Source organism: Nocardioides marmoribigeumensis (assembly GCF_031458325.1).
Classification (GTDB): domain Bacteria; phylum Actinomycetota; class Actinomycetes; order Propionibacteriales; family Nocardioidaceae; genus Marmoricola_A; species Marmoricola_A marmoribigeumensis.
Map to the genome: position 1 here is coordinate 1125835 of NZ_JAVDYG010000001.1, position 55854 is coordinate 1181688.

Here is a 55854-nt window from a genome sequence, read left to right on the forward strand (position 1 = left end):
CGAACATGACCGGGTGGGGCACCTCACCGACGATAGGCCCGACCGCTGGGTAGTTTCGAGGGGTGACGACCCAGCCGCAGCCCGACCTCCGCACCGCCCTCGTCCTCGGAGGGGGTGGCATCACCGGGATCGCGTGGATGCTCGGCATCCTCAAGGGACTCCGCGACGCCGGTGTCGACCTCACCGACGCCGACATCGTGGTCGGCACCTCGGCGGGCTCCGTGGTCGGGGCCCAGGTGACCAGCGGCCTCGACCTCGACGCGCTGTACGCCGGCCAGCTCGAGCCCCCGGACCACGAGATCGGGGCGGCCTTCGGGCTGCGCGAGCTGGTGTCCCTCGTCGGGCCCGCCCTGCTGCCGGGCTCGCCCCGCGCCCGGCGTCGCCGCGTCGGCTCGCTGGCGCTGCGCGCCCACCCCGGCAGCGGCCACGACCGGGTCGAGGTGATCAAGTCGCGCATCCAGGTGGGCGACTGGCCCGACCGCGACCTGAGGGTGACGGCGGTCGAGGCCGAGACGGGTCGGTTCGCGGTCTGGACGCGTGAGCTCGGGGTCGACCTGGTCGAGGCCGTCGCCTCGTCGTGCGCGGTCCCCGGCGTCTGGCCCCCGGTGGCGATCAAGGACCACCGCTACATCGACGGCGGCGTCCGCACGCCCGCCAACGCCGACCTCGCGCACGACGCCGACGCGGTCGTCGTCCTCGCCCCCATCCCCCGAGGCCTCAGCAAGGCCGGCTCCGTCGAGTCCCAGATGCGCCGGCTGCCGGCGCGCAGCACCTCCGTGGTGCCCGACAAGGAGTCGCTGCGGGCCTTCGGTCGCAACGTCCTCGACCCGGCCAAGCGCGCCGGCGCGGCCCGGGCGGGACTGCGTCAGTCCGCCGACCTGGTCGAGCGGGTCCGCGTCGTCTGGGGCTAGAACCCCAGCCGCGCCGGCAGCTCGTCCAGCCCGGACACCACCGGCACGTCACGCGCCCGCGCGTCGGCCAGCAGGGCGGGGTCGGGCTCGTCGCGCGCGAGCCACACCGCCCGCACCCCGGCCCCCAGCGCGCCCAGCACGTCGACGTCGTACTCGTCGCCGACGTAGACGGTCTCCCCCGGTCTCGTGCCGAGCTCGGAGCAGGCGTGCTCGAAGACCCGCGGGTCCGGCTTGCCGAACCCCAGGGTGTCGCGGGTGACCACCACCGGCAGGAGCCGGTCGAGCCCGGCGGCCGCCAGCTTGCCGGCGGTGTAGTCACGGCCCGAGTTGGTCAGCGCCCCCAGCGCCAGCCCGGCGCCGGTGACCCGGTGCAGGAGCGGCACGGCGTCGTCGTACGCCCTGAGGAGGCGCTGGAAGACCGGCTCGTACGCCGCGTGGAAGCGGTCGCGGGCGCCGTCCGGCACGTCGTGGCCGAGGAAGCGCGCCGCCGCCTCGACCCGGCGGGTGCGCATCGTGGCGAAGTCGAGCTCCCCGCGGGTGAACGCGCGGAAGTACCCCTCGGGGTCGGCGCGGAAGCGCTGCCCCGCCAGCAACGCCCGGTCGGGGTCGACCGACGGCCACAGCTCGGCGAACGCGGTCGCAGCGGCGCGCGACATCGCGGCACGGGTGGTGAGCAGGGTGTCGTCGACGTCGACCAGGACGCCCCGCAGCGGGATGCTCAGCGGCTCAGACCACGCGGTGCATCCAGCCGAAGGTGTCCTCGGCGCGGCCGTACTGGATGTCGACGAGGGCCTGGCGCACCCGCATCGTGAGCTCCCCGGCCTCGGCGACCTCGGGGGTCTCGCCGCCGTCCCACTTCAGCGAGCCGACGGGCGTGACGACGGCCGCGGTGCCGCAGGCGAAGACCTCGACGATGTCACCGGAGGTCACCCCCTCCTGCCACTCGCGGATGTCGAAGCGGCGCTCCTCGACGGAGTGCCCCATCTTGCCGAGGAGCTCGATGATCGAGGCGCGGGTGATGCCCTCGAGGATCGTGCCGAGCTCGGGGGTGACGATGCGGCCGTCCTTGAAGACGAAGTAGAGGTTCATCCCGCCGAGCTCCTCGACGTAGCGCCCCTCCTGCCCGTCGAGGAACACCACCTGGTCGCAGCCCTGGCCCATGGCCTCCTGCTGCGCGACCAGCGAGGAGGCGTAGTTGCCGCCGGTCTTGGCCGCGCCCATGCCGCCGCGGCCCGCGCGGGTGTACTCCTCGGTCAGCCACAGGGTGATCGGAGTCGGGCCCTTGGAGAAGTAGGCCCCGGCCGGCGACGCGATGACCATGTAGGTCACGTGCTTGGCCGGGCGCACGCCCAGGAACGCCTCCGAGGCGAACATGAACGGCCGGACGTAGAGGCTCTTCTCACCGGCGGCCTCGGGCACCCAGCGCTCGTCGACCCCCACCAGGGCGTCGACGGTCGCGACGAAGTCCTCCACCGGGAGCTCGGGCAGGGCGAGGCGCTGCGAGGACCGCGCCAGGCGCTGGCCGTTGGCCTCCGGGCGGAAGGTCCACACCGAGCCGTCCTCACGGCGGTAGGCCTTCATGCCCTCGAAGATCTCCTGCGCGTAGTGCAGGACCGCCGTCGCCGGGTCGAGGGTCAGCGGGCCGTAGGCGCCGATGCGGGCGCCGTGCCACCCCTCCTCCGGAGTCCACTCCACCGTGAGCATGTGGTCGGTGAAGTGGGTGCCGAAGCCGGGGTTCGCCAGGATCTCCGCGAGGCGCTCGTCCGGCGTGAGGTCGGGTCGCTGGTCGACCCGGATGTCGAGGCTGCTCATGGGTGCACGGTACTTCCTTGTCAGTTTCACTAGGTCCCTAGTGACGTTGTCGCTCCCCGAGCGAAGTTTCGCTCGGGGAGTGAGAGCTTCACTAGGTACCTAGTGAAACCGTCACCCGGCGACGCGAGCGGCGATCGCGTCGCCGACCTCCGGCGTACGACGGGCCGCGCCGGACGAGCGCGCCGCGAGGTCGGCCAGGACGGCGTCCTCGATGCGCTTCGCGGCCGCGTCGTGACCGAGGTGGTCGAGCATGAGGGAGGCGGAGAGGATCGCCGCCGTGGGGTCGGCCTTCTGCTGGCCGGCGATGTCGGGGGCGGAGCCGTGGACGGGCTCGAACATCGAGGGGGCGGTGCGGTCGGGGTTGACGTTGCCGCTCGCGGCCAGACCGATGCCGCCGGTGATCGCGGCCGCGAGGTCGGTGATGATGTCGCCGAAGAGGTTGTCGGTGACGATCACGTCGAAGCGCGCCGGGTCGGTGGTCATGAAGATCGTCGCCGCGTCGATGTGGAGGTAGTCCACGGACACGTCGGGGAACTCCTCCCCCACCTCGCGCACGAGCCGCGACCAGACCGCGCCGGCGTTGACCAGCACGTTGGTCTTGTGGACGAGGGTGAGCTTGCGACGGGGACGCTTCAGGGCCCGGGCGAACGCGTCGCGCACGACCCGCTCGACACCGAAGGCGGTGTTGACCGAGACCTCGGTCGCGACCTCGGCCGGGGTGCCGACGCGCAGCGCCCCGCCGTTGCCGGTGTAGGGCCCCTCGGTGCCCTCGCGCACGACGACGAAGTCGACCTCGCCCGGGTCGCGCAGCGGGGACACGACCCCGGGGTAGATCCGCGACGGGCGCAGGTTGACGTAGTGGTCGAGCTCGAAGCGCAGCCGCAGCAGCAGGCCGCGCTCGAGGATGCCGGGCGGGAGGTTGGGGTCGCCGGGCTTGCCACCCACCGCGCCGAGCAGGATCGCGTCGTGGCCGCGGATCTCCTCGAGCACGCTGTCGGGCAGCACCTCGCCGGTCGCGAGGTAGCGCTCGGCACCGAGGTCGTAGCGCTCGGTCTCGAACTTCACCTCGCCGTCGGTGGCGGCGGCGAGCACCTTGAGCGCCTCGTCGGTCACCTCACGGCCGATCCCGTCACCAGGGATGACGGCGAGGCGGACGGAGGCGTCGGAGGTGGGGGTGCTCATGGCTCCGAAGCCTAGACGCCGCCCGCTCGCCGGGCTCGACGCGACCGTTGGGCGAGCACGACCTCAGTTGTCGTCGGGGCGCTCGCGCTCCCCGTCGTACGCCGTGGGGGCGCCGGCGGTGACCAGCTGCTTCTCCCAGTAGCGCGGGCGACGTCGTGCGGGACGGGTCTCACGGTCGGTGGTGCGCTCGTCGGTGCGGTGCCGGGCCGGGCCCCACTCGGGGTACATCTGGTACATCGTCTTCTCCTGCTTGCTCAGCGGTTCACGGGGTTCACGGTGGTGTCACCAGAGGTGACGAGGTGGTGTCCGCGATGGAGAGGAGAAGCGTCCGGCGCTGGCCGATGGGTCTCATGCAGCCGGCGGAGGGACGGGCCCTGCGCTCTTCGTTCCGGGTCCCGGAGGGAGAAGTCCACCGCTGTCGGATCCGACAGGGGGAGGGTGTTCTTCTTCACTCACCGCGGAGGGGTCGTAGAGCCCGCACAACACCAGCACCGCGGCGAGGTGGCTCTACTGGTGAGCCTCGCCGCGGCGACTGATAAGTACGAAGAACGACCGCATGGTGCTGCCAGGGTGACACGCCGGACCCGCCTCGCGCACGGTACTTTCGTCCCTTTCCATTTGCTGAGACGGATTCTCATATCCTGGTCAGGCGTCCAGGAGGTGTGAGGATCTCCGTCATGAGTGCGCCGCTCGAGATCCCCGCCGTCGTGTCACGTGCCCTCGATGCCGCGCGCCGTCGGGGGTACGCCTCCTTCTGCCGCCACGAGACCGGCCGGCTCCTCGCCGCCCTCGCGGCCTCCCGCGAGGGGGTGGTCGCCGAGTTCGGCACCGGCACCGGGGTCGGCACGGCCTGGCTGCGCAGCGGGGCGCGCAGCGGCACCCAGATCGTGAGCGCCGAGCTCGACCCGGTCCTCGCCGGCGCGGCCTCCGAGGTGTTCGCCGACGACCCCCAGGTCGAGGTCGTGGCCGCCGACTGGTCGACGCTCAACGAGCGCGGTCCGTTCGCCCTGCTCTTCCTCGACGCGCGCGAGCCCAAGGTCAGCGGGCCCGACGTGGTCAGCGACCTGGTCGAGCCCGGCGGCGTCGTCGTGCTCGACGACTTCACCCCGTGCGAGTCGTGGCCCCCGGTCTACGAGGGCCGGGTCGACACGCTGCGCGAGCGGTGGCTGACCGACGAGCGCTTCACCACCGTCGAGGTGATGGTCGCCCCCGACACCAGCGCGCTCATCGCCGCCCGCCGCTGAGCCACCGGCCCGTCAGCCCGTCGCGTCGCTCACTGCGCCGGGCCCACCGCCACGTCGTCGACGTGCACGCCGTCGAAGCTGTTCTTGGCACACAGCGCCGGCACCCCGACCGAGGAGCAGAACGCGTCGGAGGTGAAGTGGAAGCGCACCTGCACGTCGCCCCCGGGTGAGGGCAGCAGGAGGTTGTAGGTCGTCCACCCCGGGTTGTCCGGGTTGGTCCCGCTGAACGAGCCGATCTGCCGCCACGTGGTGCCGTCGGAGGACCACTCGACCGTGACCGGGTCGAACGCCTCGATGTCGGTCCTGGCCGCGAAGCGCACCACGGACCTGCCCTTGGGCAGGCTGATCTTCGGCGAGGTCAGCGTCGCGTCGTCGTTGTCGACGTAGCCCGTCGGCCCGCTGATCGCGAAGGCGTGGCCGCTGTCGTTCTCCGCGGTCCCGTTGCCGTGACCCGGGGTGCCGCGCTGCCAGGTCGTCGGCGTGCCGGCCGCGGTCCAGCCCTGGGCCCCCGGCTCGAAGGAGTACGACGCCACGGGCGTCCCCATCACCGGCGCGGTCGGCGTCCCGGAGGACGGCGTCGGCACCTTGGAGTCGAACAGGTAGGTCCACACCCCGCGGCCGAACTGGGCCACCACGGCCTTGTTGTGGTTGTTCGGCTTGAGCGTGATGCTCGAGACCGGGCCACGGGGCAGGCCCTGCATCCGCGCGAACTTCGGGTCACGCAGGACGCCGGCGGCGTTGGAGGCGTAGGCGCCGAGGTCCGTGCCAACCAGGAGCTGGCGGTGACGGATGGTCACCCACGTGGCCGTCGTGTCGGGCAGGTTGGCCGACCACTTCACGAAGCTCCGTCCGCCGTCGACCGAGCGGTAGAGGTTGCCGGTCCCGAGGCGGGAGTTGGTGTCACCGGTGACGCCCGGCGGCACCCAGCGCCGGGTGTAGCCGCCGAGGGTGACGAAGACCCGCTTGCGGTTGTCCGGGTCGATCGCGATCGAGGTGATGTAGCGGTTGGGCAGCCCCTTGGCCGGCACGATGTGCCAGCCCCGGGCGGTGCCCTTGCGCGAGGTCAGCTTGCCGCCCACGTTGGTCGCCAGCCCGTTCTTGAACACCGCGGTCGAGCTGAACTGCTTGTTGAGCGTGTCGCAGTGACCGCAGAAGCCGACGTAGCTGGTGCTACCGATGTTGGCCACCGCGGACATCGAGTTGTCGGGGTCGGTCGCCGAGGAGGTGGCGCTCGCGCTGCCCGGGTGCGACCGCGTGCCGAGGTCGAAGACCTTGATCCACGTCGTGGTGGACGAGTCGGCGTCGGAGGCGTTGGTCATGCCGGAGTCCGTGGCCGGGCCGACCAGCGTCTCGACGACCTCACGGCCCGCCGTGATCAGGTGGTTGGCGTCGCGGGGGTCCATCTGGAACGGGTTGGCGAACTTCGAGGCGGTCAGGCCCGGGTCGATGCTCTTCCAGGTCGACCCGCCGTCGGAGGAGACCGAGATCGCGGCGTTGGTGTACTCCTCGTAGGTCACGTCGCTGTCGGCCGGGTCGACGGCGGAGAAGAATCCGTCGCCGCCGTACACCTCGTAGTGGCGGCGGTTGCGCTTCGGGTCGATCTTGAGGTTGCCGTTGTCCTGCAGGCCGCCGTACACCGTGCCGTCGTTGGCCATCGCGGCGTAGTAGGGCAGCAGCGTGCTGTAGCCGGCCTGGTCACCGGGGCCCCAGTGCGAGTTGTCCAGCTCGCCGTCGTCGTCGCTCTCGAAGCGGTAGCGGTAGGTGCCGCCGTCGTTGCCGACGACCAGCTGGACACCACCGGGGACCTTGGGGTCCTTGATCCAGATCCCGTCCTGCTGGTCGGGGTGGGTCGTGGAGTTGTCGTCGGTCGGCTCACGGTCGCCCGGGCAGGCGGGGAGGCCGGCGGACAGCAGCAGGCAGGAGTTGCCACCGAAGTACTTGCCGACCACCCGGAACTTCACCGGCACCGAGCCGTCGAGCGGCTGGCCCGACTGCGGCAGGTCGTTGGACCACAGCTCCTCGAGGCCGAACACGAGGCGTGTGGGCACACCGCTGGCCGTCGACCGGGTCGGGTCGGGCTGGACCCAGAGGTTGTACCAGCCCTGCACGCCCGGCTGGTAGCCGGTCGCGGTGCCGGTGCCGACCAGTGCGGAGCCCGTCGTCGGGTCCAGGGCCAGCTGCGTGCCGGAGGCGAGGCGGGTCCAGCTCGAGCCGAAGTTCGTCGACACGTAGAGGCCGTTGAGCACCGTCGTGCCGAGCGGCGGGCTGGTGCCCTCGGGGACGTCGATGCCGCTGACGCCACCGTTGTTGAGCAGGTTGGCGTCCTGGACGATCGCGTAGAGGATGTCGTGGTCCTGGCCGGACCCGCGGGCCTGTCCGAGCTCGGTGCGGCCGATGGCGCTCTGCGCGGCGAAGCCGGTCGCGGCCAGCTTCCTGAACGTGCGGGGGTCGCCCGTGGAGGAGCGGTAGACGCCGTTGCGCGGGGACTGGATGGTGCCGTTGCGGTTCTTCTTCTGGCCGCCGCGCCACCCCACGGTGGCCACGACCGTGCCTGCCTTGGTGGTGGTGTTCCTGCCGCCCGGCTGGACGACGACCACGTCGGTGACGGAGTTGGCGAAGTTGCACGCGGGCCGCTTGCTGACGTCGGTGACGCCCGCGCAGGTGCCCGTGGGCAGCACCGCGTTGGCATAGCTGCGGCCGCCGTCGCGGGAGACGAACAGCCCGCGCTGGGTCGCGGCGTAGACGCGACGCGGGTGACCCGGGTCGACGGCCAGGGCGAAGCCGAGCGCACCGGAGGGGACGCCCTTCGCGCGCGTCCAGTGCCGGCCGAGGTCGCCGGACCAGTAGGCGCCCAGGCCGGTGTAGGCCGAGGAGCCGAACGTCGGCTCCCCGGTCAGCGCGATCAGCGTGCCGGTGCGGGCGGGGGTCCAGGCGACGGCGCCGGTGACCCCGGTCGGCAGGTTGCCGCCGGCATTGCGCCAGCTGCGGCCGAGGGTGTCCGAGCGCCAGATGCCACCGGAGGCGACGGCGGCGAAGAGGCGGTGGTTGGCGGGGTCGTAGGCGTAGGAGTCGACGCGCCCGCTGTTCCGGTGCAGCCCGAGGCCGTTGACCTCGGGGTAGTCGGGGTGGTCGACGACCAGCGGCCCGGTGCCGTAGCGCTCGGCCTTACCCGCCGCGGCCGGCAGCACCACGCGGTCGACCGCGCGCGCCTGGCGCACGCTGGCGAGGGCGGCACCCTCGCGGTAGGCGCCGAAGGGAGCCAGGCGGGCCATCGCCTGGGTGTCGAACATCGAGGTCAGCTCGCCCATCGACTCCGGACGGCGCGCGACGACGCACAGCTCGTCGTACTCCTCCGGGTCGACGCCCTGGAGCATCGGCAGCTCGCGCGTGGCCTCGCGGGCCAGCTCCTCCTCGGCCTCGTGCTCGGCCTCCTCGCCGTGCTCGCCCTCCCCCTCGCGCCGCATCTCGGCACGGACCTCGGAGAGCGCGTCGAGGACGGGCTCGTAACCGCGGGCGCAGGGCTCGGCGGCACCGGCCGCACGTGCGGTGGTGCCCGGGCCGCGGTCGAGCGCGACGAGCACCCCGGCGACCGCCAGGGCGAGGGCGACGACGAGCGTCAGCCAGAAGGCGCGGAGTCGGATCGGCATCGTGGTGCCCCCGTCAGGGAGGCCCCGGACGGGCGGGGCCGCTGGAGTCTGTCGCCGCGACCCTAGTCCGAGCCCACCGCGTCGCGGGCTGCTTCGGGCACGAAAGCGCCGAGCTGCTCGCGGCGGCGGCGTCCCCAGCGCCGCTCGGCCGCCGGGGTCAGCGGGACGATCGTCCAGGGCAGGAACACCTGCAGCAGCGGGCCGATCGCGACGGCGTAGAGGACGGTGCCCAGGCCGACCGTGCCGCCGAGCAGGAAGCCGACGGTCAGGACGGTCACCTCGAGCCCGGTGCGCACCACCCGGACCGACCAGCCGGCGCGCCGGACGAGGCCGGTCATGAGGCCGTCGCGGGGGCCGGGGCCCAGCTGGGCGCCGATGTAGAGCGCCCCGGCGAGACCGTTGAGCACGATGCCGGCGACGAGGAACCCCGCCCGCGGGCCCAGCGCGTGCGGCGCCTCGAGGAGCCCCAGCGTCACGTCGGTGGCCACCCCCACCACGATCGCGTTGGCGATCGTGCCGAGCCCGGGCAGCTGGCGCAGCGGCACCCACAGCAGGAGCACGAAGACGCCGACGACGATCACGACCTCGCCGAAGCTGAGGTCGGTCCGCTCGGCGATGCCCTCGTGGAAGACGTCCCACGGGTCCAGGCCGAGCGTCGAGCGCACGAGCAGGCCCATGCTGAAGCCGTAGAGGCAGAGCCCGACCATCAGCTGCACGAGGCGGCGCGGGAGCCGGGGCGCCCGCAGCTGCGCCAGGGGGCCGAGGCCGCTGAGCTTGTCCATGCACGCCAGTGTGGCGACAAGTGGTCTGGTTCTCGATAGCCAATCGTGGGAAAGTGGCCTTACGGTGACGGCGTGGACCGTCGCATCTCCTCCGCCCGCCTGACCGCGCTCCTCGGCGACGCCGCCGGGCGGTCCCCGGCCTACCGCGCGGTCGCGGACGCGATCCGGCTGCTGGTCAACGACGGGCGCATCGCGCCGGGCACCCGCCTGCCGAGCGAGCGCGACCTCACCGACCGTCTGGGCGTGAGCCGCACCACCGTCTCCCGGGCGTACGCCGAGCTGAAGGACCGCGGCTACCTCACCGCCCGCGTCGGGGCCGGGAGCGTGGTCGCCCTCCCCCACGACGTCCCCGCCGGCGACCAGCTCCTCGACCCGACGTCCACGGGCCCGGACACGATCAACCTCAGCGTCGCGGCACCACCGGCCGTCGCCGGCACCGCGGCGGCCTACGCCGCGGCCATGGAGGAGCTGCCCGCCCACCTGACCGGCTGCGGGCTGTTCCCCTCCGGGCTGCCCGACCTGCGCGAGGCGATCGCCGCCCGCTACGCCGAGCGCGGCCTGCCGACCGACCCCGAGCAGGTCGTCGTGGTCAGCGGCGCGCTCAACGGGCTCACCGTCCTCATCCGCGCCTTCCTCGGCCCCCGCGACGCGGTGCTGACCGAGAGCCCGTCCTACCCCAACGCGATCCGGGCCCTGCGCTCCTCCGGGGCGCGCATCGCGGGCGCCGACGTCGACGCGACGGACTGGTCCTCGAGCAGCCTCACCGAGACGATCGCCCAGCTGCGGCCGTCCGCGGCGTACCTCATGCCCGACTTCCAGAACCCGACCGGGGCCCTGCTCGACGACGAGGCCCGTGCGCGCACCGCGACGGCGCTGCGACGGGCGGGCGCGCTGACGATCGTGGACGAGGTGGTCGCCGAGCTCGGCCTGGACGACGCCCCGATGCCGCTGCCCTTCGCCCACCACGCCCCGGACGCCCTGTCGCTGGGGAGCGCCAGCAAGCTCTACTGGGCCGGGCTCCGGGTCGGCTGGATCCGCGTGCCCCACCGGCTGCTGCCCGACGTGATCAGCGCCCGCCTGGCCACCGACATCGGCGCCCCCCTGCTGGAGCAGGTCGCCCTGCTCCACCTGGTGCGCGGCGGCGACGCCGTCCGGGCGGCACGGCGCGAGCAGCTGCGGGAGCGGCGCAGCACGATGGTCTCCGCCGTCGCGCGCCACCTGCCGGACTGGCGGTTCCGCGTGCCGCCCGGCGGCCTCTCGCTGTGGTGCGAGCTGCCGGAGGCGCGCTCCACCGTCCTGTGCGCCGCGGCCGCCCGGCACGGCGTGACGCTCGCGGCGGGCCCGCTGTTCGCCCCCGAGGGCGGTCTGGAGCGCTACGTCCGGCTGCCCTACGCCAAGTCCCCCGACGAGATCGAGCTCGCCGTCGCCCGGGTCGCCCTGGCGTGGGACGAGGTCACCGCCGGTCCCGCCTCGGGCCGCCGCCCCAGGGCCCCGCGCGAGCGCGAGGCCCTGGTCACCTGAGCGGCGTCAGGCCGGCCCGTCCATCCAGGGGTCGGTCAGGTCGACGTACGACGGCTCGCCGCTCAGCGCCCGGAGCTCGGCCATGCGCTCGGAGACCTCGGGCGGCAGGTCCTTCTGCTCGCCCTCGCGGGCCGCGGCCTCCGAGGTGAACCAGATCGCCATGGTCCAGTCGCCGCCGGCGTGCAGGCACACCAGCCGACCGAGGATGTCGGGGCGGTGGGCGGCGAGGCCCTCCGAGTCGCCGGTGAGCAGGGAGAACAGCCGCTCGGGGTCCTCGGTCGTGCCCTGCATGACCTGCACGAAGGCCGCCTGGCCGGGGTCGCCGGCGAGGTCGGTCTCGCAGGTCGTGCTGTCGTGGAAGACCGGGTCGCCCTCCAAGGTCGCCGCCATGGCCTCCCACCACTCCCCCTGCTCGGGCAGCGAGCTGTTCTTGTCCGCGGCCGCCTCGGACTCGAAGCGGGCCAGGGCGACGAACGTGCCGTCGTCGGCGACGCCCGCCGTGGTGCCGAGCCAGCCGACGCTGCGCGGCGCCAGGTCGCGCACCCATCTGTCGAGCTGAGCGCGCACCTCCGCCTTGTCGCGGACCTTGCCCTTGATCACCTGCACGAACATCGGAACCTCCGCACCCACGGGGCCCGACGGGCGTCGAGCCCGGGATCTCGGTCGCGACGCTACGCCGCGGCGCACGGAGGCACGAGTGCCGACAGTCCCGCGAGCGCGGTCAGTCGGTGAGGTCGACCGAGCGCACCTCGACGGCGGCGATCGAGGTGCGGATCTCCTCGAGGGCCTCGTGCGGGATCGCGGAGTCGACCGACAGGGCGACCAGGGCATGACCGCCCTTCTCGTCGCGGCAGACCTGCATGCCGGCGATGTTGATGCCGGCGTCGCCGAGCACGCGGCCGACCGTGCCGACCATGCCGGGGCGGTCCTCGTAGCGGAAGAACCCGAGGTGGTCGGTCGGCTCGATGTCGACGGCGAACCCGTCGACCTCGACCAGCCGCTCCCGCTGGGCGATCCCGATGAGGGTGCCGCTGACCGAGACCTGGCTGCCGTCACCGAGCGTGCCGCGGATCGTGATCAGGTTGCGGTGGTCGGGGCTCTCGGCCTCGGTCACCAGGCGCACCGCGACGCCGCGCTCGGCGGCCAGCAGCGGGGCGTTGACGTAGGAGACCTGCTCCTCGACGACGTCGCAGAACACGCCCTTGAGGGCGGCGAGCTCGAGCACCTTGACGTCGTACTGCGTGATCTCGCCGCGCACCTCGACGTCGACCTGCTGGGCGACCTCGCCGGCGAGCGCGGTGAAGACGCGGCCGAGCTTCTCGGTGAGCGGGATGCCGGGACGCACGTCCTCGGCGATCACGCCGCCCTGCACGTTGACCGCGTCGGGCACGAGCTCGCCGCTCAGCGCCAGGCGGACGGACCGCGCGACCGCGATGCCGGCCTTCTCCTGGGCCTCGTCGGTGGAGGCGCCGAGGTGCGGCGTCGCGACGACGTTCTCCAGGGCGAACAGCGGGCTGTCGGTGCAGGGCTCCTTGGCGAAGACGTCGAGCCCGGCGGCGCCGATGCGCCCCTCGGACAGCGCCTCGAACAGCGCCTCCTCGTCGACGATGCCGCCGCGGGCGGCGTTGACCAGCACGAGGTGGGGCTTGGCCTTGCGCAGCTGCTCGTCGCTGATGAGGCCGACGGTCTCGGGGGTCTTGGGCAGGTGCACCGACATGAAGTCGGACTCCGCGACGAGCTCCTCGAGCGACACCAGGCGCACGCCCATCTGGGCGGCGCGGCCGGCCTGGACGTAGGGGTCGTAGGCGATGACCCGCATGCCGAAGGCGCTCAGCCGCTGGGCGACGAGGACGCCGATGCGGCCGAGGCCGACGATGCCGACGGTCTTCTCGTAGAGCTCGATGCCGGTGTAGCGGCTGCGCTTCCACTCCCCGTTGCGCAGCGCGGCGTGGGCCGGGCTGACGTGCCGGGCGGCGGCGAGCATCAGCGCGACGGCCAGCTCGGCGGCCGAGACGATGTTGGAGGTCGGCGCGTTGACCACCATGACGCCGTGCTGCGTCGCGGCCTTGACGTCGACGTTGTCCAGGCCGACCCCCGCGCGCGCCACGACCTTGAGCCGCTTGGCCGCCTCGAGCGCCTCGAGGTCGACCTGGGTCGCCGAGCGCACCAGGATCGCGTCGGCGTCGGCGATCGCCTCGAGCAGCTCGGCGCGGTCGGCGCCGTCGCACTGCCGGATCTCGAAGTCGGGGCCGAGCGCGTCGATCGTGGCGGGGCTGAGCTCTTCGGCGATGAGTACGACGGGGTTGCTCACGTGGGTCCTCGGGCGGTGGTAGGTGCGGCAACTCTGTGCACGACGCTGTGCGGCGCGCCAGCCTACCTCCGGCCCGGTCCGCGACTCCGGCACGACCGGCTGGGAAGACGGGGTCGCGAGGGTGGGTCAGTCGGTGGTCACCAAGCTGGTCAGCGCCCGCGACCGCCCGTCGGGTCGGGCACGAGCTCGAGGGACTGCAGCGGCACCTCCCGAGTCTGCCGTCCCGGTGGTCGAGCGCTCCCGGTGCCACACTCCAGAGGTGGGCGTGATGGACGAGGCGGAGCGGCTGGAGCCGGCCACCGTGGACGAGTGGTCGGCGTGGCTGGCCGAGCACCACGCGAGCACGCCGGGCGTGTGGCTGGTCAGCGCGCGGCGCGCGGCCGACCGGGCCTTCGGCTACGAGGAGGCCGTGGTCGAGGCGCTGCGCTGGGGGTGGGTGGACTCCACCCAGCGCGGGGTCGACGAGCGCCGGTCGATGCTGTGGTTCTCCCCGCGGCGACCCGGCAGCGTGTGGACCCGCAACAACAAGCAGCGCGTCGCCCGCCTCGAGGCCGAGGGTCGGATGGAGCCGGCCGGTCGGGCGCAGGTCGAGGCCGCGAGGGCCAGCGGCACGTGGACGCTGATGGACGACGTGGAGGACCTGGTCGTGCCGGCCGACCTGGCCGAGGCGTTCGAGTCCCGACCCGGCAGCCGCGAGCACTTCGACGCCTTCAGCCCGTCGGTGCGCAGGCAGGTCCTCGCCTGGATCGTCCTGGCCAAGAAGGCCGAGACGCGGGCGGCCAGGGTCGCCGCGACCGCGGAGCAGGCAGCCGCGGGGAAGCCCGCGCGGTCCTGACCTCAGCCGTGGCGCCAGCGGCGCGGGAGCATCTGGCCGAACAGGCCGGAGGCCCAGCTCAGCCGGCTGTAGGTGCGCAGGTCCTGGGCGGTCGCCCTCGTCTCCTCGTCGGCCGCGAAGGTGGGTGCCAGGGTCAGCCGGTCGGCGTAGGGCGACTGCTCCTCGAAGAACGTCGTCGCCATCTGTTCACGGTAACCCCGGCACCGCTCCCTGACATCGCGCCGGCCGACCCTGACCGGACCAGGGGGTCGGTCTCAGGGTGAGGCTCAGCGATCTCCCCGATGTGCCGGGCGGGTCCGCGGGGCGAGGGTGAGGACCATGATCACGGTCGAGAACCTCACCAAGGAGTACGCCGGCTTCACCGCCGTCGACGACGTCACCTTCACGGCCCGCCCCGGGCGGGTCACCGGCTTCCTGGGCCCCAACGGCGCGGGCAAGTCCACCACCATGCGCGTCATGGTCGGCCTCACCCCGGCCACCTCCGGCGAGGTCACCGTCGCCGGGCGCCGCTTCGCCGACCTGCCCAACCCGGGTCGCGAGGTCGGCGTCCTGCTCGACGCCTCCGCCCAGCACGCCGGCCGCACCGGACGCGAGATCCTCGCGATCACCGCCGCGATCATGGGGCTGCCCCGCACCCGCGTCCCCGAGATGCTGCACCGGGTCAGCCTCACCGAGGACGAGGCCGACCGCCGGGTCCGCCACTACTCGCTCGGCATGCGGCAGCGGCTCGGCATCGCCGCCGCGCTCCTGGGCGACCCGCAGGTGCTCGTCCTCGACGAGCCCGCCAACGGCCTCGACCCGGCCGGCATCCGCTGGATGCGCGACCTGCTCCGGGAGTACGCCGACCAGGGCGGCACGGTGCTCCTCTCCAGCCACCTGCTCCACGAGATCGAGGTGGTCGCCGACGACCTCGTCGTCATCGGCCGCGGGCGCATCGTCGCCCAGGGCAGCAAGGCCGACCTGCTCGCGGCGGCCGGCACGGTGGTCGCCGCCGACGACCGCGCCGCCCTCGAGCGGGCGCTGTCCACTGCCGGCCTGGCCAGCCACCCCGGCACCGACGGCGCGCTGCGCGTCGAGGCCACCACCCGCGAGGTCGGCCTCGCGGCCGCCTCGGCCGGGATCCCCCTGACCCGTCTCGCCGACGCCGACGGAGCCGGGCTCGAGGAGATGTTCCTCGAGCTCACCGCCGACACCCAGCGCGACGACCTCACCCAGAGCCACTCCGAAGGAGCAGCAGCATGACCACGCTCGTCACCACTCCCCCGGCCGCGCCGTCCGCGCGGGCCGCCCGGCCGTCGTACGCCCCGATCCCGTTCCGGCGGGTCCTCTCGGTCGAGCTGCGCAAGATGTTCGACACCCGCTCGGGCTTCTGGCTGATGGCCGGCATCGTCGGGCTGTCCGTGCTGGCGACCGCCGGGGTGGTGCTGTTCGCCCCCGACGACCAGCTCACCTACGGCAGCTTCGGCGCCGCGGTCGGCATCCCGATGACGGTGATCCTGCCGGTCATCGCGATCCTCTCGGTGACCGGCGAGTGGAGCCAGCGCAGCGGCCTGTCGACCTTCACCCTGGTCCCCCAGCGCGGACGGGTCATCGGCGCCAAGGCGCTGTTGTCCGTCGCGGTCGGCGTCGGCGGCATGGCTGTCGCGTTCGCGGTCGGCGCCCTCGGCAACCTGCTCGGCTCGGCCATCGCCGGCGTCGACACGGTGTGGGACACCGGCTGGCAGTCGTTCGTGATGCTGACCCTGGGCAACGTCCTGGGCGTGATGATGGGCTTCACCCTCGCCGTCCTGCTGCGCAGCTCCGCCGCGGCGATCGTGGGCTACTTCGTCTACAACTTCGTGCTGGCCGGCATCGCCGAGGTGCTCGCGGCGTCGCAGGCCTGGTTCCGCGACGCCCGCGGCTGGGTGGACTTCAGCTTCGCGCAGGTCCCGCTGTTCAACGCCGACGACAGGTGGCCCACGGCCACCGAGTGGGCACACCTGGGAGTGACCGGCCTGTGCTGGCTGGCGATCCCGCTGGCGGTCGGCCTGGTCATGGTGACGCGATCGGAGGTGAAGTGAGATGGGGAACCAGATCATGCGCTCCGACGACCGCTGGATCGCCGGTGTCTGCGGCGGGCTGGCCCGCCGGTTCGGGACCACGCCCAACCAGATGCGGCTGATCTTCGTGATCAGCTGCCTGCTCCCGGGACCGCAGTTCGTGGTCTACCTGGTGCTCTGGGTGCTGATGCCCGACGAGCGCAAGGCCGGCCGCGCGTCCTGATCCCGCCCTCCGGCGGATCGTGACCAGGTTCGGCGGATGCCGACATCGATGCAGGTGGATCCGGTGTCGGCATCCGCCGCTTCGTACCCCGATCCACCGAACTCTCCTGCAACTGCACCTACCCTCGTGCCATGCTCCCGGTCATCTTCATCGCGGCCTTCGCAGCAGCGGCGTACGGCGTGACCAGGCGGCTCGGTCGCTCGGGCGACATCACCGCGACGTACTCCTCCGCCGAGCGCGACGCCATCCGGCGCGCCCTGGTCCGCGAGAAGAAGAGCCCCCCTGCCTGAGCACGAGCGGACACCCCTGGGCGGGGCGACCCGTTCGCTAGCCTCGGGAGATGGGTCGGATCCTCGTCCAGGTCGTCGTACTCCCGGCAGGACCGGGAGGCGGCCCGGATGAGGCTGGCCCGGCGCCGCAACGACGACCACTTCTGACGACGACGCCCCGTCCCGCAGGTGCGGGACGGGGCGTCGGGGTCTCGGACGGGCTCGGCCACCGCGTCAGCGGGTCGCGGTGCCCTCGGTGTAGTCCGAGTCGTGGCTCTTGACCCACGCCATGAGCTTGCGCAGCTCGCGGCCGGTGGTCTCGATCGGGTGGACCTCGCCCTGCTGGCGCAGCGCCTTGAACTCCGGGGCGCCGGCGTCCTGGTCGTCGATGAACCGCTTGGCGAAGGCGCCGTTCTTGATGTCCTCGAGGACGGCCTTCATGTTCTCCTTGACCCGCGGGTCGATGACGCGCGGACCGGAGACGTAGTCGCCGTACTCCGCGGTGTCGGAGACCGACCAGCGCTGCTTGGCGATGCCGCCCTCGTACATCAGGTCGACGATCAGCTTGAGCTCGTGGAGGCACTCGAAGTAGGCGACCTCGGGCTGGTAGCCGGCTTCGACGAGGGTCTCGAAGCCGTACATCACCAGCTGCGAGGCGCCGCCGCAGAGGACCGCCTGCTCACCGAACAGGTCGGTCTCGCACTCCTCGGTGAACGTGGTCTTGATGCCGCCGGCGCGGAGGCCGCCGATGCCCTTGGCGTAGGACAGTGCGAGCTCCCAGGCCTTGCCGGAGGCGTCGGCCTCGACCGCGACGAGCACGGGGACGCCGCGGCCCTCGTTGAACTCGCGACGGACCAGGTGGCCCGGGCCCTTGGGGGCGACCATGCAGACGTCGACGCCCTCCGGGGGCTTGATGTAGCCGAACCGGATGTTGAAGCCGTGGCCGAAGAACAGCGCGTCGCCGGGCACCAGGTTGGGCTCGACGGCCTCGGCGTAGAGGCCGCGCTGCACGTGGTCGGGGGCGAGGATCATGATCAGGTCGGCCTCCTCGCAGGCCTCGTACGGCGTGAGCACGCGCAGGCCCTCGGCCTCCGCCTTGGCCCGGCTCTTCGAGCCCTCGGGCAGGCCCACGCGGACGTCGACGCCGCTGTCGCGCAGGGACAGCGCGTGGGCGTGGCCCTGGCTGCCGTAGCCCAGGATCGCGACGTGGCGGCCCTGGATCACCGACAGGTCGGCGTCGTCGTCGTAGAACATCTCAGCCACGAGTGGCTCTCCTTCTGAGTTGGGTTGTTGCGGGGGTCAGTCTGGTTCAGGCGGGCGGCGCCACGGGCACCGGGACCGGCTTGAGCGTGCGCTCGGAGATCGACCGGGGGCCGCGGCCGATGGCCACGACGCCGGACTGGACGAGCTCGCGCACGCCGTAGGGCTCGATCACGCGGAGGAAGTCGGCCAGCTTCTCGGGGTGGCCGACGACCTGGACGGTGACGGCGTCGGGGGCCACGTCGACGACCTTGCCCTTGAAGATCTGGACGATCTCGAGGACCTGGCCGCGGGTCGCACCGTCGGCCTTCACCTTGACCAGGATCAGCTCGCGGCTGACCGAGGCCGAGGTGTCGAGCTCGACGACCTTGATCACCTCGACCAGCTTGTTGAGCTGCTTGGTGACCTGCTCGAGCGGGGACTCCTCGACGTCGACCACGATCGTCATCCGCGAGACCTCGGGGTGCTCGGTCGGGCCGACCGCGAGGGAGTCGATGTTGAAGCCGCGGCGGCTGAAGAGGCCGGCGATGCGGGCCAGGACGCCCGGCTTGTTCTCGACCAGGACCGACAGCGTGTGCTTGCCGGTCGGCAGCTCGGGCCTCACAGGTCGTCACCTTCCCAGTCAGGCGCCATCTCGCGCGCCACCTTGATGTCGTCGTTGCTCGTGCCGGCCGCGACCATCGGCCAGACCATGGCGTCGCGGTGGACCCGGAAGTCCACGACGACGGGCACGTCGTCGATCTGCATCGCCTTCTCGATCGTCGCGTCGACGTCGTCGGGGCTCTCGCAGGCCAGGCCCACGCAGCCGTAGGCGTCGGCCAGCTTGACGAAGTCCGGGATCCTCTTCGACTGCAGGTCGGTGTTGGAGTAGCGCGAGTCGTAGAACAGCGTCTGCCACTGCCGGACCATGCCGAGCGACTCGTTGTTGATGATCGCGACCTTGATCGGGATGCCCTCGATCGCGCAGGTGGCCAGCTCCTGGTTGGTCATCTGGAAGCAGCCGTCGCCGTCGACCGCCCACACCGTGGTGTCGGGCAGCGCGACCTTGGCGCCCATCGCCGCGGGGACCGCGAAGCCCATCGTGCCGAGGCCGCCGGAGTTGATCCACGTGCGCGGCTTCTCGTAGCCGATGAACTGCGAGGCCCACATCTGGTGCTGGCCCACGCCCGCGGCGTACACGGCCTCGGGGCCGGCGATCGCGCCCAGGCGCTGCATGACGTACTGCGGAGCCAGCGAGCCGTCGGCGGGGGCGTCGTAGCCCAGCGGGTAGCGGCCCTTGACGCCGTCGAGGTAGGAGACCCAGCCCTCGTAGTCGCCCTGGTGGCCGGCCTCGCGCTCGGCACGGATGGCCTCGACGAGGTCGGCGATGACCTCCTTGCAGTCGCCCACGATCGGCACGTCGGCATAGCGGTTCTTGCCGATCTCGGCCGGGTCGATGTCGGCGTGGATCACCTTGGCGCCGGGGGCGAAGGAGTCCAGGGCACCGGTGACGCGGTCGTCGAAGCGGGCGCCGAGGCTGATGATCAGGTCGCTGCGCTGCAGGCAGCCGACCGCGGCCACGCTGCCGTGCATGCCGGGCATGCCCATGTGCAGCGGGTGGGAGTCGGGGAAGGCCCCGCGGGCCATCAGGGTGGTGACGACCGGGATGCCGGTGAGCTCGACCAGGCGCGCCAGCTCGGCCGAGGCGTTGGCGCGGATGACGCCGCCGCCGACGTAGAGGACCGGCTTGCGGGACTCGGCGATCAGCCGCGCGGCCTCGCGGACCTGCTTGGCGTGCGGGCGCGTGGTCGGGCGGTAGCCCGGCAGGTTGAGCTCGGTCGGCCAGCGGAAGGTCGTCATCGCCTGGAGCGCGTCCTTGGACACGTCGACCAGGACCGGACCAGGGCGGCCGGTGCGGGCGATGTAGAACGCCTCGGCGACCGTGCGCGGGATCTCGGCGGGGTCGGTGACCAGGAAGTTGTGCTTGGTGATCGGCATCGTGATGCCGCGGATGTCCGCCTCCTGGAAGGCGTCGGTGCCGATCGAGCCGCTGGCCACCTGGCCCGTGATCGCGACGATCGGGACCGAGTCCATGTGGGCGTCGGCGAGCGGGGTGACCAGGTTGGTCGCCCCCGGGCCGCTGGTCGCCATGCAGACGCCGACCCCGCCGCCGGCCGCGGCGTAGCCCTGCGCCGCGTGGCCCGCGCCCTGCTCGTGGCGCACCAGGATGTGGCGCAGCTTGACGGAGTCGAAGAGCGGGTCGTACGCCGGGAGGATCGCGCCGCCCGGGATGCCGAAGACGTTCTCGGCACCGGCGCACTCGAGCGAGCGGATCAGGCTCTGTGCGCCGGTCATCGGCTCAGCCGTCGTGCTGACGGAGGCCACCGCGGACACCTGGGTCGCAGGTGAGCCCGAGGGCGGCGGGGCGGGGGTGGGAGCGCTGTGCTCGCTCATGACCGGCCTTTCGTGTCGGTCCTCCCGGTCCGGCGGTGTCGAGCCCGGGCGGGAGGGTGGTCCACGGTGCTCGTCCAACAAAAAACCCTCGCCGCCCTCTGGGCGAGCAAGGGTTGGCGCGAGCCGACGACCTGGGGGTCGGTCAGCCCACGCCCGGGCGTACGAGTACCTGCAAACGCATGGCACCACAGTCGCCGTCCTGCCCGTGCTCCGTCAAGCAGAGTCTGTCACCCGTCCCAAGCAGTGGGACGGCCGTCCCGTTCGCCGGACGATTCCTCAGCCGTGGTGGACCGCCACGACGCCGGTGCGCCTCGGGTCGCCGTACGCCTCGAGGCCGGTGGCGGCGGTCCAGAGAGCGGCGCTGACCCCCCCGAAGTACATCGAGCGGGCCGGCATCGCACGGGTCGGGAGCCCGAGGTCGGCCGGCAGCACGAGGTCCTCCTCGTGGTCGACCTGCACCGGGGGGTCCTCGGTGGGGCGCACGCGCACGTGCAGGCGCGGCTGCGCCACGGCCGGGGCCAGGTCGAGCCCGCCGTTGACGAACAGCGCCACGACCTGGGCGAGCGCGGTCGGGATGCGGTCGGAGCCGGGCGAGCTGATCGCCAGGGCCGCGCCGCCGTCGGCTCGCCGCAGGACCGTGGGCGCCATGTTGGAGCTGATCCGCTCGCCGGGGCGCAGGGCGTGCGGACCGGCCGCGACCAGCTCCTGCTCGCCGAGGCAGTTGTTCATCGCCAGGCCGGTGCCGGGCACGACGAAGCCGGAGCCGTAGCCCGACGACACCGTGATCGCGCAGGTCCCGCCGGCGGCGTCGGCCGCCGAGACGGTGGCGGTCGACGGCGAGGTCAGCGCAACCGGGTCCACCTCCCGGACCCGTCGCAGCACCTCCTCGGCCAGCGCGGTCCGGCCGGCCTCGGTGTCGGGACCGGTCAGCCCCTCCCCCAGCACCAGGGCCTGCGCCCGGGCCAGCACCCGCAGGTCGGTCTCGTCCCAGGGGCCGCCCGCCGGCCTGCCCCGCAGCAGCTCGAGCACGGCCGTCAGCGCCACGCCCCCGGAGGCCGGCGGAGGGTTGGTGGCCAGCTCCCAGTCGCCCACCCGCAGGCGGAGCGCCGGACGCACCACGGCGTCGTACGACGTGAGGTCCTGCAGCGTCAGCAGGCCCTCGGCCTCCTGCACCGCGGCGGCGGCACGGGCGCCCAGGTCGCCGCCGTAGAGCGCCCCGACCCCCTCCTCCGCCAGCTGGCGCACGGTGTCCTCGAGGTGGGGCACGACCACGGTCGAGCCGACCGGCCACAGCTCGCCGTCGGGCGAGAGCACGGTCGCCCGGCTCTCGTCCTGCCAGCCGAAGACGGGCTCGTGGACGTAGCGCAGGTAGTAGTACGACGCGCTGCCGTGCGGGAAGCCGGCCGCCGCCTCCACCGCGGGCTGGAGGAGCCGCGACCACGGCAGCGTGCCGTGGCGGCGGGCGACCACGTCGAGGGCCTTGAGCGCGCCCGGCACGGCGACGGACCCCGGCCCGACGGTCATCGTGGTGCCGCCGGCGTAGTCGGTGCGGACGTCCCACAGTCCGCGTCCGAGGCGGTCGGCGCCGAGCCCCCGGCCCGGCATCGCGACCCCGCCGTCCACGGTCACGGGGTCCTCACCGGGCAGCTGCAGCGTCACGAAGCCGCCCGCGGTCAGCGAGACCAGCCCGACCTCGCTGACCATCGTGGTGATCGCCGCGGCGACCGCGGCGTCGACGGCGTTGCCGCCCTCCCGGGCGACCCCGACCCCCGCTGCGGCCGCGAGCTCGTTGGGCGCGGACACCGCGATCCCGCGCCCGCGCCGCTCGCCTCCCGGCTCGGTCATGTCCCACCTCTCTCCGGCCCCCATCGTCCCCCGCGGCGGGCCGCCCACGCGACGCACGTCACCTGCAGACGTGAAACACCATCCGGCGGGGCATCGTTGACCGGACGAGAGGCGCCCTCAGGCGCCGCGCCACACGCCTCGAGGAGGCTCCGATGAGTGGACCCGCAGGACGCATCAGCCGCACGATGGGCAGCCGCACGGCCCTGGGCACCGGCCTGGCCACCACCGCGGTCGCCGCGCTGTCGCGGGCTCCCGAGCGCGTCGGCCACGTCTTCCGGCGGCGCTACCCGACCATCGCCGTCACCGGCATGACCGGCGTGGGCAAGACCGCCCTCGCCGACCGGCTCTCCCGCCGCTCCGCCACCCCCGGCTCGGCCGACGTCGGCTCGGCGACGATGGAGCGCCGCACCCGCCGCCAGGCCAGGCTGCGCGGGTTCCGGTTCCGCGTCGTCCCCGGCGAGAACGCCGCCACACGGCTGGGCGCGCTCGACGAGGTGTTCCACGACGACGCGGTCGACGGCGTGCTGCACGTGGTCGCCTGGGGCCACGCGACACCCCGTCGTACGGCGGGCACGACCGGGACCGCGGAGGCGACCCGCGAGGCCCAGCTGGCCGCCGAGCTCGAGGACTGGACGATCACCGCCCACCGCCTCGCCTCGATGGCCGTGCGCCGCGAGAAGCCGACCTGGCTGGTGATCGCGGTGACCAAGGCCGACCTGTTCCCCGACGAGCTCGACGAGGCCGTGCGCTACTACTCCCCCGGCAGCGGCTCGCCCTTCGCCGACCGGCTCGACGAGCTGCGCCGGCTGGCCGGCGGCGCCAAGCTCTCGGTCGACGTCCTGCCCGTCTGCGCCGCGGGCGGCGACCGGCGCTCGGCCGTGCCGGACAAGCAGTGCGCCACGATGGTCGACCGCCTGGAGGCCCGGCTCGCCCAGCTCAGCGGCCACGTCTGAGGGTGCTGCTGGTCGGCGCAGCCCTGCTGGAGACCACGCCCCGGCGGCCGTCAGCGCGACCTTCGTCCGGTCGAGCGCGGCCGCCCGTCGTGAGCGACCGCTGCCCGACCACCGTCGGCACCGTCAGGAGGCGTGGCTCCGGCTGGGCTCGGGGATGACGCCCTTGGGCTCGGTCTCGCCGGGGGCGACGTCCTTGCCCTGCCCCTCGCGCACGGCCTCCTCGATGCGCTTGCCCGTGTCGGCGTCGATGCTCTTCCAGTAGTCGAGGACCTTGGGCAGGAGCTTGTCGCTCACGCCGCCGAGGATGTGGCCGGCGACGTTGCCGACGAAGCGCTCCCGCTGCTCGTCGTCCCAGACCTCGCGCACGAGCGTGCCCGCCTGGCTGAAGTCGTCGTCGTCCTCGCGCAGGGTGTAGGCCTGCCGGACCATCGCGCCGTCGGCCTCCCAGGACTCCTCGACCTCGCCCTCCATGTCGGCGTAGCCGCGGCCGTAGGAGTTGGGCGCGTAGACGGGCTCGTCGCCGCGGTGGTCGTAGGCCATCGGGCCGTCCTGCTCGTAGGTGTTGAGGCCCTCGACGTTCTTGGGCCGGTTGACCGGGAGCTGGAGGTAGTTGGGGCCGATGCGGTAGCGGTGGGTGTCGGAGTAGGAGAACACCCGGCCGAGCAGCATCTTGTCGGGGCTCAGGCCGATGCCGGGCACCAGCGCGCTCGGCTCGAAGGCGGCCTGCTCGATCTCGGCGAAGAAGTTGGCCGGGTTGCGGTCCAGCGTCATCGTGCCGACCTTGACCAGCGGGTAGTCCGCGTGCGGCCAGATCTTGGTGAGGTCGAACGGGTTGATCCGGTAGGTCTTGGCGTCCTCGTAGGGCATCAGCTGCACGCTCAGCGTCCACGAGGGGAAGTCGCCGTTGTCGATCGCCTCGTAGAGGTCGCGGCGGTGGAAGTCGGAGTCCTCGCCGGCGAGCTGGTTGGCGGCCTCCTGGGTGAGGTTCTTGACGCCCTGGTCGGTGTGGAAGTGGTACTTGACCCAGTGCTTCTCACCGGCGGCGTTGACCCACATGTAGGTGTGGGAGCCGTAGCCGTTCATGTGGCGGAACGACGCGGGGATGCCGCGGTCGCCCATGACGTAGGTGACCTGGTGGGCCGACTCGGGGTTGAGCGTCCAGAAGTCCCACTGCATGTCGTTGTCGCGCAGGCCGGGGCCGCCGCGACGCTTCTGCGAGCGGATGAAGTGGGGGAACTTCATCGTGTCGCGGATGAAGAAGACCGGGGTGTTGTTGCCGACCAGGTCGTAGTTGCCCTCGGTCGTGTAGAACTTCAGCGCGAACCCGCGGGGGTCGCGCCAGGTGTCGGGGGACCCCTGCTCCCCCGCGACGGTCGAGAAGCGCGCGAGCATCTCGGTGCGCACGCCCGGCTGGAACAGCGCCGCCTTGGTGTAGGCCGAGACGTCCTCGGTGGTCTCGAAGTGGCCGAAGGCGCCGGAGCCCTTGGCGTGCACGTTGCGCTCGGGGATGCGCTCGCGGTTGAAGTGCGCCATCTGCTCGAGGAAGTGGCGGTCGTGGAGCAGGATCGGGCCGTCCGCGCCGAGGGTGAGCGAGTTGAGGTCGCTGGGCGCGGGGGCCCCGGTCGCGGTGGTCGAGCCGCCCTGCGGGCGTGGGTCGTGGGTCATCGGGCAGCCTCCGAGGGGTCTGGGGTGGGGATCAGTGGTGGTCTGGTCCCGTCGTACCCATCCCGGGGTCCATCACGCAGGACCCGAACCCGTCACGGGTTCATGGCTTATCATGTCGCGGTGGCCACCGCGGGGAGGCGACGACGTGAGGTCGCCGCGAGCAACCTGGTGTCGGGCCGCGTCCTGCTCGCGGTCGGCGGCCTGGCCGTCCTCCTCGTGCTCGCCCTGCTCGGCCGGGTGCTCGTCGGGTCGCAGGACCCCGCCGCGCCGGCGTACGCCGCCGTCCCCGACTCGCGCCTCTACGCCGAGGTGGGCGGCCTGCGCGGGGTGGTCGACGTCGCGCTGGCGTACGACGACCAGGCCGCCCCCGCGGCCTACACCGGGACGGTGACGGTCGCGCCCGGCCGCAGGCTGTGCCGGGTCCTCGACCAGGTCTACGCGATCCTCCGCCAGGGCCACCACGGCGCGGCGATCCACGTCGAGGTCGCCCGGCAGCACGGCGGCGACCGGCCGGGGCGTCACCTGCGGATGGAGGACGTCGACGCCGCGGTCGCCGCCGACCCCGGGGCGAGGTACGGCGCCCAGCCGGGCACCGGCGAGCCGCTCGACGACCGGCTCTGCTCCCCCACCGCCTGACCCCCCTTCCGGGGCTGGTGGACCGGGCCGGTCCGGGAGCAGGATGTCCCGATGCGCACCCCTTCGTTCCTCGCGAGCGTGCTCGCCGCCGCCGTCCTCCCCGCCGCCACGCTGGCCGCCACCCCCGCCAGCGGGGCTCCCTCGGCGGGGTCCACCGCCACCGGCACCGTCTTCCTCCCCAACCCCGTGCAGAGCAGCGGGGACCAGTCGCTGACCGACGCCGGCGACGCCGACCTGCCGGTGTTCGGGCCGGAGTACCGCACCCGCACCCTCACCGACCTCGACGGCTCCGGCCGGCTCGCCGGCTCCTACGTCCGGGTGAAGAGCTCCACGGGCCCGGCCGCCAAGGCGGTCGGCGGCGCGTTCCCGGCGTACCACCGCGACGACGACCGGTTCGAGCAGGTGATGGGCTACTACTGGGTGACCACCGCCCAGCACTACCTCCAGCACCTCGGCTTCGGCTCCACCCTGCGGCCGGTCAACCAGCGCCAGATCGAGCTGCGCATCGACCAGTACGGCGGCGACAACTCCTTCTTCCGTCCCGACAAGGCCAACATCACCCTCGGCAAGGGCGGCGTCGACGACGGCGAGGACGGCGAGGTCGTCGTCCACGAGTACGGCCACTCCGTGCAGGACGGCCAGGTGCCCGGCTTCGGCACGACCCTCGAGTCCGGCTCGATCGGCGAGGCGTTCGGCGACTACCTCGCGGTCGCGGTCAGCTCGTGGGCCGCGGGCACGCCGACGACGACGCCCGAGGCCTGCGTGGCCGACTGGGACTCGACCTCGTACACCCGCAGGACGCCGCACTGCCTGCGCCGCCTGGACGGGACGAAGCACTACCCCGAGGACGTCCAGGGCGAGGTGCACGCCGACGGCGAGATCTGGTCGCGGGCCCTGTGGGACATCCGCACCGCGCTCGGCGACACCCGCGCCAGCACCGCGATCGTGGAGGCGCAGTTCGCGTTCGCGCCCGACACCTCGTTCCGCGACGCGGCCACCGCGACCGTGGCGGCCGCCCAGCGGCTCTACGGCAGGTCGGCTGCGGACCAGGTCCGCAAGGCGTTCACCGCGCGCGGGATCCTCTGACGCGGCGGGTCGCGTCGCGCCGGGTCAGGCCGGGTCGGCGTCGAAGGCCGGCAGGCCGTCGATGCTGACCCGGTTCTTCTGCCGGCGGTAGGCCACGACCCCGTCGGCCCCGCGCCGCTCCATGTTGGGCGTGAGCAGGTCACGCCGCTCCCAGCCGGTCGCCACCGGCAGGGCGAAGCCGCAGGACGTCGAGACCCGGTCGACCTCGACCACCACGACGGCCCGCGCGGCCGGGTTGTCCTCGAAGTACGACGACCAGCGGGCGAACTCGTCGTCGTACAGGGTGACGACGCGGCCGCGACCGTGGAGCCGGACCACGTCGGGGCTGCGCTCGAAGGAGCAGAACATCACCACGATGCGGCCGTTCTGGCGGACGTGGGCGATCGTCTCCGCACCGCTGGCGGTGAGGTCGAGGTAGGCGACCGTGCGGTCGTCGACCACCGCGAACGTGCCGTCGGTCAGGCCCTTGGGCGAGACGTTGACGTGCCCTGCCTCGCCGCTGGGCGCCGTGCCGACGAAGAAGACGGGCTGGCGCTCGATGAACTCCCGCAGCCGGTCGTCGATGCGCTCGTGGACCTTGCCCATGTCGTCGGCGCAGGCTCAGCCGCAGACGGCGCCGTGCGCCGCGGACTGCACGACCTTGGCGTACTTGCCGAGGACGCCGGTGCGGAACTTGGGCTCGCGCGGGGACCAGCCCTCCTTGCGGGAGGCGAGGTCCTCGTCGGTGAGGTCGGGCACGTCGAGCAGGCCGTTGGCCACGTCGAGCCGGATGCGGTCCCCGTCGCGCAGGAACGCGATCGGGCCGGCGTCGACCGCCTCGGGCGCGATGTGGCCGACGCACAGGCCGGTCGTGCCGCCGGAGAAGCGGCCGTCGGTGATCAGCAGGACGTCCTTGCCGAGCCCGGCGCCCTTGATCGCACCGGTGATCGCGAGCATCTCGCGCATGCCCGGCCCGCCCTTGGGGCCCTCGTAGCGGATGACGACGACGTCGCCGTGCTGGATCTCGTCGGCAGCAAGGGCGTCGAGCGCCGCGCGCTCGCCGTCGAAGACCCGTGCCGGCCCCTCGAACACCTCGTCGTCGAAGCCCGCGGACTTGACCACGGCACCCTCGGGGGCCAGCGAGCCCTTGAGGATCGTGATGCCGCCGGTGCGGTGGATGGGCCGGGAGAGGTCGCGGATGATGTCGTCGTCGGCCTTCGGCGGCGCGAGGGCCTCGAGGTTCTCCGCCATGGTCCTGCCGGTGACCGTGAGGCAGTCGCCGTCCATGAGGCCGGCGTCGAGCAGCAGCTTCATCACGACCGGGATGCCGCCGATCTTGTCGACGTCGTTCATCACGTAGCGGCCGAACGGCTTGAGGTCGCCCAGGTGCGGCACCTTGGCGCCGACGCGGGTGAAGTCGTCGAGGGTGAGGTCGACCTCGGCCTCGCGCGCGATCGCGAGCAGGTGGAGGACCGCGTTGGTCGAGCCGCCCAGCGCCATGACGACGGCGATGGCGTTCTCGAACGCGGGCTTGGTCATGATCTGGCGGGCGGTGATGCCCTGCCGGAGCAGCTCGACCACGGCCTCGCCGGAGCGGTGTGCGAAGCCGTCGCGGCGCCGGTCGACGGCCGGCGGGGCGGCGGAGCCGGGCAGGGACATGCCGATCGCCTCGGCGACCGAGGCCATCGTGTTGGCGGTGTACATGCCGCCGCACGCCCCCTCGCCCGGGCAGATCGCGCGCTCGATGCGGTCGACCTCCTCGCGGCTGATCTTGCCGGCCAGGCAGGCGCCGACGGCCTCGAAGGCGTCGATGATCGTGACGTCGCGGCCGTCGACCTGGCCGGGCATCGTCGAGCCGGCGTAGAGGAAGACCGACGAGAGGTCGAGCCGCGCGGCCGCCATCAGCATGCCGGGCAGGGACTTGTCGCAGCCGGCGAGCAGCACCGAGCCGTCGAGGCGCTCGGCCATCATCACGGTCTCGACGGAGTCGGCGATGACCTCGCGGGAGACCAGCGAGAAGTGCATGCCGTCGTGGCCCATGGAGATGCCGTCGGAGACCGAGATCGTGCCGAACTCCAGCGGGTAGCCGCCGGCCGCGTGCACGCCGTTCTTGACCGCCTTGGCCAACCGGTCGAGGGAGAGGTTGCACGGCGTGATCTCGTTCCAGGACGAGGCGACGCCGATCTGCGGCTTGGCGAAGTCCTCGTCCCCCATGCCCACCGCGCGGAGCATGCCGCGTGCGGCAGCCCGCTCGAGTCCGTCGGTGACCTCGCGCGAGCGCGGCTTGATGTCGGGGGTCTCGGTCATGGTCCGGAGTCTACGAAGGCCGTACGGCGTCGCTCGCCCGGTCTCGCCGCTACCGTTCTGTGGTGACGTTCCGTCGCCAGGCCTCGCACTGGTTCGCCCACCTGAGCCCCGAGTGGCAGGTGAGGCTGGCGCTGGGGTCCGGGCTCACGGTCTCCAACCTGGTCGGCGTCGGCGTCGTCGCGGTCCTGTGCCTGTTCGTCGTCCCCCTCCCCCAGTCGCCCGCGGTCAGCGACGCCCGCGTGCAGAGCGTGCAGCTCGGCCTGGCCTTCGCCGTCCTCGGCGGGGTGATCGGGTCCTACCACGCGTGGCGCACGCTGCACCCGGTCGTGGTGATGCTCCGGCCGAGCGAGAGCGCGGGCACGATCAGCGACCGGCAACGTCGCCACGTGCTCAAGGCGCCGCGCCGGATCTTCCTCTTCCAGCTGTTCCTGTGGGTGTGGGCCGCCGTCATCCTCGCGGCGGTCAACTGGCGGGCCTCGCTCACCCTGGGCGTCTCGCTCGGGCTCATCGTGGCGCTCGCGGGGTCGGCCACCTCGTGCGTGACCTACCTGCTCTCCGAGCGCTCGCTGCGACCCGTCGCCCGTCGCGTCCTGGCCACCGGCATCCCGGCCAGACGGTGGGTCCCGTCGGTGCGCAACCGGGCGATGTTCGCCTGGTGGCTCGGCACCGGGGTCAGCGTCCTCGGCATCATCCTGCTCGGCGTCGGCGCCCTCATCGAGCCCGAGGACATCAGCCTCGACCAGCTCGCGGTCACGATCGTCGTGGTCGGGGCCCTGGCGATGGCGATCGGCCTGCTGTCGTCGTACGCCGCGGCAGAGGCCAGCAGCGAGCCCATCCGGACCCTGCGCGAGGCCGTCGAGCGGGTCGACCACGGCGACCTCGAGGTCGAGGTGCCGATCTACGACTCCACCGAGATCGGCCTGCTGCAGGCCGGGTTCAACCAGATGGTGCAGGGGCTGCGCGAGCGGGAGCACCTGCGCGACCTCTTCGGTCGCCACGTCGGCGAGGACGTCGCCCGCGCCGCACTCGAGCGGGGCATCGAGCTCGGTGGTGAGGAGCGCGAGGTCGCCGTGCTGTTCGTCGACGTCATCGGCTCGACCTCGCTGGCGGAGAACTGTCCGCCCGCCGAGGTGGTCGAGCTGCTCAACCGGTTCTTCGCGGTCGTCATCGACGTGGTCCACGAGCACGAGGGCTTCGTCAACAAGTTCGAGGGCGACGCGGCCCTGGCGATCTGGGGAGCGCCGGTGGAGTCCCAGGACCTGCACACGTGCACCCTGAAGGCGGCGCGCACCATGCAGCGGCGACTGGCCGAGGAGGTGCCAGAGCTGCGCGCCAGCATCGGGGTCTCGACCGGCCGCGCCGTGGCCGGCAACGTCGGGACGCCCGAGCGCTACGAGTACACCGTCATCGGTGACCCCGTGAACGAGGCCGCCCGCCTGACCACCGCCGCCAAGCAGACCGACCGCCTGGTCCTGGTCAACTGCGCGCTGGTCGCCGGGGCCACCGCGGAGGAGGCCCGGCACTGGGAGGAGCGCGACCCGATCACCGTCCGGGGCCGCAGCGAGCCCACCCGGGTTGCCGCTCCGCGCTCCTGAGGGCTGGTACTACGACCATCGCCCGATGGTCGCTGACCGTCGCCGGGCCGCAGGGTCGTCCCATCGGCCGCCACCACGGTGGCCCCCCGGACCTCGGAGGACCCCATGACCCGCTCGCGCACCCTCGCCACCCTCGCCGCCGCCACCCTCGCGACCGGCGGCCTCGCGCTGGTCGGCACCGCCCCCGCCCAGGCCGGTGGCAGCGACGACCGCGTGATCCGCACCGGCTCCTGCTCCCAGCGCGGCGTCTGGAAGCTCAAGGCCAAGGCCGACGACGGCCGCATCGAGGTCGAGCTCGAGGTCGACACCAACCGCACCGGGCAGACCTTCGAGGTGCGCCTGCGCCGCGACGGCGCCCTCTTCCTCAGCGGCCGGCGCACCACCCAGGGCCCCAGCGGCTCGTTCACCGTCGAGCGCCGGATCTCCAACAGCCCCGGCGACGACGTCATCGTCGCCCGCGCGGTCCGGGGCAGCAACGTCTGCCGCGGCCAGATCACCTTCTCCCGCTGATCCCCTTCTCCCTGGGCGCACCCACGGCCGGCCGGTTCGCACCCCGCACGCCACCCCTCCTCCTGACAACCCCGACCACGAGGGCGACGATGACTCCCAAGAGCCTGGACATCGACCCCCTGGTGCTGGAGGACGACGTGGAACCGGTCTGGCACACGCTGGGCGACGGTGGACCCCGCGAGAGCGGGACCACCGTCGCCCCGCGTCGCCTGCTCGCCCAGCTGGTCGCCGGCACCCTCGTGGTGCTGCTCGTGATCGGCGTCGGCGCCTCCCTGGCCGCCCGCCGGCTGGCCGAGCGCGAGGCCGTCGCCGACGCGGTCACCCAGGCCGGCGTCCTCGCCGACGCGGTCGTCTCCCCCGCACTGAGCGCCGGGCTCCTCGCGGGGCGTCCGGCCGCCGTACGCCGGTTCGACCGGGTCGTGCGCGCCCAGGTGCTCGCCGAGGACGTCGTACGCGTCAAGCTGTGGGCGCCCGGCGGCCGCGTGGTCTACGCCGACGAGCCACAGCTGGTCGGGCGCACCTTCGCCCTCGACGGGGAGCAGCAGGAGGCGCTGGACACCTCGACCACACAGGCGTCGATCTCCGACCTCAGTGCCTCGGAGAACACCTTCGACGGCACGGGGAGGCTGGTCGAGGTCTACCGGCCGATCGGCCTGCCCGACGGTCGGGTCGGCCTGTTCGAGATCTACACCTCCTACGACCCGGTGACCGACCGCACGAGCATGCTGTGGAAGGGGTTCCTGGCGATCATGGTCGCCAGCCTGGTCGGACTGCTCGCCCTGCTCGGGCCGCTGCTGTGGCACCTGTTCTCCCGCGTACGACGGCACGAGCGGCAGCGCGCCGCGCTGCTCGAGCGGGCGGTCGACGCGGGGGCGGCCGAGCGGCGTCGGATCGCGGCGAGCCTGCACGACGGGCCCGTCCAGGAGCTGGCCGCGACCTCGTTCACCGTGGCCGGCGCCGCCGCCCAGGCCCAGCGGGCCGGAGCCGTCCCCCTCGCAGGCGCCCTCGACGAGGCCGCCTCGTCGGTGCGCAGCAGCATCCGGTCGCTGCGCACCCTCCTGACCGACATCTACCCCTCCGCCCTCGTCGACGGGGGGCTCGTGCCGGCGCTGGAGGACCTCGCGCAGACCGCGACGACCGCCGACGTACGCGTGAGCACCGACCTCGACCCCGCCGCCGAGCAGGGCCTCGACGAGGAGCAGCGGCGCCGGTTGTTCCGCCTCGCCCAGGAGTCGGTCCGCAACGCGGTCGGCCACGCCGGACCGGGCACGGTCACCGTCCGGCTGAGCCGCGAGGCGGGGGCTGCCGTGGTCGACGTGGTCGACGACGGGGCGGGGTTCGACGTGGAGGCCACGCTCGCCGACCCGCGGCCCGGCCACCTGGGGCTCCGGATCCTCGCCGACCTGGCCGACGCCCCGGGCCTCTCGTGCCAGGTCTCCTCACGGGTCGGCTGCGGCACGCACGTGCGCGTCGTCCAGCAGGTCGCGGGCAGCGGCGCCCCGACCGAGCCGGCCGGAGGGCAGGATGGCTGACGTGGAGGAGCTGCCCGCGACCGTGCGCGTCGCCCTGGTCGACGACCACCGGCTGGTGCGCGTCGGCCTGCGCTCGCTGCTGGAGTCCACGACCGGGTTCGTGGTCGTCGGCGAGGCGGGCGACGGACGCGAGGCGGTCGACCTGGTCGCCTCGGTCGCGCCCGACGTGGTGCTGATGGACCTCTCCATGCCCGACGTCGACGGCATCGCCGCGACCCGCGCGATCGCCGCGGCGCACCCCGAGGTGCGCGTGCTGGTGCTCACCTCGTTCACCGACCGGGCCCGGGTGCAAGAGGTGCTGGCGGCCGGGGCCACCGGCTACGTGCTCAAGGACTGCGAGCCCGAGGAGCTCCTCGCCGCGATCCGTGCCGCCGCTCGCGGCCACGTGCCCCTCGACCCGCGGGTCGCCGGGGCGCTGCTGCCCACGCCCGGCGGCGGTCCCGCCCTCAGCCCTCGCGAGGAGGAGGTCCTGCGGCTGGTCGCCCAGGGCCTGGCCAACAAGCAGGTCGCCCGCGCCCTCGGCATCACCGAGCGCACGGTCAAGGCCCACCTCGGTCGCGTCTTCCGCGAGATCGGGGTGCTCGACCGCACCAGCGCCGCCCTCTGGGCGCGGGAGCACCTCTCCTGATCGGCGAGGGTCGTTCACCGAGATGTCACACGAGGGCAATCGGACTGTCGTCGCCGGCTCCTAGGCTCGGACGCGTCGGACCGATCCCCCCCCAGGCCCCCGGGACCGGCCGGCCACCCCGCGGCCCCCGCGCCCCTCGCCGCCGACGGCTGACCGGCCTGTCCCGGGGACCGTCCGGCCCTGTGGGGTGCGGGTGCGGCGGGTCCACACCGGCGGAACGCGCTGACGGCGTGACTTCCCGCACCAAACGGACATGATTCGCCTCCGATTCGGGATACTCCGGGTATGCCAGTGCAGGAGAACGCCTTCCGTGCCGACCCGGGCGCCCCGTCGTCCAACCGACTCGGCGACACCGACGAGGCGCCCCGCCTCCCCCACCAGTCGACTGTGCGGTTCCACCGCGTCACGAGTGCCGACGGCACTCTGATCGAGGCCTGGCACAACGAGGCCTGGCACCGCGGCGGTGACGGCCCGGTCGTCCTGCTGTGCAACGGCCTGGGCACCAACGCCTACTCCTGGCCCGACCTGCTGCGCGACGACTGCCCGGTGCGGGTCATCTCCTGGAACCACCGCGGGGTCGGTCGCAGCGCCCGCCCCTCCGACCCCGACCGCTGCGGGGTCGACGCGTTCGTCGAGGACGCGATCGCCGTCATGGACGCCGCCGGGGTCGAGTCCGCGGTCCTCGCGGGCTGGTCGATCGGCGTCAACACCGCCTTCGAGCTCGCCGTCCGCCACCCCCAGCGGGTGAAGGGCATCTTCGCCGTCGCCGGCGTCCCCGGCGGCACCTTCGAGTCGATGTTCGCCCCCATGTTCGTGCCGCGGGCGCTGCGCAAGCCGCTCAGCATCACCGCCGCCCGCACGATGAAGGCCGGCAGCCCCGTCCTCACGCCGGTGGCCCGCCGCATCCCGATGGGGCCGATCTCCACGACGGTCCTGCGGTGGAGCGGCTTCATGATGCCGTTCGCGCGCGGGGAGCACGTCCGGCGCACCGTGCGCGAGTTCCTGACCACGCCGGTCGACTGGTACATGCACCTCGCCCTGCACTCCGCCCGCCACCTGCGGGTCTCGCTGTCCAAGGTGGACGTGCCCTGCGCGTTCGTCGGCGCCCAGTTCGACATCCTCGCCTCCACCCGCGACATGCGGACCGCGGCCGACCGGATCCCCGGGGCGTCCTACGTCAACCTCTTCGGCACCCACTTCCTCACCCTCGAGCGCCCGCGGCAGATCACCTCGATGCTGCTCGAGCTGTGCGAGCGGGTGGAGGCGGCTGCCTAGGCTCGAGGCATGAGCCGCCTCGCCGTCGCCGTCGCCGCGACCGTGGGGGCCGCGCTGCTCGCGGCCTGCGGCGGGGACCCCGGCAAGGACCGCAGCGGGGACCCCGCCGCCCTGGGCCCCCAGCCCTCGGAGCCCCAGCCCTCGACCGTCACCGCCCGGCCGGTCGCCCCGACCCCGGACGGGCAGGTCCGCCCCCGGGTCACCGGGACGGTCGCCACGGGCCTGGAGGTGCCGTGGGGGGTCACGTTCCTCCCCGACGGCTCGGCACTGGTGGGCGAGCGCGACAGCACCCGCGTGCTGTCGATCCCTGCCGGCGGAGGGGCCCCCCGCGAGGTCGGCCGGGTCGAGGTCGCCGCACCCCGCGGCGAGGCGGGGCTGCTCGGCCTGGCCGCCTCCCCGTCGTACGCCGAGGACCGCACGGTCTTCGCCTACGTCTCCACCGAGTCCGACAACCGCGTCGTCCGCTTCACCGTGCGGGACGGGCGCATGGGCAGCGTCGAGCCGGTGCTGACCGGCATCCCCAACGGGTTCATCCACGACGGCGGCCGGCTGCTGTTCGCGACGGACGGCACGCTGTTCGTCTCCACCGGCGAGACCGGCGTGCCCGAGCTCGCGCAGGACGTCGGCTCGCTCGGCGGCAAGATCCTGCACATCACCCCCGACGGCCGGCCCGCGCCGGACAACCCCCGCCGCGGGTCACCGGTGTGGACGATGGGCCACCGCAACGTCCAGGGCCTGGCGTACGACGACCAGGGCCGGCTCTGGGCGACCGAGTTCGGCCAGCAGACCTGGGACGAGCTCAACCTGGTCGAGAAGGGCCGCAACTACGGCTGGCCCGTCTACGAGGGTCGCGGGGAGGGACCGGGCAGCGAGGACTACCGCGACCCGTTCGTCACCTGGCGCACCGACGACGCCTCGCCCTCGGGCCTGGCCTACCTCGACGGCTCGCTGTGGGCCGGGGCGCTCAAGGGCGAGCGGCTGTGGCAGGTGCCCGTCACCACCGACGGCGTGGGCAGGCCGCGGGGCTGGTTCGTCGGCGACCACGGCCGCCTGCGCACGGTGACCGCCGCCCCCGACGGGACGCTGTGGGTGACCACGTCCAACCGGGACGGGCGCGGGGCGCCGCGTCGCGGCGACGACCGGGTCCTCCAGGTGACCCTCAGGTGAGGACGGACTCGAGGCTGACCGGCTCGATGCCGACCGCCTCGCCGACCGGGGCGTTGGTGAGCTGCCCGGCGTGGGTGTTGAGCCCCAGCGCGAGGGCCTTGTCGTCGCGGCAGGCCTGCTGCCAGCCCTTGTCCGCCAGCGCGACGGTGTAGGGCAGCGTCACGTTGGTCAGGGCGTACGTCGAGGTGTTGGGCACCGCGCCCGGCATGTTGGCCACGCAGTAGAACACCGAGCCGTGGACGGTGTACGTCGGGTCGGCGTGGGTCGTCGGACGGGTGTCCTCGAAGCAGCCGCCCTGGTCCACCGCGATGTCGACGAGCACCGAGCCGGGCTTCATGCGCGAGACCAGGTCGTTGCTGACCAGCTTGGGCGCGGCCGCGCCGGGGATGAGCACGGCGCCGATGACCAGGTCGGCCTCCATCACCTGCTGCTCGATCGCCAGCGACGACGAGGCGAGGCCGTGGACGCGGTTGTTGTAGCGCCAGAACGACATCCGCAGCTTGTCGAGGTCGGTGTCGAGCAAGGTGACGTCGGCGCCCATGCCGAGGGCGATGTTGGCGGCGTTCTGGCCCGAGACGCCGGCGCCGATGATGACGACCTTGGCCTGGGCCACGCCGCCGACGCCGCCGAGCAGGACGCCGCGGCCGCCCTGGGCGCGCATGAGCGAGTGGGCGCCGACCTGGGGCGCGAGGCAGCCCGCGACCTCCGACATCGGGTAGAGCAGCGGCAGCCCGCCCGACGGCAGCTGCACCGTCTCGTAGGCGATGCCGGTGGTGCCGCGCCGCAGCAGCTCCTCGGCGAGGGGCTTGTCGGCGGCGAGGTGGAGGTAGGTGAACAGCGTCAGGTCGTCACGGAGGCGGTGGTACTCCTCGGCGACCGGCTCCTTGACCTTGAGCACCATCTCGGCGCCGCCCCAGACCTCGTCGGCGGAGTCGATGATCGTGGCGCCGGCGGCGACGTACTCCTCGTCGGGGATCTGCGACCCGACGCCGGCGTCCTTCTGGACGACGACGGAGTGCCCGTGCTTGACCAGCTCGTGCACCCCGACGGGCGTGATGGCCACGCGGTACTCGTGGTTCTTGACTTCCTTCGGGATGCCGATCCTCATGGGTCCTCCTGTCGCGGAATCGGGCTCCATCATCGGTCTCTTCCCACTGGATCCGCAATCCAAGCCGCCGCATTCGAGGGAAAACGCAGCAATTCGGCCTGCGTTCAGCGCCCCGCGGCACCCGACTCGTAGGCGAGGACGACCGCCGCCACGCGGTCGCGGACCTCGAGCTTGGCGAGGAGGCGCGCCACGTGGGTCTTCACCGTGCCCGTGCTGAGGAACAGCTCGTCGGCGATCTCCTGGTTGGAGAGCCCGCGCGCGACCAGCCCGAGCACCTCCCGCTCGCGGTCGGTCAGCCGTTCGAGGCGTACGACGAGCGCCGGGTCCGGCGCGGACCGGCCGGCCCCCGCGAACCCCTCGATCACACGCCGGGTGACCTCGCGTGACAGCAGGCCCTCCCCCGCCGCGACCGCGCGCACGGCGTCGACCATCTGCTCGGCCGGGGCGTTCTTGAGCAGGTAGCCGCTCGCCCCCGCTCGGAGCGCGTCGCCGAGGAGCGAGTCGCTGTCGAAGGTGGTCACGATCAGCACCCGGGGGGTGTCCGGACCTCCGGCCACGACGCGGCGGGTCGCCTCGACCCCGTCGAGGCGCGGCATCCGGATGTCCATCACGACCACGTCCGGCGCCAGCCGCGCGGCCGCGCGGACCGCCGCCTCCCCGTCCCCCACCTCGCCGACCACCGTGAGGTCGGGCTCGGTCTCCAGGATCATGCGCAGGCCGGTGCGCACGAGCTCCTGGTCGTCGGCCAGCAGCACCCGCACGGTCCCGGTCACCGCGCGACCTCCGGCAGCGCCGCGCGCAGCGCGAAGCCCGACTCCTCGCGCGGTCCCGCCTCCAGCGTGCCGCCGAACACGCTGACCCGCTCGGCCATGCCCACCAGCCCGAAGCCGTGACCGTCGGACGGGACGCGGGCGACCCGCCCGCCCCCGTCGTCCTCGACCGTGATGGTGAGCCAGCCGTCGGCGCGGTCCACCCGGACGCTGGCCCGGCTGGCCGGGGCGTGGCGCAGCGCGTTGGTCAGGCCCTCCTGGACGATGCGCACGACGGTCAGGGCCAGCGCGGGGTTGAGGTCGTCGACGTGCTCGATGCCGGCGCTCTCGACCTGCAGGCCGGCGGCGCGCACCTCGTCGACCACGGCCGCCGCCCGGGCCGAGGAGCCGAGCCCGAAGGCCTCGTCCCCGGCCTCCGACGGCGTCCGCAGCACCCCGAGGAGCCGGCGCAGCTCCTCGACCGCCTGGCGACCCGCCCCCTCGACGGCCAGGAGCGCGTCGCTCTCCACCTGCTGCTCGGGCCGCAGGCGGCGGCGTACGGCGGCGGCCTGGAGGCCCATCACGCTGATCGCGTGCCCCAGCACGTCGTGCAGCTCGCGGGCGATGCGCAGCCGTTCGTCGGCGGTGGCCGCGGCCACGTCCTGCTCGTGCTGCCGGGCAGCGCGCGCCGCCTCCTCGCGCACCTGGTCGGCCTCGAAGAGCATCTCGCGGGAGGCCCGTCCCACCCCGACCGCCAGCAGCATCCCCAGCGACAGGACCACGGCGTCGGAGAGGTGGAGGCCGGCGGACGCCCGGACGGCGACGCCGATGCTGGCCACGCACGTCGCCAGCGCGAAGCCGGCTCCGGCCAGGGACAGCGCACGCCCCGCGGAGTAGAGCGCCAGCATGGGGACGGCCACCGCGGCCAGGGACTCGGCGCCGGAGACCTCCCACAGGCTCGCGGGCAGGACGAGGCCGCCGAGCACGGCCGCGAGCAGCGGCAGGGGGGTGCGCAGGACCACCGGCACGGCGAGAGGGAGGCTGACCAGGAGGCTCCGTGGCCACGCGACGCCGCCGGTCTGCACCTCGACCCACCCGACCAGCACGGCGAGCACGGCAAGGACCACGTCCAGCGGCGAGAGCCGCGCCCAGGGCCTTCCCATGCTCGGACAGTAGGAGCGCCCGGCTCGCCTCACAAGGGTGTCGGCGCACTCGGGACCCGCGCGGGACCGGCGTCCTCCTCCAGGCAGAGTCCACGATCATCCCAGCGGCAGACGCGTGCGGCCGCAGAGTCGGTCTAGCGTGCTGAGCACCGGTCAGGACGACCGGCCCGAGAGACCCGGAGGTCCGCCATGATCACCCGACGCAACTACCTCATCCTGGCCGGCGTCACGCTCGCGCTGCTCGTGCCCAACGCCATCATCGGCTCGGGGAAGGACGTGCTGTGGGTCCTCGACGACGTGCTGTGGTTCGGCTTCCTGCTGTCGGTGCTGCTGCTCATCGTGATGACCGTCGCGATCCTGGTGCGCGCCGCGACCAGCAGGTCCCGCGACCACGCCGGCGCGACCCGCTGAGCGAAGGCCGCCTCAGCGCAGCGGGAGCCTCACCAGGGGCTCCCGCTGCAACTCGGCCCGCGCGAGCGTCAGCAGGTGCACGTCGTCGGGCCCGTCGAAGATGCGCATCGCACGGTGCCAGCCGTACATCTCCGACAGCGGGGTGTCCTGGGAGACGCCCGCCCCGCCGTGCACCTGGATCGCGTCGTCGATGATCTGGAGCACCGTGCGGGGCACCATCACCTTGGCCTCGGAGACCAGGTGGCGCGCGGCCTTGTTGCCCTGGCTGTCGATCGTGTACGCCGCGAGGTGGCACAGCGCCCGCGCCGCGTCGAGCGCGATGCGGGCCTCGGCGATCTTCTGGCGCACGACGCCCTGCTCGGCCAACGTCCTGCCGAACGCGGTGCGCGAGGTGGAGCGCTGGACCATCGTGGCCAGGGCCCGCTCCCCCGCCCCGAGCGCGCGCATCACGTGGTGGATGCGGCCGGGCCCGAGCCGGGCCTGGGCAGCCGCGAAGCCCCCGCCCTCCTCGCCGAGGATGTTGGTCACCGGCACGCGGACGTCGGTGAGCTGGAGCTCGCAGTGCCCCTGCCAGTGCAGGAACCCGAAGACCGGCAGGTTGCGCACGATCTCGATGCCCGGCGTGTCCATCGGCACGATCACCATCGACTGCTGGCGGTGCGAGGCGGCCTCGGGGTCGGTCTTGCCCATCACGATCAGCACCGCGCACCGCGGGTCGGCCGAGCCGCTGATCCACCACTTGCGGCCGTTGATGACGTACTCGTCGCCGTCGCGCACGATCGAGGTCTCGATGTTGGTCGCGTCGGAGGAGGCGACCGCCTTCTCGGTCATCGCGAAGGCCGAGCGGATCCGTCCGTCGAGGAGCGGCTCGAGCCACTGCTGCTTCTGCTCCTCGGTGCCGAGCAGGTGCAGCAGCTCCATGTTGCCGGTGTCCGGCGCGGCGCAGTTGAGCGCCTCGGGGGCGAGCTCCTGGCTCCAGCCGGTCAGCTCGGCGAGGGCGGCGTACTCCAGCTGGGTGAGGTCGGACTCGGCGGGCAGGAAGAGGTTCCACAGGCCGCGCTCGCGCGCCTTGACCTTGAGCTCCTCGACCACCGGCGGGGCGTGGGTGACCGCGTGGCCGTGGACCTCGAGGTGGCGCAGGTAGGCGGCCTCGGCGGGGAGCACCTCGATGTCGAGGAAGTCCCGCAGCTCCTGCTCGAGGGCGAGGGCGCGGTCGCTGGGAGCGGGGTAGGCCGGATACATCTCAGACGTCCGTGACCCGCAGGCCGGAGTGGGCCTTGTAGCGACGGTTGACCGAGATCAGGTTGGCGGTGAACGCCTCCACCTGGTGGGCGTTGCGCGCGCGGCCGCCGTACACCCCGCGGACGCCGGGGATCGCGTCGGCGAGCGCCTGCACGAGGTCCGTGGCCTCGCGGACGTCGCCGAGGACGAGCACGTCGGTGTCGACCCGGTCCACCTCGGGGTCGTCGAGGAGCACGGCGCTGACGTTGTGGAAGGCCCCGACGACGGTCGAGTCGGCGAGGACGGCGGTCGCCTGCTGCAGGGCCGAGCCCTCCTCCACCGGCAGCGCGTAGGCGCCCTGCTTGTCGAAGCCCAGCGGGTTGACGCAGTCGACGACGACCTTGCCGGCGAGGTCGGCCGCGAGCTGCTCGAGCAGCTCCTTGTGGCCGTCCCACGGGACCGCGACGACGACGATGTCGCCCTGCTGGGCGGCGCCGCCGTTGTCGGACCCGCTGACCTGTCCTCCGGTGGCCTCGGCCAGCTCGGCGGCGGCGGCCTCGGCACGCTCGGCGTTGCGGCTGCCGATCACCACGGGGATGCCCGCGGTGGCCCAGCGCCGGGCCAGGCCGCGACCCTGCGGGCCGGTGCCGCCGAGCACGGCGACGGTCCTGCCCTCGAGGAGGCTGTCGGTCATGAGAGGTCCTTCCGGTCGGAGTGCAGCAGGGCCGAGAACCTGGCCAGGGTGGTGCCGACGGCCTCGTCGGCGCCGGGGCTGAAGACCATGTCGGCGAAGCCGTGGATCAGGGAGTCGAAGCGGAGCAGCTCGACCTCGGTGCCCGCGGCCCGCAGGGCCTCGGCGTAGGCGATGCCCTCGTCGCGCAGCGGGTCGTAGCCCGCGACCGCGACCACGGCCGGCGGCTGGCCGGCGAGCTCGCCCTGGATCGGCGAGTGGCGCGGGTCAGGCCCGTCCCCGAGGTCGGCGTCGCCGGCGTAGGCGGCGAAGAACCACTCCATCGTCGCCAGCTCGAGGAAGTAGCCCTCGGCGTTCTCGTGGCGCGAGGGGTAGTCACCCAGGGCGTCGGTCGCGGGGTAGAACAGCAGCTGCGCCGCCAGGCCTCGCACCGTCTGGGACACGACCGCGGCCAGGTTGCCGCCGGCGCTGTCGCCGCCCACGCCGAGCACGTCGGTGCCGCCGAGCTCGCCGAGGTGGTCGACGGCCCAGCGGGCAGCGGCCACGCAGTCCTCGACGGCGGCCGGGAACGGGTGCTCGGGAGCCAGCCGGTAGTCGACCGCGACGACGACCGCCGCGCAGTCCTTGGCGATCCGCCGGCAGGTCTGGTCGTGGGTGTCGAGGTCGCCGATCACGAACCCGCCGCCGTGGAGGTAGAGGACCGTCGGGAACGGCCCCTCCCCCTCGGGGCGGTAGACGCGGGCGTCCTGCTCGCCGTCGCCCGACGGCACGCGGCGCTCCTCCACCGAGGCGACCGGCACGCGGGTCTCGTCGGTGACCAGGTCGGAGGTCATGGCGCGGAAGGCCTTGCGGGCGTCCTCCGGCGTGCCCTCGTGCATCGGGGGGTAGCCGGAGTCGGCGATCATCTGGAGCAGTCCGGCGATGTGGGGGTCCACGGGCTGGTCGGGCATGCAGGCCATCATGCCGGGTGCCCGAGGAGGCGCCGCCACCGTCCCAGCACCGACGACCGGCGGTCGGTACGGCGGTCAGAAACCGAGGCGCTGCCGGTAGCCCTCGAGCCAGGCGACGTAGAGGTCCCAGCCCTGCGCCGACGCGACCGCCAGGGCACGGTCGGCGAGCCCCGCGGCCCGCTCGGTCTCACCGAGGAGCGCCTCGAGCAGCGCGAGGTAGCCGTCCACCGGGCCGTACATCAGCGAGATCCCGGCGACCACCATCCGGCCCTCGAGCGGCCGGAGGGCCTCGCGGGCGCGGCGGGCGCGGTCGAGGTCGCCGAGCGCGGCCGCGAGCTCGGCGTCGGCGGCGTCGTCGGCCGGGCTGCTCCAGGTCGCGGGCTCGGGCGCGTAGCCGTCGATCTCGGCGAGGAACCCGGGCAGCTCCGGGCGTTCGAGGCGGGCCAGGAGGTGGAGCAGCGAGCCGCGCATGATGTCCCCGCCGGGCATCGCGGCCGCGGCCAGCGCCATCTGGAGCACGCCCTCGTCGACCTCGCCGCTCCAGAACCCAGCGATCAGCCCGGTGCCGAACTCGTGCATGTCCTGGCCGGGGACCTCCACCCACGACCGCAGCCGACGCAGCTCCTCGATCGCGACGGCGGCGCTGCGGGCGTCGCCACTGATCACCGCGACGCACAGGTCGATGAACGACATCGCGATGATCACGTAGGACAGGCGTCGGCGGCGCGCCTGCGCCCACGCCAGGTCGCGGTAGGTGCCGAAGGTCTCCAGGTCGCCGAGCTCGAGCGCGGTGCCCGCGACCGCGGCCGTCGACAGCGCCTCGGCGTCGGCGTCGCCCCACTCGCGGGCGGCGGCGAGGCTGCCGTGGGCCCAGCGCAGCCGGTCCTCGACGGTGCTCGGGAACCACAGCGCGATGTAGGCCGCGCGCAGCGCCCACCAGCGCAGCGCGGGGTCGCCCAGCCGCTCGGCGAGGTCGACCGTGGCGTGGGCCAGCGCCTGCCGCTCCGCGATGGCCCCGGGCAGGTAGTAGAGCTCGATCGCCAGCGCGCCCAGGAGCCGGCAGCGGTCGGCGCTGTCGGCGTCGCCCACCTCCGCCAGAGCCCAGCGCAGGTCCTCGACCACGTCCTCGTCGACCTCGTGCCACTGGCGCACGCTCCACAGCGTGAGGTGGCTCAGCGCGGCGGCCGCGCGGGCCAGCCGCGGCAGGTCGCGGTCCAGGCGGGCCAGCGAGACCGCCTCGCTCGCCGCCTCGATGACGACCTTCCAGTCCCCCAGTCGCTGGGCGTCGCGTGCGCGGCTCATCAGCAGGTCGAAGCGCTCCACCCGGGTGCCGGCGGGGTCGCGCCGGTGCGCCTCGACGGCCTGCCCCATCAACGTCATCGCCTCCTCGTGGGAGAACGCGCGCCGGGCCAGCTCGGCGGCCGCGACGGCCGCGCGCCAGGCCCGGGCGGCGTGGGTCGGGCCGGCAGCCAGCCAGTGGGAGGCGAGCTCGGAGACCCGCTCCTGCTCGGGCACGACGAGCGCCAGGTCGGCGTCGGTCTCCAGCGCGTGCGCCACGCGGGCGTGCAGGCGGGCCCGGCGCACCGGAGGGAGCGCGCCGACCAGTGCGTCGCGGGTCAGGGCGTGGTCGAACGCCAGCCGGCCGACCTCGCGGTCGCGCACGAGCCCGAGCGCCCGGGCGTCGTCGAGCGCGCGGTCGACGGCGTCGGGATCGGCGCCCGCGGCCGCGGCGACCACCTCGAGCGAGAACTCCCGGCCGGCCACCGCCGCCTGGCGCAGGAGGTCTGCGGTCCCGTCGGGCAGCGGGTGGAGGCGCCGCAGCAGCAGCTCGCGGAGCGTGGAGGGCACCAGCTCGCCGGCGCGGGTGCGGGCCAGCTCGACCAGGAAGAACGGGTTGCCCCCGGACCGCTCGTGCCAGTTGTCGACCTGGGCGTCGGGGACAGGCTGGTCGGCCACGTGGGCGACCAGCGCCCGGCTCTCCTCGCGCGTGAGCCCGCCCAGGTCGAGGCGGGTCGCGTGGCGGCGGGTGAGGAGCTCCTCGACGTCACCGGAGGTGCCCTCGGGCGGCGGGAACGGCCGCCGGGTCGCGAGCACCGCGAGCGCGACGCCGTCGTCCTGGGTGGCCACCAGGTGGGCCAGCGCGCGGAGCGTGGCGCGGTCGGCCCAGTGCAAGTCCTCGAGCACGACGAGCACCGGCTGCTCGGCGGCCCACCGGCGTACGACGGTGGCGAGCGACTCCCAGGCGTCGAAGGCCGCCCGCTCGGGGTCCTCGGCGTCGGTGTCGAGACTGACCCGCGGCGGCTCCTCGGCGCGCTGCTCGGCGATCGCCCGCAGGACCGCACGCCACGGCCACAGCGGGGGCGCGCCGTCGTCCTGGGAGCACCGTCCGACGCCGACCGCGAAGCCCATCGCGCGGGCCTCGGCCACGACCTGCTCGACCAGGCGCGACTTGCCGATGCCGGGCTCGCCGACCAGGGTCCCGAGCGCGAGGTCACCGCCGGCGGCCTGCTCGAGGAGTCCGGTCAGCGCGCGCTCCTCCGCGGCCCGCCCGACCGTCTCCCACGGGACCCGGGCGCGCGGCACCGGCCGCGTCCGGTCGAGGCGCTCCGCCGCCCGGTCAGCCGGACGAGGCGGGCTCGGGGACCCGCGCAGCCACCGGTGCAGCGCCGGGTCCTGCTGGAGGACCGCCTGCTCGAGGTCGCGCAGCTCCTGGCCGGGGTCGAGACCGAGCTCGTCGGCGAGGTGGGTCCGGGCCTGGCGCAGCGCGGCCAGCGCGTCGCCCTGGCGCCCGGCCCGGGTCAGGGCCAGCGCGTGCAGGGCCCACAGTCGCTCGCGCAGCGGGTGGCGGGCCGTCGCCTGCTCGGTCGCGGCCACCACGGTCGCGTGGTCGCCGAGCGCGAGGAGCCCGAGGACCCGGTCCTCCTCGGCGGTCAGCCGCAGCTCCTCCAGCGCGGCCCGCTCGGCGAGGACGTCCGGGTGGTCCGGCAGGTCGGCGTACGGCTCGCCGCTCCAGGACGCCAGTGCCTGCTCGAGCGCCTCGACGTGCGCGGAGACCTCGGCCCGGCTCGGCCAGCCTGCCTGGTCCCCGCCGGTGAGCTGCCCCGCCAGCGGGCCGAGCACGCGGTGGCGGCTGCGGACCACGTCGGCGAAGACGAGCGCGTCGACCGCCTCGGGCGGCAGGGCCAGCCGGTAGCCCTGGTCGGTGGTGAGCAGCGTCGTCGGTCGCTGGCGGGGTCCGAGGCCGGGCTCGAGCGCGCGGCGCAGGCCCGAGACGTAGGAGTGCAGCGACCCGTGACCGGCGCGCTGCGAGGACTCGCCCCAGACCAGGTCGAGCAGGCCGTCGGCCGAGGCGCCCTCGCGCCGCAGCACCAGCGCGGCCAGGATCGCGCGCCGCTTGCGGGCAGGGATGTCGACGGGCTGACCGTCGTCCCCCGTCACCCCGGTCGTCCCCAGCACCCTCACCCTCACCACGCGGCGAGGCTACAACGGCCAAGCCGCGCTCAAGCGGCGCGCAAGGGGGTCGTCCGACGGTGGTGCCACGGCGGGGACGACCCGCCCCGACCCCAGGAGTGACCGATGAGCACCACCACCACCGACCGCCCCCAGCTCGACCTGCCCGGCCAGGCCCACGTCGCGAGGGGTCCGCTGGACATGACCGGGATGTACGGCATGCACTACGCCTTCCGCCGCGACCTGACCGACTTCGTCGCCGCGGCCCGGCGTACGCCGGTCGGCGAGCACGCCGTGTGGGTCGCGCTGCAGGCCCGGTGGGCCCGCTTCTTCGAGGTGCTGCACCACCACCACGAGGCCGAGGACACCCACATCTGGCCCGCCACCCGCGCCCACGCCGCCGCGCTCGGGCGTCTCGACGACGTCGCCGTGCTCGACGCGATGGAGACCGACCACGAGCAGATCGACCCCGCCCTCCAGGCGTGCACCGACGCCTTCGCGGCGATGGTCGAGCACCCGTGCACCGACCACCGCAACGCCCTCGACCTCGAGGTCACCGAGGTCCGGGAGCTGCTGGTCACCCACCTGGCCGGCGAGGAGCGCGAGGCGATCCCGCTCATCCAGGAGCTGATGACCCCCGAGGAGTGGGCGACCTCGGAGAGGGCGATCGCCAAGGAGTACGGCCTGGGGATCATCCCCTTCGCCGTGCCGTGGGTGTTCAAGGCGCTGCCGGCCGACAAGGTCGCCGAGGTGGAGCCGTTCCTCGACCTCCCCCAGCGCTTGCTCAAGCGCGTCCTCGAGCCGCGGTTCCTGCGCCGGGAGGCGGTCGCGTTCCGCTACGTCTGAACCTCGCGCCCGGTCTAGAAGGTCTCGAGGTCCTCCCAGCGCAGGGTGTCCAGCGCGGGCTCGGGGAGGGGCTGGGGCAGGTTGCGCTTGTGCAGGCGGGCCTCGGAGTGGGCGCCGCAGCCGTGGTCGACCGAGACCACGCGGCCGTCGTCGTTGGCGTAGGCGTTGGCGCACGCGCCGAACAGCCGGCCGAGCGGGCCGGACAGACGCACGAAGAAGGCGCACTCGTCGCACTGGCCCGGCGCGGCCTTGGCCAGGTCGGTGTCGGGACCGTGGTTGCCGTCGTACCACCGCTCGGAGGCGAGGTCGCGACCCTCGACCGACATCACGCGCGGGCGGCCGAGGCCGAGCTCCTCGCTGACCTCCTTGAGCTGGCGGCTGTCGGGGTAGTCCTCGAGGCCGGTCAGCGCCGGGACGACGCGCGGGTCGTCGTCCTCGGTGGGGAGCAGGTCGCCGGGGCTGAGGTCGCCGGGCTGGATGCGCTCCTTGTAGGGGACCCACTCCGGGGCCAGGATCGCCTCGTCGCCGGGGAGCAGCACGACCTCGTCGACGGTGACCGACTTCTGCTTGGGCGCGCGGGCGACGGTGACCGACCAGCGCCAGCCGCGGTAGCCCGCCTGGGTGCAGGCGAAGAAGTGGGTGACCACCTTGGTGGCCTCGGCCTGCGTGCCGAGGTGCTCGCCCACCTGGGCGGCGTCGACCAGCGCGAGGAGCGCCTCGCGCGCCGCCTCGACCGCCTCGGCGCCCCGGTCGTCGAGCTTGGGCACCTTGATCTTCTTCCCCTTGGCCACGGGCGCGATTCTGCTACACGCACCCAACCGGTGTCTGCCGGGTCCTCGTGGCGGGCCACGGGAGCCGTCGACCGGCCGGGCAAGATGGACCCGTGGCCGACGAGGACCCCGCACCCGACCCCCCGCGACCGAGCCGGGCAGGACGCCTGCGCCGTGCGGCGGGTGCCACGGGCCGCGGCGTCCGGGTGACCGGGGCCGCCACCGCCCACGGCGCCCAGCGCGTCGGCGGGGCCACCGGCCGCGGAGCGCGCTACGTCGTGCGTCAGGCGCGTCGCGCCAGCCACGCGGAGGGGGCCGGCGAGTCCGGTCTCGCGCGGCTGATCGAGCTGCACGCCTTCAACGCCGCCGGCGACGCCGCCGTCGCGATCAGCCTGGCGGGCACGTTGTTCTTCCAGGTGCCGACCGAGCAGGCGCGCGGCCAGGTGGCGCTCTTCCTCGCGCTCACGATGCTGCCGTTCGCCGTCGTCGCCCCGCTGATCGGACCGGTGCTCGACCGGTTCGGCCGCGGCCGGCGCTGGGCGGTCGGCACCACGATGGCGGTCCGGGCCTTCCTCTGCTGGGTGCTCGCCGACGCCGTCGGGGGCGAGTCGATCGCGATGTTCCCGGCGGCCCTGGGGGTCCTCGTCTCCTCCAAGGCGTACGGCGTGACGCGCGCGGCCGCCGTACCCCGCCTCGCGCCGGAGCGGCTCGGTCTCGTCAAGGCCAACTCGCGCATCTCGCTGGCGGGCATCGTCGGGGCCGGGGTGTCCGCCCCCCTGGCGCTGCTGGCCTCGCTGGCCGGCCCGGAGTGGTCGCTGCGCTACGCGTTCGCGGTCTTCGTCGGGGGCACGATCCTCGCGATCCTGCTGCCGGCCCGGGCCGACGAGCCGGGCGGCGAGGAGTCCTCGCGGGTCGGGCGCCGTCGCGCCCTCGTGCCCGCCCTGGTGGTGCGGGCGCTGCGCTGCAACGCGGGGCTGCGGCTGCTCAGCGGGTTCCTCACGCTCTACATGGCGTTCCTCATCCGGGTCGAGCCGCTGCCCGGGTGGGAGGACCGGCCCGCGCTCCTGCTGGGGCTGGTGATCGGTGCGGCCGGGCTGGGCAACACGATCGGCATCGCCCTCGGGTCGATGCTGCGCAACCTGCGGGCCGAGGTGGTCGTGGTCGTGGTGCTGATCGCCGACACCGTCGCCGTGGTGGGCGGGGCGCTGTTCTACGGCCTGCTCGCCCTGGTCGCGCTCGGCCTGACCGCGGGGGTGAGCCAGTCGCTGGGCAAGCTCTCGCTCGACGCCCTCATCCAGCGCGACGTGCCCGGGCACACCCGGGCGAGCGCGTTCGCGCGGTCCGAGACCCTGCTGCAGCTCTCGTGGGTGCTCGGCGGCTTCCTGGGCATCGCGCTGCCGCTCGTGCCGCGGGTCGGCCTGGGCACGGCCGCGCTGCTGCTCGTGGCCGTGGCCTGCTGGGTGGTGGCGGGCGTGCGCCGCGACGACCCGGCGCCTGCCTAGGGCTCGAGCTCGTCGGCCAGCGCGCGCAGCAGCATCGCCGTCGGCTTGGCGGTCTTGGGGTCGGGGTGGCGACCGGCGCGGTAGCCCTTCTCGACGTTCTCCAGCAGGCGGTAGAGGTCCTCGATGATGTTGACCATCTCGGCGGGCTTCTTCTTCATCGCCTTGGCGACCGAGGCCGGGGCGTCGAGGACGCGGACCTGGAGCGCCTGGTCACCCTTACGGCCCTGGGCGATGCCGAACTCCACGCGCGTCCCGGGCTTGAGGGTGGCCACACCGTCGGGCAGCGCGGCCGAGCGCACGAAGACGTCGCCGCCCTCGTCCTTCGACAGGAAGCCGAAGCCCTTCTCGACGTCGTACCACTTCACCTTGCCCGTTGGCACCGGTGCTCCTTCGCTCGTCCTGGTCTGCGACCCAAAGCCTACGGTCCGGGTGCGAAGGCGGTCGCACCGGTGGCGAGGTGCCCGCTCCACCAGCCGGGGAACTCGGTGAGGTCGCGCAGCACGTGGTGGGTGCCGGCCTCACGGAGCTCGGCCTCGGTGCACCCGCCGGTCAGCACGCTGACGCTCGTCGCCCCCGCGGCGAGGGCGCCCTCGACGTCGTGGACGTGGTCGCCGACGTAGACCGTCGCCCCGTGCTCGCGCAGCACCTCGGCCTTGCCGACCCCCCAGACCTCGCCGACCACGTGGTCGACGTCGAAGCTCAGCGCCTCGGTGTGCAGCAGGGCGTTGGGGGTGAACTTGCCGGTCACGACCACGACCGAGCCGCCACCGGCCCGGACGGCGGCGATCGCCTCGTGGGTGCCGGGCAGGGCGAGGGTGGGGGCGACGGCGATCTCGGGGTACATCGCGCGGAACCGGTCGACCAGGCCGGGGATCTCGTCGGCCTCCGCGTAGGGACGGAGCATCAGGTCCAGCGGCGGCCCCAGCGCCTCGACCATCCCGTCGACGTCGAAGGCCAGGCCGGTCTCCTCCGCCAGCACGCGCAGGCAGGCCGCGAACCCGGGACGGGTGTCGATCAGCGTCATGTCGAGGTCGAACCCCACGACCGGGCCGGTGGTGCTCACGAGTCCCGCACCCACGCCGAGGCCCCGGTGCGCTCGAGCCGCTCCCGGAGGCGGTCGGCGCTCTCCCGGCTCAGCCCACCGGCGATCGCGCAGGGGGCAGCGGCCAGCCAGTCCCGCGCCTGCCGCAGGCCGACCCCGGTGGTCTCGCGCACCGTGGCGAGGGTCTCGGCGGGCCGGGGGCCGGGGCTGCCGAGGACGACCACGCAGCGACCCGGTTCGGCGTACTCCGGCGGGACGTGGCGCTGCGGCCCGGTCCCCCGCGACGTCCGGGCGTGGGCGAGCGTGACGAGCCCGGCCGCGAGAAGCAGCACGACGATCACCCAGACCAGCATGTGGTCAGCCTACGGAGGCCTCGCGCCGTACGATTGAGCCAGTGAGCACGATCCCGACCAGCGAGCCCGCAGAGCGCCGTCTGCGCCAGGCGGTGGTCATCTGGGTGGTCGCGCTCAGCACCTACCTCCTCGCGGTGTTCCACCGCTCCTCGCTCGCCGTCGCCGGCCTCGTCGCGACCGAGCGGTTCGGCATCAACGCCGCCCAGCTGTCGTCGTTCGTGATGCTCCAGCTCCTGGTGTACGCCGGCATGCAGATCCCGGTGGGCCTGCTCGTCGACCGCTTCGGGCCGCGTCGGGTCCTCACGACCGGGGCGGTGGTGCTGACCCTCGCGCAGACCGGCTTCGCGTTCGCCGAGACCTATCCCGCCGCCCTCGTGGCGCGACTGTTCGTCGGGATGGGCGACGCGATGACGTTCATCTGCGTGCTGCGCCTGGTCAACACGTGGTTCGGTGCGCGCCGCATCCCGCTCATCACCCAGCTCACCGGCGTCCTCGGCCAGATGGGCGCGATCCTCGCCGCGGCCCCGATGACCGTCGCCCTGCGGGAGCTGGGCTGGACCAGGGCCTACCTCGCCGCGGCCTCGATGGGGATCGTCCTGGTGGTCCTGCTCGTGCTGTTCGTCCACGACGCACCGGGGCGGCGGTCCCACCGTGGTCCGCAGCTGCGGCCGGACGAGATCCGGGCCTCGCTCGCGGCGTCGTGGGAGCACCCGGGCACGCGACTCGGGTTCTGGATGCACTTCTCCACGCAGTTCAGCGCGACGACGCTCGGCATGCTGTGGGGCTACCCGTTCTTCGTCCGCGGCGAGGGGCAGAGCCAGGCCGCGGCCGGCGTGCTCCTCACGGTCATGGTGGTCGCGGTGATGAGCGCCGGTCCGGTGCTGGGCTGGCGGATCACGGTCCGGCCCTGGCACCGCTCGACCCTCGTGCTCTCAATCGTCGGCGCGATCGTCACGGTGTGGACGGTCGTGCTCGCGTGGCCCGGCCAGGCTCCGTTCTGGCTGCTGCTCCTGCTCGTCGTGGTCACCGGCGTCGGAGGCCCCGCCTCGATGATCGGGTTCGACCTGGGGCGCACCTCCAACCCGGCCGAGCGGATGGCCTCCGCCACGGGGATCATCAACCAGGGCGGCTTCTACGCCAGCCTCGTGCTGGTCGTGGCGATCGGCGTGATCCTGGACTGGCGCACCCCGGGCAGCTCGTCGGCGTACACCCCCGAGGCGTTCCGCTGGGCGATGTCCTTCCAGTACGTCCTCTGGGGCCTCGGCCTCACCCAGGTCTGGCGCTACCGCCGGCAGACCCGGGCCTGGCTGCGGGAGCACGAGCCGGACTGGGTGGCCCAGCACGCGACCCCACGCCGCTGACCACGTCGGTATCGTGGTGCGGATGTCCACGTCCGCCCCGCGCTCCCTCGCCGACCAGCTCCGCGCCTGGTCCGTCGAGGCGCTGGCCGGGCTCCTGAGGTCGCGCCCCGACCTCTCCCTGCCCGCCCCGCAGGACTCCGGGCAGCTGGCCTCACGCGCCTCCACCCGGGCCTCGGTGATGCGGGTGCTGGACCAGCTCGACCGCTTCGAGCTGACCGTGCTCGAGGCTCTGGCCGTGCTCGACGGACGGGCGCCCGCGTCCGACGTGGCGGCGCTGGTCAACGCCGCCCCCGACGCCGTCCACGCCGCGCTCGACCGCCTGCTCGGCCTCGCGCTCGTGTGGGGATCGCTCGACGACCTGCGGCTGGTGGGCGCCGTCTCCGACACCCTCGGTACGACGGTCAGCGGGCTCGGACGCCCGCTGGCGCAGCTGGCCGACGGACTCGGCCCCGCACGGGTGGCCGAGGTGCTCGCCGACGCGGGCGGCTCGCCGAGCGGGGACCGGTCGACCGACCTGGGGCGGCTGGGCGCCCTGCTGCAGGACCCGGCCCGCGTGACCGGGCTGCTGGAGGAGTGCGACGCGGCCGCCCGCGCGATGGTCGAGCACCTGGCGGCCACCGGTGCCGAGGGCGCCTCCGAGGTGGTCGGACACGTCCGGGCCGCCGACGCGCGCACGCCGGTCGAGCAGCTGCTCGCCCGCGGGCTGCTGGTGCCCGCGTCGCGGGGCAAGCTCGCGGTGCCGCGCGAGGCCGTGATCGGGCTCCGCGGCGGGCGCACGACCCCCGACCCGGTCGACGTGGCCCCGGCGCTGGCCACCGGCGAGCGCAGCGCGACGCTGGTCGACCGCGCGGCCGCCGGGGCGGCGTACGAGCTGGTCCACCGCACCGAGCTCCTCCTCGACCGCTGGGGCGAGGAGCCGCCGGGCGTCCTGCGCCAGGGCGGGCTGGGGGTCCGCGACGTGCGCACCCTCGCCGACCTGCTCCACGCCGACGAGCGCACCGCCTCCCTGGTCGTCGAGGTCGCGGCCGCTGCCGGGCTCCTCGGCCGCGGACCGGCCGGGCGGGTCGAGGACGCGTGGCTGCCCACCGACGCCTCCGACCGCTGGCGCCACCGCACCCTGGCGGAGCGGTGGGCCGACCTCGCCGACGCCTGGCTGCACACCCACCGGCTGCCCGGCCTCGTCGGCGGACGCGTGCAGGGCAAGGCGGTCAACGCCCTCGCGCCCGACCTCGCGCCCCCGTGGGCGGCCGACACCCGTCGGGCGACGCTGCACGTGCTCGCCTCGCTCGGGCCCGGGCAGGTGCTCTCCGGCGGCGACGGGCTGCCGTCGCTGGTCGCCCGCGTGCGCTGGCTGCGCCCCCGTCGCCCGACCGCGCGCGACGAGGCGGTCGCCTGGACCCTCGAGGAGGCGGCCGTGCTGGGCGTCGTCGGCCTGGGCGGGCTGGCCTCGCACGGCCGCGCCCTGCTGGTCGAGGGCCCGGCCGCAGCGGCCTCCACGCTCGCCCCGCTCATGCCCGCCCCGGTGGACCACGTGCTCCTCCAGGCCGACCTGACCGCCGTCGCCCCCGGGCCCCTCGAGCAGAAGCTCGCGCGCGACCTCGCGACCGTGGCCCACGTCGAGTCCCGTGGCGGGGCCACGGTCTACCGCTTCACCGAGGCCTCGGTGCGGCACGCCTTCGACGTCGGCTGGTCCGCCCACGAGGTCCACGAGGTGATCGGGCGGGCGGCGCGCACCGACGTGCCCCAGCCGCTGCGCTACCTCGTCGACGACGTCGCCCGCACGCACGGCACGATCCGGCTCGGCGTGGCCGAGTCGTTCGTGCGCAGCGACGACGAGGCCTCCCTCGCCGCCCTCGCGGCCTCACCCGGTCTGGGCCTGCGTCGCATCGCCCCGACGGTCCTGGTGAGCACGCTCCCCGCCGACGAGCTGCTGCCGCTGCTGCGCGAGGCCGGGGTGTCCCCGGTCATCGAGTCGGCCACCGGCGTCGTCCAGGTCGCTCCCCGCGAGGCCCACCGCGCCCGCACCGGCCTGGTCGACCCCCGCTCCCCCGCGCTCGCGGCCCGGGCGGTCTCGCGGGCGACCGCCACCGCCGCCGCGATCCGCGCCGGCGACCGCGCGGCCGCCGTACGCCCTCCGTCACGGGCCGACCGCCAGACCCCCGCCTCCGCGCTGGCGCTGCTCCGCGAGGCCGCCGAGCAGCAGGCGACCGTGGTCATCGGCTACGTCGACGACGACGGCACGATCCATGACCGCGTGGTCGACCCGATCGCCGCCGACGGGGGCCGCCTGCGGGCCTACGACCACCGCAGCGACCGCACCCGCGCCTTCGCCGTCCACCGGATCAAGTCCGTCCGCGACGTCACCGAGCACGGCTGACCCGGCCTCTCGAACCGGCACGACGCCGGGCCCCGGCCGCTCTCCGGCGTGGCCGCGCCCCGCGTCCCCACGTCGTGCCGGTCGGCACGGCCGCCCGCCGGGCAGCTCGGCCGTACCGTTGCGCCCATGACCGACCCAGTGACCCCCGAGCCCGACACCAAGGACTGGACCCACGTCCTCCAGCACGGCTGCGCGGAGTGCGGCTTCGACCCGGCTCACGAGGTGGGGGCGACCGGCAGGTGGATCCGCTCGGCGCTCCCCCGCTGGGACGCCGTGCTCCAGCGGCCGGACGCCACGACCAGGCCGGCACCCGAGGTCTGGTCACCGACGGAGTACGCCGCCCACGTCGTCGACGTGTTCCTGCTGTTCCGCGCCCGGCTCGAGCTGATGGTCGCCGACGACGCCCCGGCCGACGGGGCGCGCTTCGACGACTGGGACCAGGACGCGACCGCCCTGGCCCGGCGCTACTGGGAGAGGGACCCCGCCGAGGTCGCCCACGAGCTGACCGTCGCGGGCACGGCCCTGGCCGACGCCTTCGACGCGGTGCCCGAGGACCGCTGGGACCGGGTCGGGCTGCGCAGCAACGGCTCGGTGTTCACCACCGCGACGTTCGCGGCCTACCTGCGCCACGACGTCGAGCACCACCTGTGGGACGTGGCGGGCTGAGGGCGCGGGTCAGGAGTCGAACCCCAGCCCCAGGCGGTCCAGCGACCGCAGCCACAGGTTGCGGCGGCCGCGGCGGTGGTCGGCGCGGTCCAGCGCCCAGCGCGTCGCCTGGATGCCGGCCGAGGCCAGCGGCTCCGGGGGGAACGGGACGGGCAGCCGCCGCACCATCTCCAGCGACGTCCGCTCGGTCTCCTCGCCGTCCAGCAGGTCGAGCATCACGTCGGCGGCGAAGCGGGTCGCCCCGACCCCGAGCCCGGTGAAGCCGGCCGCGTGCGCCACCCGGCCGCGCAGCGCCAGCGCGTAGAACGCGCAGAACCTCGTCGAGGTGTCGATCGCCCCGGCCCAGCGGTGCGTGACCCGGATGCCCTCGAGCTGCGGGAAGGTCGTGAGCAGGTGCGAGACCAGCTTGCGGTGCGACTCGGGCCGGTGCTCGTGCTCGGCGCGCACCCGCTTGCCGAAGCGGTAGACCGCGTCGTAGCCGCCGAACAGGATCCGGTCGTCGGCGCTGAGCCGGTAGTAGTGGAAGTGGTTGGCCAGGTCGTCGAGACCCTGCCGGTTGCGCCACCCGATCGCGTCCTTCTGGGCCGCCGACAGCGGCTCGGTCATCACCGCGTAGTCGTAGACCGGGATCGTGAACGCGCGGTGGCGCCGCAGCAGCGCCGGGAACACGTTGGTGCCCAGCGCGACCCGGTCGGCGCGCACGGTGCCGCCGTCGGTCACCACCGAGACCTGCCCCGAGGGACCGGCGTCGAGCCCCGTCACGGGCGAGTCCTCGAGCACCTCCACCCCGAGGTCCTCCGCGACCCGCGCGAGCTCGCGGACCATCTTCACCGGGTGCAGCAGCGCGGTGTCGTCGGCCTGGTGGCCCGCGAGGTACGTCGGCGACGCCACCTCCCGACGTACCTCGTCCTGGCTGAGCAGGCGGCCGTGGCCGGACGCGGCCATCTCCTCGAGCCAGGCCACCTGGTGCGGCTCGACGGCGACGCTGAGCTCGCCGGTGCGCTCGAGGTCGACGTCCATGCCGTGACGGGCGACGGTCTTCTCGATGCCGGCGAGGTTCTCCTGGCCGAGCCGCTCGAGCACGTCGTACTCCGAGGGCCAGCGCTGCCGGCCGTTGTCCTCGCCGTGGGTCAGGGAGTCGGAGCAGAAGCCGCCGTTGCGGCCGGACGCCGCCCACCCGAGCCGGCGCGCCTCGAGCAGCACCACCCGCCGGCCCGGGTCGCGCTCCTTGGCCCGGACCGCGGTCCAGAGACCGGTGTAGCCGCCGCCCACGACGGCGAGGTCGGCGTGGTGGTCCCCGGTCAGGCGAGGCCGCCGGTCGACGGAGACGTCGGTCTGCCAGAAGCACGCGTCCTCGACCCCGGCGAGCGCGGCGTCGACCGCCTCCGGCCGCGGCGCGAGCCGCTCGAAGACGGTCGGCTCAGCCCTCGACATGGGCGTCGCCCACGCTCAGGGCGGCGTCGAGGATCGCGAGCCCCTCGCGGGCCTCGTCGTCGGTGATCGTGCACGGCGGCACGACGTGGATCCGGTTGAAGTTGGCGAACGGC

At 73.8% G+C, this 55854-nt stretch carries 53 protein-coding genes (2 of these 53 cut by a window edge); 23 read left to right on the forward strand and 30 right to left on the reverse strand.

Features of this window, described 5'->3' with window-relative positions; genetic code table 11:
- Window positions 1-22 carry the 5' portion of an MmcQ/YjbR family DNA-binding protein gene (locus J2S63_RS05455; RefSeq protein ID WP_310299594.1) on the reverse strand. The gene continues 374 nt to the left of window position 1, outside the view, so the window shows 22 of its 396 coding nt (coding positions 1-22); the start codon lies at window positions 20-22; the stop codon falls past the left edge of the window.
- A gap of 40 nt (window positions 23-62) precedes the next feature.
- On the opposite strand from J2S63_RS05455, the gene J2S63_RS05460 reads away from it, so the two are divergent.
- Window positions 63-911: a patatin-like phospholipase family protein gene (locus tag J2S63_RS05460; protein WP_310299597.1), complete on the forward strand. Its 849-nt coding sequence runs from the start codon at window positions 63-65 to the stop codon at window positions 909-911.
- Here J2S63_RS05460 and J2S63_RS05465 read toward each other — a convergent pair.
- The 4 genes from J2S63_RS05465 to J2S63_RS05480 all read right to left on the reverse strand — a co-directional run bounded on the left by J2S63_RS05465 (window position 908) and on the right by J2S63_RS05480 (window position 4142).
- Window positions 908-1633: an HAD family hydrolase gene (locus J2S63_RS05465; RefSeq protein WP_310306599.1), complete on the reverse strand. Its 726-nt coding sequence runs from the start codon at window positions 1631-1633 to the stop codon at window positions 908-910. The genes J2S63_RS05460 and J2S63_RS05465 overlap by 4 nt on opposite strands.
- A gap of 4 nt (window positions 1634-1637) precedes the next feature.
- Entirely contained in the window at window positions 1638-2723 is a 1086-nt protein-coding gene (locus tag J2S63_RS05470) for a branched-chain amino acid aminotransferase (protein WP_310299600.1), read from the reverse strand.
- A gap of 111 nt (window positions 2724-2834) precedes the next feature.
- On the reverse strand, window positions 2835-3905 hold the full coding sequence (locus J2S63_RS05475; protein WP_310299602.1) for a 3-isopropylmalate dehydrogenase: 1071 nt from the start codon (window positions 3903-3905) through the stop codon (window positions 2835-2837).
- Window positions 3906-3968: 63 nt separating this feature from the next.
- On the reverse strand, window positions 3969-4142 hold the full coding sequence (locus J2S63_RS05480) for a hypothetical protein (RefSeq protein ID WP_310299605.1): 174 nt from the start codon (window positions 4140-4142) through the stop codon (window positions 3969-3971).
- A gap of 440 nt (window positions 4143-4582) precedes the next feature.
- Between J2S63_RS05480 and J2S63_RS05485 the strand changes: the two genes are divergently transcribed.
- Entirely contained in the window at window positions 4583-5149 is a 567-nt protein-coding gene (locus J2S63_RS05485) for an O-methyltransferase (protein ID WP_310299608.1), read from the forward strand.
- Window positions 5150-5178: 29 nt separating this feature from the next.
- On the opposite strand, the gene J2S63_RS05490 is transcribed toward J2S63_RS05485, so the two are convergent.
- Both J2S63_RS05490 and yczE read right to left on the reverse strand, forming a co-directional pair.
- Entirely contained in the window at window positions 5179-8796 is a 3618-nt protein-coding gene (locus J2S63_RS05490; RefSeq protein WP_310299611.1) for a hypothetical protein, read from the reverse strand.
- Window positions 8797-8858: 62 nt separating this feature from the next.
- Complete coding sequence (yczE, locus tag J2S63_RS05495) at window positions 8859-9578, reverse strand: membrane protein YczE (protein ID WP_310299614.1); 720 nt, start codon at window positions 9576-9578, stop codon at window positions 8859-8861.
- A gap of 72 nt (window positions 9579-9650) precedes the next feature.
- Here yczE and yczR point away from each other — a divergent pair, with 72 nt between their 5' ends.
- A complete protein-coding gene (gene yczR, locus J2S63_RS05500) occupies window positions 9651-11099 on the forward strand; it encodes a MocR-like transcription factor YczR (RefSeq protein ID WP_310299616.1) in 1449 nt (482 codons plus the stop codon).
- A 6-nt stretch (window positions 11100-11105) separates the two neighbouring features.
- Here yczR and J2S63_RS05505 read toward each other — a convergent pair whose 3' ends face one another.
- Both J2S63_RS05505 and serA read right to left on the reverse strand, forming a co-directional pair.
- Complete coding sequence (locus tag J2S63_RS05505) at window positions 11106-11711, reverse strand: hypothetical protein (protein WP_310299620.1); 606 nt, start codon at window positions 11709-11711, stop codon at window positions 11106-11108.
- 109 nt (window positions 11712-11820) lie between these two features.
- A complete protein-coding gene (gene serA, locus J2S63_RS05510) occupies window positions 11821-13410 on the reverse strand; it encodes a phosphoglycerate dehydrogenase (RefSeq protein WP_310299623.1) in 1590 nt (529 codons plus the stop codon).
- 268 nt (window positions 13411-13678) lie between these two features.
- Here serA and J2S63_RS05515 point away from each other — a divergent pair, with 268 nt between their 5' ends.
- A complete protein-coding gene (locus J2S63_RS05515; RefSeq protein ID WP_310306601.1) occupies window positions 13679-14245 on the forward strand; it encodes a YdeI/OmpD-associated family protein in 567 nt (188 codons plus the stop codon).
- A 2-nt stretch (window positions 14246-14247) separates the two neighbouring features.
- Here the strand turns inward: J2S63_RS05515 and J2S63_RS05520 are convergent, their stop codons facing one another.
- A complete protein-coding gene (locus J2S63_RS05520; protein WP_310299626.1) occupies window positions 14248-14427 on the reverse strand; it encodes a hypothetical protein in 180 nt (59 codons plus the stop codon).
- Window positions 14428-14563: 136 nt separating this feature from the next.
- On the opposite strand from J2S63_RS05520, the gene J2S63_RS05525 reads away from it, so the two are divergent.
- From J2S63_RS05525 to J2S63_RS05540, 4 genes are all read left to right on the forward strand, one after another.
- Window positions 14564-15487 (forward strand): ABC transporter ATP-binding protein, encoded by a 924-nt coding sequence (locus J2S63_RS05525; RefSeq protein ID WP_310299628.1) that lies wholly within the window; start codon window positions 14564-14566, stop codon window positions 15485-15487.
- Window positions 15484-16305, forward strand: coding sequence for an ABC-2 transporter permease (locus J2S63_RS05530; RefSeq protein WP_310299630.1), 822 nt, complete (start codon window positions 15484-15486; stop codon window positions 16303-16305). Before J2S63_RS05525 ends, J2S63_RS05530 begins: the two co-directional genes overlap by 4 nt.
- A 1-nt stretch (window position 16306) precedes the next feature.
- A complete protein-coding gene (locus J2S63_RS05535) occupies window positions 16307-16507 on the forward strand; it encodes a PspC domain-containing protein (RefSeq protein ID WP_310299633.1) in 201 nt (66 codons plus the stop codon).
- A 131-nt stretch (window positions 16508-16638) separates the two neighbouring features.
- Entirely contained in the window at window positions 16639-16797 is a 159-nt protein-coding gene (locus tag J2S63_RS05540; protein ID WP_310299636.1) for a hypothetical protein, read from the forward strand.
- 213 nt (window positions 16798-17010) lie between these two features.
- On the opposite strand, the gene ilvC is transcribed toward J2S63_RS05540, so the two are convergent.
- From ilvC to J2S63_RS05560, 4 genes are all read right to left on the reverse strand, one after another.
- The gene (gene ilvC, locus J2S63_RS05545) at window positions 17011-18039 is read right to left on the reverse strand and encodes a ketol-acid reductoisomerase (protein WP_310299638.1); all 1029 of its coding nucleotides are present in this window, start codon (window positions 18037-18039) and stop codon (window positions 17011-17013) included.
- Between the two features lie 46 nt (window positions 18040-18085).
- Entirely contained in the window at window positions 18086-18640 is a 555-nt protein-coding gene (ilvN, locus tag J2S63_RS05550; protein WP_310299641.1) for an acetolactate synthase small subunit, read from the reverse strand.
- Window positions 18637-20370, reverse strand: coding sequence for an acetolactate synthase large subunit (locus J2S63_RS05555; protein WP_374725133.1), 1734 nt, complete (start codon window positions 20368-20370; stop codon window positions 18637-18639). Before J2S63_RS05555 ends, ilvN begins: the two co-directional genes overlap by 4 nt.
- Window positions 20371-20745: 375 nt before the next feature.
- Window positions 20746-22314 (reverse strand): gamma-glutamyltransferase, encoded by a 1569-nt coding sequence (locus J2S63_RS05560; RefSeq protein WP_310299647.1) that lies wholly within the window; start codon window positions 22312-22314, stop codon window positions 20746-20748.
- Window positions 22315-22466: 152 nt separating this feature from the next.
- Here J2S63_RS05560 and J2S63_RS05565 point away from each other — a divergent pair, with 152 nt between their 5' ends.
- Window positions 22467-23267, forward strand: coding sequence for a GTPase domain-containing protein (locus J2S63_RS05565; protein WP_310299650.1), 801 nt, complete (start codon window positions 22467-22469; stop codon window positions 23265-23267).
- 123 nt (window positions 23268-23390) lie between these two features.
- Here the strand turns inward: J2S63_RS05565 and J2S63_RS05570 are convergent, their stop codons facing one another.
- A complete protein-coding gene (locus J2S63_RS05570; RefSeq protein WP_310299653.1) occupies window positions 23391-24932 on the reverse strand; it encodes a catalase in 1542 nt (513 codons plus the stop codon).
- A gap of 120 nt (window positions 24933-25052) precedes the next feature.
- Here J2S63_RS05570 and J2S63_RS05575 point away from each other — a divergent pair, with 120 nt between their 5' ends.
- Window positions 25053-25568, forward strand: coding sequence for a hypothetical protein (locus tag J2S63_RS05575; protein WP_310299656.1), 516 nt, complete (start codon window positions 25053-25055; stop codon window positions 25566-25568).
- 51 nt (window positions 25569-25619) lie between these two features.
- Window positions 25620-26654 (forward strand): M36 family metallopeptidase, encoded by a 1035-nt coding sequence (locus tag J2S63_RS05580; RefSeq protein WP_310299659.1) that lies wholly within the window; start codon window positions 25620-25622, stop codon window positions 26652-26654.
- Window positions 26655-26678: 24 nt separating this feature from the next.
- On the opposite strand, the gene J2S63_RS05585 is transcribed toward J2S63_RS05580, so the two are convergent.
- Both J2S63_RS05585 and ilvD read right to left on the reverse strand, forming a co-directional pair.
- Entirely contained in the window at window positions 26679-27239 is a 561-nt protein-coding gene (locus J2S63_RS05585) for a pyridoxamine 5'-phosphate oxidase family protein (protein ID WP_310299662.1), read from the reverse strand.
- A gap of 15 nt (window positions 27240-27254) precedes the next feature.
- The gene (gene ilvD / locus J2S63_RS05590; RefSeq protein ID WP_310299667.1) at window positions 27255-28940 is read right to left on the reverse strand and encodes a dihydroxy-acid dehydratase; all 1686 of its coding nucleotides are present in this window, start codon (window positions 28938-28940) and stop codon (window positions 27255-27257) included.
- A gap of 62 nt (window positions 28941-29002) precedes the next feature.
- Between ilvD and J2S63_RS05595 the strand changes: the two genes are divergently transcribed.
- The 6 genes from J2S63_RS05595 (at window position 29003) to J2S63_RS05620 (ending at window position 35647) form a co-directional block, all read left to right on the forward strand.
- Window positions 29003-30535 carry an adenylate/guanylate cyclase domain-containing protein gene (locus J2S63_RS05595; RefSeq protein WP_310299670.1) on the forward strand — a complete coding sequence of 511 codons (1533 nt, stop codon included), beginning with the start codon at window positions 29003-29005 and terminating at the stop codon, window positions 30533-30535.
- A gap of 105 nt (window positions 30536-30640) precedes the next feature.
- Window positions 30641-31045 carry a hypothetical protein gene (locus J2S63_RS05600; protein WP_310299672.1) on the forward strand — a complete coding sequence of 135 codons (405 nt, stop codon included), beginning with the start codon at window positions 30641-30643 and terminating at the stop codon, window positions 31043-31045.
- An 89-nt stretch (window positions 31046-31134) separates the two neighbouring features.
- Window positions 31135-32577 carry a sensor histidine kinase gene (locus J2S63_RS05605; protein ID WP_310299675.1) on the forward strand — a complete coding sequence of 481 codons (1443 nt, stop codon included), beginning with the start codon at window positions 31135-31137 and terminating at the stop codon, window positions 32575-32577.
- Window positions 32570-33205: a response regulator gene (locus J2S63_RS05610; RefSeq protein ID WP_310299678.1), complete on the forward strand. Its 636-nt coding sequence runs from the start codon at window positions 32570-32572 to the stop codon at window positions 33203-33205. The genes J2S63_RS05605 and J2S63_RS05610 overlap by 8 nt, the downstream gene beginning before the upstream one ends.
- Window positions 33206-33490: 285 nt before the next feature.
- Window positions 33491-34480 carry an alpha/beta fold hydrolase gene (locus tag J2S63_RS05615; protein WP_310299681.1) on the forward strand — a complete coding sequence of 330 codons (990 nt, stop codon included), beginning with the start codon at window positions 33491-33493 and terminating at the stop codon, window positions 34478-34480.
- Window positions 34481-34489: 9 nt separating this feature from the next.
- Window positions 34490-35647 (forward strand): PQQ-dependent sugar dehydrogenase, encoded by a 1158-nt coding sequence (locus tag J2S63_RS05620; protein ID WP_310299683.1) that lies wholly within the window; start codon window positions 34490-34492, stop codon window positions 35645-35647.
- Here J2S63_RS05620 and ald read toward each other — a convergent pair.
- From ald to J2S63_RS05635, 3 genes are all read right to left on the reverse strand, one after another.
- Window positions 35640-36755: an alanine dehydrogenase gene (gene ald / locus J2S63_RS05625; RefSeq protein ID WP_310299686.1), complete on the reverse strand. Its 1116-nt coding sequence runs from the start codon at window positions 36753-36755 to the stop codon at window positions 35640-35642. The genes J2S63_RS05620 and ald overlap by 8 nt on opposite strands.
- Before the next feature lie 104 nt (window positions 36756-36859).
- Window positions 36860-37528 (reverse strand): response regulator, encoded by a 669-nt coding sequence (locus J2S63_RS05630; protein ID WP_310299689.1) that lies wholly within the window; start codon window positions 37526-37528, stop codon window positions 36860-36862.
- Window positions 37525-38667 (reverse strand): sensor histidine kinase, encoded by a 1143-nt coding sequence (locus tag J2S63_RS05635; RefSeq protein ID WP_310299692.1) that lies wholly within the window; start codon window positions 38665-38667, stop codon window positions 37525-37527. Before J2S63_RS05635 ends, J2S63_RS05630 begins: the two co-directional genes overlap by 4 nt.
- Before the next feature lie 189 nt (window positions 38668-38856).
- Here J2S63_RS05635 and J2S63_RS05640 point away from each other — a divergent pair, with 189 nt between their 5' ends.
- Window positions 38857-39078, forward strand: coding sequence for a hypothetical protein (locus J2S63_RS05640; RefSeq protein ID WP_310299696.1), 222 nt, complete (start codon window positions 38857-38859; stop codon window positions 39076-39078).
- A 12-nt stretch (window positions 39079-39090) separates the two neighbouring features.
- Here the strand turns inward: J2S63_RS05640 and J2S63_RS05645 are convergent, their stop codons facing one another.
- From J2S63_RS05645 to J2S63_RS05660, 4 genes are all read right to left on the reverse strand, one after another.
- Complete coding sequence (locus J2S63_RS05645; protein ID WP_310299698.1) at window positions 39091-40320, reverse strand: acyl-CoA dehydrogenase family protein; 1230 nt, start codon at window positions 40318-40320, stop codon at window positions 39091-39093.
- A 1-nt stretch (window position 40321) separates the two neighbouring features.
- Entirely contained in the window at window positions 40322-40993 is a 672-nt protein-coding gene (gene npdG, locus J2S63_RS05650) for an NADPH-dependent F420 reductase (protein ID WP_310299701.1), read from the reverse strand.
- On the reverse strand, window positions 40990-41940 hold the full coding sequence (locus tag J2S63_RS05655; RefSeq protein ID WP_310299705.1) for an alpha/beta hydrolase: 951 nt from the start codon (window positions 41938-41940) through the stop codon (window positions 40990-40992). The genes npdG and J2S63_RS05655 overlap by 4 nt, the downstream gene beginning before the upstream one ends.
- A gap of 75 nt (window positions 41941-42015) precedes the next feature.
- Window positions 42016-45411, reverse strand: coding sequence for an ATP-binding protein (locus tag J2S63_RS05660; protein ID WP_310299708.1), 3396 nt, complete (start codon window positions 45409-45411; stop codon window positions 42016-42018).
- 105 nt (window positions 45412-45516) lie between these two features.
- Here J2S63_RS05660 and J2S63_RS05665 point away from each other — a divergent pair, with 105 nt between their 5' ends.
- Complete coding sequence (locus tag J2S63_RS05665) at window positions 45517-46236, forward strand: hemerythrin domain-containing protein (RefSeq protein WP_310299710.1); 720 nt, start codon at window positions 45517-45519, stop codon at window positions 46234-46236.
- A gap of 14 nt (window positions 46237-46250) precedes the next feature.
- Here the strand turns inward: J2S63_RS05665 and J2S63_RS05670 are convergent, their stop codons facing one another.
- On the reverse strand, window positions 46251-47027 hold the full coding sequence (locus J2S63_RS05670) for a DUF3027 domain-containing protein (RefSeq protein ID WP_310299713.1): 777 nt from the start codon (window positions 47025-47027) through the stop codon (window positions 46251-46253).
- A gap of 92 nt (window positions 47028-47119) precedes the next feature.
- On the opposite strand from J2S63_RS05670, the gene J2S63_RS05675 reads away from it, so the two are divergent.
- A complete protein-coding gene (locus J2S63_RS05675; protein ID WP_310299716.1) occupies window positions 47120-48508 on the forward strand; it encodes an MFS transporter in 1389 nt (462 codons plus the stop codon).
- On the opposite strand, the gene J2S63_RS05680 is transcribed toward J2S63_RS05675, so the two are convergent.
- Genes J2S63_RS05680 through J2S63_RS05690 form a run of 3 tightly spaced genes read right to left on the reverse strand, consistent with a single transcriptional unit; the run spans window position 48505 to window position 49903 of the window.
- Window positions 48505-48888 carry a cold-shock protein gene (locus tag J2S63_RS05680; protein WP_310299719.1) on the reverse strand — a complete coding sequence of 128 codons (384 nt, stop codon included), beginning with the start codon at window positions 48886-48888 and terminating at the stop codon, window positions 48505-48507. The genes J2S63_RS05675 and J2S63_RS05680 overlap by 4 nt on opposite strands.
- A 38-nt stretch (window positions 48889-48926) precedes the next feature.
- On the reverse strand, window positions 48927-49571 hold the full coding sequence (locus J2S63_RS05685) for an HAD family hydrolase (RefSeq protein WP_310299721.1): 645 nt from the start codon (window positions 49569-49571) through the stop codon (window positions 48927-48929).
- Complete coding sequence (locus J2S63_RS05690) at window positions 49568-49903, reverse strand: ribosomal protein L7/L12 (RefSeq protein WP_310299724.1); 336 nt, start codon at window positions 49901-49903, stop codon at window positions 49568-49570. The genes J2S63_RS05685 and J2S63_RS05690 overlap by 4 nt, the downstream gene beginning before the upstream one ends.
- Before the next feature lie 41 nt (window positions 49904-49944).
- Here J2S63_RS05690 and J2S63_RS05695 point away from each other — a divergent pair, with 41 nt between their 5' ends.
- From J2S63_RS05695 to J2S63_RS05705, 3 genes are all read left to right on the forward strand, one after another.
- Complete coding sequence (locus tag J2S63_RS05695) at window positions 49945-51264, forward strand: MFS transporter (protein ID WP_310299726.1); 1320 nt, start codon at window positions 49945-49947, stop codon at window positions 51262-51264.
- A gap of 22 nt (window positions 51265-51286) precedes the next feature.
- Window positions 51287-53641 carry a helicase-associated domain-containing protein gene (locus J2S63_RS05700; protein WP_310299729.1) on the forward strand — a complete coding sequence of 785 codons (2355 nt, stop codon included), beginning with the start codon at window positions 51287-51289 and terminating at the stop codon, window positions 53639-53641.
- A 126-nt stretch (window positions 53642-53767) separates the two neighbouring features.
- Window positions 53768-54307 carry a DinB family protein gene (locus J2S63_RS05705; protein WP_310299732.1) on the forward strand — a complete coding sequence of 180 codons (540 nt, stop codon included), beginning with the start codon at window positions 53768-53770 and terminating at the stop codon, window positions 54305-54307.
- 9 nt (window positions 54308-54316) lie between these two features.
- Here J2S63_RS05705 and J2S63_RS05710 read toward each other — a convergent pair whose 3' ends face one another.
- Together J2S63_RS05710 and J2S63_RS05715 are read right to left on the reverse strand one after the other, a co-directional pair.
- A complete protein-coding gene (locus J2S63_RS05710) occupies window positions 54317-55741 on the reverse strand; it encodes an NAD(P)/FAD-dependent oxidoreductase (RefSeq protein WP_310299736.1) in 1425 nt (474 codons plus the stop codon).
- Window positions 55728-55854 carry the final stretch of an aspartate aminotransferase family protein gene (locus tag J2S63_RS05715; RefSeq protein ID WP_310299741.1) on the reverse strand. The gene runs 1196 nt beyond the window's last position, so 127 of the gene's 1323 nt are visible here — the last part of the coding sequence; its start codon lies beyond the right edge, outside the window; it ends in the stop codon at window positions 55728-55730. Before J2S63_RS05715 ends, J2S63_RS05710 begins: the two co-directional genes overlap by 14 nt.

Bases quoted from the DNA above. Each gene is read 5' to 3' on its own strand.
- J2S63_RS05640 (WP_310299696.1), top strand. From the start codon at position 38,857: ATGATCACCCGACGCAACTACCTCATCCTGGCCGGCGTCACGCTCGCG.
- J2S63_RS05580 (WP_310299659.1), top strand. From the start codon at position 25,620: ATGCGCACCCCTTCGTTCCTCGCGAGCGTGCTCGCCGCCGCCGTCCTC.
- J2S63_RS05645 (WP_310299698.1), bottom strand. From the start codon at position 40,320: ATGTATCCGGCCTACCCCGCTCCCAGCGACCGCGCCCTCGCCCTCGAG.
- J2S63_RS05540 (WP_310299636.1), top strand. From the start codon at position 16,639: ATGCTCCCGGTCATCTTCATCGCGGCCTTCGCAGCAGCGGCGTACGGC.
- J2S63_RS05600 (WP_310299672.1), top strand. From the start codon at position 30,641: ATGACCCGCTCGCGCACCCTCGCCACCCTCGCCGCCGCCACCCTCGCG.
- J2S63_RS05470 (WP_310299600.1), bottom strand. From the start codon at position 2,723: ATGAGCAGCCTCGACATCCGGGTCGACCAGCGACCCGACCTCACGCCG.
- J2S63_RS05655 (WP_310299705.1), bottom strand. From the start codon at position 41,940: ATGCCCGACCAGCCCGTGGACCCCCACATCGCCGGACTGCTCCAGATG.
- J2S63_RS05525 (WP_310299628.1), top strand. From the start codon at position 14,564: ATGATCACGGTCGAGAACCTCACCAAGGAGTACGCCGGCTTCACCGCC.
- npdG (WP_310299701.1), bottom strand. From the start codon at position 40,993: ATGACCGACAGCCTCCTCGAGGGCAGGACCGTCGCCGTGCTCGGCGGC.
- J2S63_RS05520 (WP_310299626.1), bottom strand. From the start codon at position 14,427: ATGGCGACGACGTTCTTCGAGGAGCAGTCGCCCTACGCCGACCGGCTG.
- J2S63_RS05610 (WP_310299678.1), top strand. From the start codon at position 32,570: ATGGCTGACGTGGAGGAGCTGCCCGCGACCGTGCGCGTCGCCCTGGTC.
- J2S63_RS05480 (WP_310299605.1), bottom strand. From the start codon at position 4,142: ATGTACCAGATGTACCCCGAGTGGGGCCCGGCCCGGCACCGCACCGAC.
- J2S63_RS05555 (WP_374725133.1), bottom strand. From the start codon at position 20,370: ATGACCGGCGCACAGAGCCTGATCCGCTCGCTCGAGTGCGCCGGTGCC.
- J2S63_RS05535 (WP_310299633.1), top strand. From the start codon at position 16,307: ATGGGGAACCAGATCATGCGCTCCGACGACCGCTGGATCGCCGGTGTC.
- yczE (WP_310299614.1), bottom strand. From the start codon at position 9,578: ATGGACAAGCTCAGCGGCCTCGGCCCCCTGGCGCAGCTGCGGGCGCCC.
- J2S63_RS05585 (WP_310299662.1), bottom strand. From the start codon at position 27,239: ATGGGCAAGGTCCACGAGCGCATCGACGACCGGCTGCGGGAGTTCATC.
- J2S63_RS05530 (WP_310299630.1), top strand. From the start codon at position 15,484: ATGACCACGCTCGTCACCACTCCCCCGGCCGCGCCGTCCGCGCGGGCC.
- ald (WP_310299686.1), bottom strand. From the start codon at position 36,755: ATGAGGATCGGCATCCCGAAGGAAGTCAAGAACCACGAGTACCGCGTG.
- J2S63_RS05485 (WP_310299608.1), top strand. From the start codon at position 4,583: ATGAGTGCGCCGCTCGAGATCCCCGCCGTCGTGTCACGTGCCCTCGAT.
- J2S63_RS05505 (WP_310299620.1), bottom strand. From the start codon at position 11,711: ATGTTCGTGCAGGTGATCAAGGGCAAGGTCCGCGACAAGGCGGAGGTG.
- J2S63_RS05560 (WP_310299647.1), bottom strand. From the start codon at position 22,314: ATGACCGAGCCGGGAGGCGAGCGGCGCGGGCGCGGGATCGCGGTGTCC.
- J2S63_RS05605 (WP_310299675.1), top strand. From the start codon at position 31,135: ATGACTCCCAAGAGCCTGGACATCGACCCCCTGGTGCTGGAGGACGAC.
- J2S63_RS05515 (WP_310306601.1), top strand. From the start codon at position 13,679: ATGGACGAGGCGGAGCGGCTGGAGCCGGCCACCGTGGACGAGTGGTCG.
- J2S63_RS05615 (WP_310299681.1), top strand. From the start codon at position 33,491: ATGCCAGTGCAGGAGAACGCCTTCCGTGCCGACCCGGGCGCCCCGTCG.
- J2S63_RS05690 (WP_310299724.1), bottom strand. From the start codon at position 49,903: ATGCTGGTCTGGGTGATCGTCGTGCTGCTTCTCGCGGCCGGGCTCGTC.
- J2S63_RS05565 (WP_310299650.1), top strand. From the start codon at position 22,467: ATGAGTGGACCCGCAGGACGCATCAGCCGCACGATGGGCAGCCGCACG.
- J2S63_RS05700 (WP_310299729.1), top strand. From the start codon at position 51,287: ATGTCCACGTCCGCCCCGCGCTCCCTCGCCGACCAGCTCCGCGCCTGG.
- J2S63_RS05665 (WP_310299710.1), top strand. From the start codon at position 45,517: ATGAGCACCACCACCACCGACCGCCCCCAGCTCGACCTGCCCGGCCAG.
- J2S63_RS05705 (WP_310299732.1), top strand. From the start codon at position 53,768: ATGACCGACCCAGTGACCCCCGAGCCCGACACCAAGGACTGGACCCAC.
- J2S63_RS05710 (WP_310299736.1), bottom strand. From the start codon at position 55,741: ATGTCGAGGGCTGAGCCGACCGTCTTCGAGCGGCTCGCGCCGCGGCCG.
- ilvD (WP_310299667.1), bottom strand. From the start codon at position 28,940: ATGACCGAGACCCCCGACATCAAGCCGCGCTCGCGCGAGGTCACCGAC.
- J2S63_RS05490 (WP_310299611.1), bottom strand. From the start codon at position 8,796: ATGCCGATCCGACTCCGCGCCTTCTGGCTGACGCTCGTCGTCGCCCTC.
- J2S63_RS05635 (WP_310299692.1), bottom strand. From the start codon at position 38,667: ATGGGAAGGCCCTGGGCGCGGCTCTCGCCGCTGGACGTGGTCCTTGCC.
- J2S63_RS05620 (WP_310299683.1), top strand. From the start codon at position 34,490: ATGAGCCGCCTCGCCGTCGCCGTCGCCGCGACCGTGGGGGCCGCGCTG.
- J2S63_RS05475 (WP_310299602.1), bottom strand. From the start codon at position 3,905: ATGAGCACCCCCACCTCCGACGCCTCCGTCCGCCTCGCCGTCATCCCT.
- J2S63_RS05570 (WP_310299653.1), bottom strand. From the start codon at position 24,932: ATGACCCACGACCCACGCCCGCAGGGCGGCTCGACCACCGCGACCGGG.